Here is a 57,230-nt window from a genome sequence, read left to right on the forward strand (position 1 = left end):
ACTGAAATCGGCTCTGAAATTGAAGCTGAAAAAATAGTAAAAGCTTGTAATAATATGTCTAAAAATAAAACAGGTGCTTTAATAGTTATTGAACGTACCAACAGTTTAGATTTTTTAATTAATACTGGAGACCAGATGAATGCCTTAGTAAATGAGGTTATTTTAGAAAGTATATTTTTTAAAAACAGCCCTTTACACGATGGTGCAACAATTATTAGAGATAATTATGTGGTTGCAACTAGGGTTGTTTTACCCATTTCTGATAGCACTAAAATACCAGCAAGATTTGGTTTAAGACATAGAGCTGCAATTGGTGTTAGCGAAAAAACAGATGCAGTTTGTTTATTGGTTTCTGAAGAAACTGGCGAGATTTCTTATATAAAAGATGGTGAATTTGTGTTGTACACTACACAAGATGAATTAATAGAAAAGATTAAAAAAGATAGTATTTAAAATAAAAAAAGCTCGCTAAATTAGCGAGCTTTACTTTTTGATATTTTAAAAATGATATAAATTAATCTTCAATATCATCTTCAATTTCTTTAACTTTTTCGTTTATTTTTGCCATTGTTGCTTTATAAGATTCTTTTGCTTCAGCACTTAAGTTTTCCATAAACTTTTCACTTTTATCAGCAAATTCTTTAGTTTCTTTTGCAAACTCTGAGTTTTTTATGTTTTCTGCACCTTTATCCATTTGCGATTTTACATAAGCCGCATAAGATTTTAAATGTGCTTCTGCTTTTTCATCATCAAATTCTGGAATTGTAATATCATCAAAAGCAGATTTTACATCTTCTCCAAATTCATTTAACTCTTTTCCTGCTTCGTCTAATCCTTCGTTTATTTCGTTACCTATCTCAGAAGTTTCTTCTTTAATATCTTTCTTTGTCTCGTTTTTACAAGATGTAATTACTAAGGTTGCCATTATTAATATTGATAATCCAAGTTTTTTCATAATTTCTATTTTGTTTTGGTTAATAACTAATTGTGATACAAAAATAGATTTAAGATAACTGGTTTATTATCTCTAAAAATTGAATTTTTAACTCGTTTGCTAAAGTAGATTTATTTTTTAAACACTTTAAATCCTAGCTAAGAAGCGACATCTAAACTAAATTGTTTGTCGTAAAGGTTTTTATAATAGCCATTTTCTTTTTCTAATAATTCTTGATGAGAACCTTCTTCAACAATTAAACCTTTATCCATTACAATAATTTTATCAGCTTGTTTTATAGTCGCTAATCTATGTGCAATTACAATTGATGTTCTGTCTTTTGTAATGGTATCTGTAGCATATTGAATCATTTGTTCTGCGTGAGCATCTACAGAAGAAGTGGCTTCGTCTAAAATTAAGATACTTGGTTTACTTACATAAGCTCTTAAAAACGCAATTAATTGTCTTTGACCAGAAGATAACATTGCACCTCTTTCTTTTACATTATATTGATATCCTCCAGGAAGCGTCATAATAAAATCGTGAATACCAATTTGCTTTGCAGCTTTTTCTACTTCCTTTAAAGTGATGTTTTCATCTTTTAAAGTGATATTATTTAGAATAGAATCTGAAAACAAAAACACATCTTGCAAAACAATAGCAACCTGATTTCTTAAACTTTCTAAAGTATAATCATCTACAGAAATACCATCTATTTTAATTGTACCAGAATCTATTTCGTAAAAACGGTTTATTAGATTGATAATGGTAGATTTACCTGCACCTGTTGCACCAACAATTGCAATTGTCTGACCCGATTTCACATCTAAAGTAACACCTTTTAAAACTTCTTCATCTTTTATATAACTAAATCTTACATTTTCTAGATTGATGTCACCTTTTAAATTTGCTGCTTTTATAGTACCATTTTTAGCAATACTACTATCTGTATCTATCACTTTAAAAACGCGTTCACCAGCAACAATACCCATTTGCAACTGATTGAATTTATCAGCAATTTGACGTAAAGGTCTGAATAACATTTGGGCAAATTGAATAAAACCCATTATCATACCAATAGAAATACCTGAATCTTGCACAACTTGTCCTCCACCAAACCAAACGATTAATCCTATACCAATTGATGATAAAATTTCTGCGATTGGAAAAAAGATAGAGAAATACCAAATGGTTTTAATATTTGCATTTTTATGCTTTTCATTAATATTTTTAAAATTCTGATATTCTATTTTTTCACGATTAAACAATTGTACAATCTTCATTCCTGTTACTCGTTCTTGTACAAATCCGTTTAAGTTGGCTACTTGATTTCTTACTTCTTGAAAAGTAGCTTTTATAGCAACTTGAAATAATTTTGTTGCATAAATTAGGATTGGTAAAATTGATAAAGTAATCAATGCCAGTTTCCAATTTAGCACTAACATAACTATAGTTACTGCTAACATTTTTAGAATATCACTTAAAATAGTAAAAACTCCGTTGCTAAAAAAAGCTGCAATTGTTTCTATATCAGAAACAACTCTTGTTACTAATTTACCAACTGAATTATTATCAAAATAAGTCATTTTAAACTGCAAAATATGTCTAAAGATTTTAGCTCTTATATCTCTAATTATATGCTGACCAACCCAATTTGCGAAATAGATAAAAGTGAATTGTAATAAAACTTCTACTAATAAAATAGCAAACATTAATAAGGTATAATTTCTTAAACCAACTTTATCGTTAGATAAAATATAATCGTTAACCGTATTTATTAAAACTAAAGGTGATAAAACCGAAAATAGCGCTAACAATATGGTTGATGATGATGCAATAAAAAAATACAAACGATAGCGTTTTGCGAAAGACATTAGTCTCGAAAAAATTTGCATATCAAAAGCATTCCCTGTTTTTTCTGCCAAAACTTAGTATTTTATTTTTGTTAAAAATAATCCTTTTGCAGGAACTGACAATCCTGCATTTCCTCTATTTCTACTTTCTATAATTGTTCTAAAATCATCTACAGACAATTTCCCTAAACCTACATCTACTAAAGTACCTACAATTGCTCTTACCATATTTCTTAAAAAACGATTTGCTGAAATATGGAAGGTTAATTCATCTCCTTTCTGTAGCCAAAAAGCTTCAGTAACATCACAATTAAAAGTGTACACTTCTGTTTTTACTTTAGAAAAAGTTTGAAAATTTGTATATTCTAAAAGTAATTTAGCAGCTTCATTCATTAAAGCTAAATTTGGTTTCTGAGAATGAATTTGCCAAGAAAAATCTAACAAAAAAGGATTTCTACCTAACCAAATTTTGTATTCATAACTTCTAGATAAAGCATCGAATCTGGCGTGTTTTTCGTCATCAACCAAAAAAACTTGTTGTACAGAAATATCGTTAGGCAAAACTGAATTGAGTTTAAAAACAATTCTATCTTTTAAATCTTTATCAATATTAAAATGAGCAAACATTTGCGTTGCGTGCACACCTGTATCTGTTCTTCCTGCACCAACAACTTCTATTTTTTCTTGAAAAATGGTACTTAAAGCATAATTTAATTTTTCTTGTACAGAAACTACGTCAGGTTGAATTTGCCAACCGTGATATTTTTTTCCATTATAAGAAAGTTCTATAAAATATCTCAAGAAAATGTTTTTTTTGAAGATACCAAAATTACATAATTTATTTTGTTATGATTACTTTTGAAATGTGAAAAAAATCTTATTATTATCAGACACGCATAGTTACATTGATGATCAAATTTTAAAGTTTGTAAAACAAGCTGATGAAGTTTGGCACGCAGGCGATATTGGCGATTTAACTGTTACAGATACTATAAAAAAATTAAAACCTTTACGTGCTGTTTATGGCAATATTGATGACAAAGATGCCAGAGCTGAATACCCTTTAGATAATAAATTTACTATTGAAAATGTTTCAGTTTGGATGACTCATATTGGTGGTTACCCAAACAAATACAATTTAAGAATTCGTGAAGAAATTGCGAAAAATGCACCAAAAATATTTATTGCTGGTCATTCTCATATTTTAAAAGTACAGTATGACAAAAAATTAAACCTATTACATTTAAACCCAGGTGCAGCAGGGAATCACGGTTTTCATAAAATAAGAACAATGCTTCGTTTTAAACTAGAAAAAGGAGAAATTAAAAATTTAGAAATTATAGAATTGGCTAAACGAGGCTAGGTTCTTCCTTTTCTAAAACTGGTAATTCTACCAATATTTGAGTTCCGTTGTTTTTAGAAGAATCAATTTTAAACTTACCTTTCATCATTTGAATTCGAGCATCAATTTGATTTAGACCTAACCCATCTTTGGAAGTAATTTTAGTTTTATCGAAACCAATACCATCATCAGAAATAATAATAAATAGTTTATCTTGTTTTTGTTCTAATTCAATAAGCGCATTACCAGCTTTACTGTGTTTTAAGATATTGTTTACAAATTCTTGTACAATATTATAAACCTTAATCTCAAAACTTTGATGGTATCTTTCTACATTATTAATTTCGGTTTCTATATTTAATTCAGAATTCGAAAACTTTTCTGCAATTTCTTTAATGGCGAAAGTTAGTCCGAATTTTAATAATACAGATGAAATTAATGTGTGCGATAAATCTCTAATTTTATGAGATGCTTCTAAAATTATTTCTTGAGTCTTATCTATTTCTACTGGGGTTGCTCCATTAAATTGTTTTCTGGTTGCTTGTAAATGAAGATTTGCTGATGACAGTAATGCGCTTACACTGTCATGTAAAGTTTCTGCAATTTGTTTTCTTTCAGATTCTTTACCATCTATGGTAGCGTTTAAAACTCTTACTTGAGATTCAGACTTAAGTTTTTCAATATTCTGATCTTGAATTAATTTTGTTTTAGAAAGGTTTAATGCTAAGTTTTTTTGTTGTAAATTATTAATTACCAACCAATAACCAAGTATAATTATAACAAGAAGAAGAATAATACCAAAAATAGAATAAGTTCTCTGTGTTTTTAATCTTTTGTTTTCTTCTTCTTGACGAACATTTCTTTTTGCAACATCTACATCGTATTTTGCACTAATTTCTTCGATAATGCCTTTAAATTCTTTATCTCTAATATCTTCCTCAATTTCAAATGATTTTTCTTGAAAATCATAAGCCTCAAATTCTTCTAGATTACGCATTGCCCAGGCCAAATTGTAATATAAATCTGCTTTTGTTCTTATTGCATTTGAGTTATTATTATTTTTTATTAAATCTATGGCTTCTGAATATAACGCTTTTGCTTTTTGATATTTTTTTTGTGATAAGGATATATTAGCCAAAATATTTAAGGAAGTAGCTGTTTTTAAATGATCATTATTTTTTTTGTGTATATTAATGGCTTTTTTAGCATAATATTCAGCCTGAGTAAACACAGAATCTTCTTCATATATATTAGAAATATTGTTATAAGCAGCACCTTTCAAATTCTCAATTTGTGGATTGAGTTCAGGTAATTGTTCTATTTTTTTATAAGTTAACAATGCACTATCAATATAACTTTTCTTTTTAACGGCTAACTTTATACTATCATACTTAGAAAGTTTATTTGTCATATCAATAGAAATATTTACACTATGATACGAGATTCCTACTTTAAATAAAGTTTTAACATAATCTAAATCTGAAAACCTAGAATTACTTTTTTCTACAACTGGCAAAGTAACTATCGCCAATGATTGTTTATAAAACAGTAATGATTTTTCAAATTTATTTGTCTTTCTATAAATTTCTCCTAACAAAAAATTACACTTGTAGATCCAATAATTACTTTCTAGTTCTTTACTTTTTTCTAAGAGTTCTAATAAATTTGTTAAAGCAATTATGTAATCTTGTTTCTGATAAAGTTTATAAACGTTTTCAAAATTTAATTTTAAAATTGAATCATTCTTTACAGATATAACAGATGAAGTCTTAAACTTTAAGACTTCATCTGTTATATCTGTTTGGGTTTTAGTAGCATTTAATTGAGCTATAAAAAAGATAATTAATACGCTAGAAAAATATATTTTATTATTCAAATGATAATAAATTTAAATCAATATATTATTTTAGAACATCAATTATTATAATTCCTCTCCTTCATCAATAATAATTCTAGGTTTTCTTCTCGTCTCAGCAGAAGATTCAGATTCAGAAGATTTGGCACTTGTGTTTGTAATATGATTAACAAAATCTAATTTTAATGGTGCATTTGACTCTTTTTCTAAAGTTCTAGAATAATTGATTTCACCTATTTTACCATCTTCCAAGTGTACTTCATAAGTTGAAATTGCTTCATTATATACAAAAGATACTTCTACATTATCATTTACGCTAAAAGCTAAATTGTAAGTTCCATCTTCGTTACCTAAAATACTATATTCTATTAATTTTTCTGTATTATCAGATTTACTTTGAAAAGTAAAATTATCATCAGTAATGGAAATTAATTTTCTATCGTTTGAATTAACATCAACAAAACCAACTTTTAATTTGTTATTATCAATTAATAATTCTTCAGACCTACTTTTTTCAATCGTAAATTGAGATGAAGATAAAATGAATTCACTTTTATTTTCTGTAATATCTGTAAATTTATCTATTTTAGTATTATTTGAAACATCAAAATTAACAGAATAAGCTCCTGTAGCATCTTTCTTAATTTCGAAAGCTTTTAATAAACTTGTACTTTCATTTTCTAATGGAGTTGTTTCCTCATTAGAACAAGATGTAAATACTAATAATACTGCAGCAACTAATGCTAATAAACTATTTTTTTTCATGGTTAAGGAATTTAAATAAATATGTAAACTATCTTTTGGGTTATTTATAAAGGTAGGTTTTACAATGCACACAATAAAATTGTAAATATTGGGGAAAAATTTTTAAATCTTTTAGGGATTAACCATGAAAAATAGCTAAAGATTCAAAAAATAATTAAACTAAAATAATTGGGGGATTTTTATACTATTTTGTTTTTTACCGCGTACATTGCTAGACCTACTGCATTTTTTACTTTTAATTTTTTTAATAAACTTTTTCTGTATGTATCTACTGTGCTGACACCTAAACTTAAAGCATCTGCTATCTCTGATGTATTAAACTGTTTCGTGATTAATTTTAACACATCTAGTTCTCTATCTGTTAGTGTTTCTATCAGAAAATCTTCTGGTAAAGCACCTTCTTCTACTTGTTGACCTGCTAAAGTTTTTAATAATTGCCTTTGAATGTTAGGACTAAAATATTGCTCTCCTTTTGCTACAGCTTTAATAGCATCTATGATATATTCTCCTGCATTGTTCTTTGTAATGTAACCTTTACAACCAAGGCTTAACATTTCTTGAACAATTTTAATATCATCATAGCTAGATAAAATAATAACATTTTGTTTGATTCTGTTCTTCTTGAAATATTTTAAAACTCCAATACCATCTAAAATAGGCATTGTAATATCGAGTACTAAAACATCAGCTTCGTTTAAATCATTATCAAACCAAGTAGTTACTTCTTTACCTGTAAGAGAATATCCTCTTATTTCTATATCTTTATCGGTATTTAAAACAGCTATGATACCATCTATGACAATTTTATGGTCATCAGCTACATGAACGTATATCTTATCTTTCATTGTTACTTTACAAATTTAAACTAGTTATTATCAGTATGCAATCCCCATAAATGGTGAAATTTCACACTCCCTATAAATGGGGAGTCTTCTCCCTATAAATGGGGAGATACACTTTATAGAAAGCTAAATATCAACACTTTAACTAATAAAGGGTTTTTAATATTTTTATTTAGAAAGTTAAAAATAAACTATTTTTTTTTCTTTAAAACGCAAAAAACCGAGAAAATTTCTCGGTTTTTTTCGCACTAAATATACTATTTGTTAGTTTTATCGCAACCTGTCTACAGATTTCACGAGATCTTCATCCTTTTTAATAGCTTTATTTGCTAAAACAACAAGCAAAATAGCTAAAATTGGTAAAAACATCCCAATACCTTTCTCAGAAACAGTAGTTTCTCCAGATAAATTTAGAGACAAATAAATCAATAATCCTAATAAAAAAAGATTTATCAAAATTATAATTCTACCTACTACAAATTGCAATTTTCTATTATTAAATAAAAAAATTGTTACAATTGATAAAATAGCAGATAAAATGAACATTAAAGGAATTACTTTTAAGGTAATTGCTTCTTTCGAAAACAAATCTACAACAAATATTTTTTCTTTAATTGTATTCCATAAATTAAATACAAAAATTAATCCTCCAGAAACTACTGAGGCTAGTAATAAATAAATTGATTGTATTCTTTGAATCATATAAAAATATTGCAGTACAAAAATAGAATTTCTTTTTTAAAAAAAGAAAAGTTGAAAGTAAAAAAAAAAGTATATATTTGTGTTTATAATAACCGCACAAAAAGTATTGTATAGTACTATATACAATAATTAAAAAATCAAGTAAACAATTTTTAAATATCTTAATAGTTTAAGATTTATCATAACTTAATAAATACATAAATGTTCGAAATTTCTGAACTAAAAGCAAAAACTATTGCTGATTTGCAAGTAATTGCAAAATCCATTGGGCTTACAAAAACGAGTCAATTAAAAAAATTAGATCTAGTTTATCAAATTTTAGATACTCAAGCCTCTAATCCTGCTTCAGCAAAAACTACTACTCCAACTGAAGAAAAGCCTAAAACAGAAAAACCAAAAAGAAAAAGAGTTGTAAAGAAAGCACCAGTTCCTGCAACTAAAGAAGCTGTTGTTGAAGAAAAGGCTGAAGTTAAAGCTCCTGCTCAGGAAAAGAAGGCACCTGTTAAAAGAGCTGTAAAAAAAGAAGCTCCAAAAGAAGCAAAAACAGAAGTTGTTAAAAAGACTGAGGTTAAAGATTCTAAAGAGCAAAAACCAGCTCATAACAACCAGCAAAGGACTAATAAAAATCAGCCAAGAAACAATAATCAACAGAATAATAAAAACAAGAACAATAACCAGAATAATTCTAAAAATAATACCAACAGACATAAATCTGGCAATAGATACAGAGATCCTGATTTTGAGTTTGATGGAATAATAGAAAGTGAAGGTGTTCTAGAAATGATGCCTGATGGTTATGGATTTTTACGTTCTTCGGATTACAACTATTTATCATCACCAGATGATATTTATGTTTCTCAATCTCAAATTAAATTATTTGGTTTAAAAACCGGAGATACAGTAAGAGGTAATGTTAGACCACCAAAAGAAGGCGAAAAATATTTCCCGTTAATTAGAGTATCAAAAATAAATGGCTTAAATCCTAATATTGTAAGAGATCGTGTTTCTTTTGAGCATTTAACACCATTATTTCCTCAAGAAAAATTTAATCTAGCAGAAAGAGGTAGCTCTTTATCAACTAGAATAATTGATTTATTTTCTCCAATTGGTAAAGGACAGAGAGGAATGATTGTTGCCCAACCAAAAACGGGTAAAACAATGCTTTTAAAAGACGTTGCCAATGCAATTGCTAAGAATCATCCAGAAGTTTATCAAATTGTATTATTGATAGATGAAAGACCTGAAGAGGTTACAGATATGCAAAGAAGTGTTCGAGGAGAGGTTGTTGCTTCTACTTTTGATGAACCTGCAGACAAACACGTAAGAGTAGCTAATATTGTATTAGAAAAGGCAAAACGTTTGGTAGAATGTGGTCATGATGTTGTTATTCTTTTAGATTCTATTACACGTTTAGCTAGAGCTTATAATACAGTTGCACCTGCATCCGGGAAAATACTTTCTGGTGGTATAGACGCAAATGCTTTACATAAACCAAAACGATTCTTTGGTGCTGCCAGAAATATTGAAGGTGGTGGTTCTTTAACAATTATTGCTACTGCTCTTACTGAAACTGGTTCTAAAATGGACGAAGTAATATTCGAAGAATTTAAAGGAACAGGTAATATGGAACTTCAGTTAGATAGAAATATATCTAACAGACGTATTTACCCTGCTATCGATTTAATTAAATCTTCTACAAGAAGAGACGATTTATTACTAGACCCTAAAACTGTTCAAAGAATGTGGGTTTTACGTAAATACCTTGCCGATATGAATCCAATAGAAGCTATGGAGTTTATTAATGATAGAATTAAATTCTCTAAAAATAACGATGAATTTTTAATTTCTATGAATGGATAGATAATTAAAAATTTTTAATAAATAGAAAGCCTTTTTGAGAAATCAAGAAGGTTTTTTATTTATATCTATTTCCTGCTTCAGTACTCAATTTTTGTGAATAAACATAAATCTAAACAGTTAATTACTACTAATTAACAATATATTAAATAGAACACAACCTTTTTTAAATGACTTATAATGAGAAGTTGACCTAAGGTTGAAGCGAGCTAAACTTGTTTTAAACTAATAGAAATATGGATTATTACAGGCAATTATATTGTTTTATAACAACAAAAAAATCCGATCAAAAAATTGAACGGATTTTAATATTTTTAAAAGATCTCGATTAATTAGTATACATATTATCTCTATTATCTACTACTGCTGAGGCTTCTTTAATTGCTTCGTAAATTTTATAGGTTAACCTTTTTCTAGATTCTGCAATTCTTTTTCTATTTGAATCATAATTAGGTAATGCTGTTGGTAATTCTTTACTGGTTAATTTAAAAGCATAAACCCCTCTATCACCTTCTATAGAATTGTAAACTTTATTTGGTTCTGCATTATACATTGCACCTACTACTTTAGGTTCTACTCCTACTCCAGAAAGTGTTGGGCTTTTTAATGTTACATTACTTGCTGTTCTTACACTTATACTGTTTGCAGTAGCAATCTCAGTTAAATCTGACCCTTTTAATTTATCTTTTAATAAAGCTGCTTTCTTTTGATTTACTAAAATAGGCTTAACTCTACCTACTGCTTTAGTAACAGACATTAATCCTTTAGCTTCTGATGCAGTTACAACAGCAACAACATGACTACCTTCTAAATCGAAGCTTTTAAAACTACCCACTTCTGAATCGCTATTAAAAGCCCAGCTTACAATTTGTCTTTCATTACCAAGACCAGGTACATTTTCATCTAAAGATTTTAAACCTACAGCAGGTTTAGCTATGTAATTTTTTTCTTTTGCAACTTCAGAAAAATCATTTCCTTTAGAAACTGCTAATTCAAATTCTTTTGCACTTCTAAAAACTGCATTTTCTGTTGCTTCAGAAGCTTCAATTTTTCTACTATAAGTAGCTAATTTTAGAACTTTTTGTTTATTTTTTTGATTATCAATTTTAATAATATGGAAACCAAACGGAGTTTGAACAACACCAATATCTCCTTTTTTACTTTCAAAAGTGTAATCTCTAAACTTAGGTGTCATTCTAGCGTAATTAAACCAATCTAAATCTCCTTCTTTTGCTCCTGACCCTAAATCCGAAGAAAACTCTTTGGCTAAACTACCAAACTTACTTTTTCTTCTTTTTACAACATTATAAAGACTATCTGCTAATTTTTTAGCTTCTTCTTCTGTTCTTGTAACATCTGCAGCTGCACTTTGAGCTCCCATAAATGGAATTAAAATATGACTTGCTTTAACAGAATCTGGCATTTGTGTTACTTCTGTAACTTTAGAAATTTTAAAATATCCTTTGTCTTTATAAGGACCAACAACATCTCCTTTATTACCTTCAAAAATTAGGTTAGCTACTTCTTGATTTACAGAACTTTTATACTGAAAATTAGGATTAATACTAGAATCAGAATCATTTTCTGATAAAAACAAAGCATCATTTTCTGTAGCTTTAAAGTCTTCAATTAAACTTGCAACATCTGCTTTTATTGCTTGCTCATCTTCTGGAGTTGCTACGATATCAAACTTAACATAAGAAATATCTCTAGTTGCTTCGACCTTAAACTCATCAGAATGACTTTTAATATAAGCCTCAACTTCCGACTTTTTAATTTTAACTAAACTATCTGCAATAGAAGTGTAAGGTACATATACAAACTGAGCATTTAATTTAGTATTCTCAATCATATATTCTTGCTCTCCTTCTTTTAAAGAAGCTCCTAAACCAGCAGTAACTAAATTATTATAAGTATCTCTTTCAGATGTTTCTCTAATCTGATTCATATATCCAGACCACTGAGCCCATAATTCTTTGTTATTTTCTTTAGTATCTGCTAAAAACTGTTTAAATTTATTTTCATCAAATAAACCTGCTTCGTTTTGATACTGAGGATTCGTTTGAACAAATTGTGCGTTTACAACTTGATTCCAAACATCAGCTTCACCAATTGTAATACCGGCTTCATCTAATTGATTAGCGTATATTTTTTTTCTTACAATGTTATCCCAAACTGTTTTAGCAGCTTGCATTTCAGAAACTCTATTACCTGTTTGTTGTTTATAAGCTTCTAATTCGTTTGCAAACTCTTGTCTAGAAATTGCTTCTCCATCTACTTCTCCAATTTCATTTACTTTGTTAGAGTTGAAAAAATCACCAAGGGTTGATGGGTCTAATACAAAAGCAAAAAGTGCTAATCCAATAATGATAAGTAAGAACATTGAACGTTCTCTAATTTTTGATAAAATTGCCATTCTTTTATTTATTTTCAGTGGGCGAATATACGATTTTTGGTTTTAATTTTGCAAACCAATTTGTACTAAATAAGTAGGAGAAAAAGTGTTGTTTTTTTTGATAAGATAATGGCAACGATATTTAATCTTCGTTATTAGAAACTTTAATTGAAATCTCGTTTATTTTTGCACCACTCATTTTTAGGATTTTAATTTTAAAACCCTTAATATCAATTAATTCTTTTTCTTCTGGTATATTTTCTGTGTGCTCTATAATAAAACCACCTAAAGTTTCGTAAGCTTCAGATTTAGGGATATTTAAATCGTACTCTTCATTTAAATAATCTACTTCTAACCTTGCTGAAAATTTAAAGGTATCTTCACTAATTTTTTCTTCTAAAAACTCTTGAGAATCGTGTTCATCTTCAATTTCACCAAACAATTCTTCTACAATATCTTCTACAGTAATTATACCAGAAGTACCACCATATTCATCTACAACTACTGCAACACTTTTACGTTTTTTCATTAAAGTGTTCAGAATATCATTAATCATCATAGATTCTGGCACTATTTCTAAAGGCAATAAAATTGATTTAATTGTTTTTGGTTTTTTAAAAAGTTCAAATGCGTTTACATAACCAACTACATCATCTAAAGAAGTTTTATATACCAAAATTTTAGATAAACCAGTTTCTATAAAAAGGTTTTTTAAATTAGAAACTGTTTCATGCATTTCTACAGAAATAATCTCTGTTCTTGGCACCATAACTTCTCTCGCCTTTACATTCTGAAAAACTAATGCATTTTGAAATATTTGAATTTCTGAATCCATTTCATTATCATCATTACCTGTTTCTAATTGCTCGTTTATATAAATACCAAGTTCTTCTTTGCTAAATTCAGTCTGTTGTTCATCTGCATTTGTTTTAAAGAATACACGCAGAAAAAAGTCTGAAATCATTGAAATAAATTCAGAGAAAAAATGAAATAAGTTGTAGAAAATATAAGCAGGAAAAGCAAAGATTTTTAAAACTTCGTTGGCATAAATTCTAAAAATTGCTTTAGGTAAAAACTCTGCAGTAATTAATATAATTATTGTAGAAATTACAGTTTGTAAGAGTAATAAAGAAAATTCATTAAAAGAATTGGTTGGGATAAATCTGATTAGAAATTCGCCCATATAATAACTATAAATCACTAAAGAAATATTATTACCTACCAACATTGTGGTAATAAATTTTGATGATTTTTGAGTAATTTTAGTAAGTATTTTAGGTATAAAACCTTCTCTTTTCTTTTCTAATTCTATGTGCATTTTGTTCGCAGAAACAAATGCAATTTCCATACCTGAAAAGAATGCAGATAGTAAGATTGATATAATGATAATTATGAGTTCAACCTCCATTAAAAATTTAAATTATTGCTTATTTTGATTGTTTCTATCCTGAACTTTTTTTCTAAAACGTCTTTTAAAGAAAAAAACTAAAGTAATAAAAATTGCAAAACCTAGAAAAAAATAAGACCTTGTTCTCTCTGTATTCCAACGTACTATAGCTTCAACTACACAAATAAAAGCTACCATTAAATATCCGTATTGAAAAAATTTCCAAATTCTATTCATAATCTACTCTTCTGAAGTTTCTAATTTACCTGTTGTTTTTTTCGCCAGGTGTTTGGTAAGATCATCTTTCGATTCAAAACCTATACCAAAGATAGTATCATTTTCTTTAGTAAGCTTAAAAGCTTTTTCTGATACAAAATATTTTGTTTTCTGATCCCAAAATAATTGATCTGTTTCTAACCTAGAATTATCTGTATGGTTAATTACAACCACATTTCCTTTAATTTCTGAGATTGATGTTACAGCATAAGAAAGCGCATAATCTCCTATAATAGTAACAGAATCTTGCCCTTTATTTTCGAAATTAATTATCTTAATTCCAGATGGGAATTCTCTGTAAGGATGATCTTGCCTATTACTAAAATCTAACATTATTGGTGTTATTAATTTAGATGTAACTCTACCTGAATCTTTATAAACGTGGTATGCGTCTTTAGAAGTACCAATAGGCAAATTTTTATCAGCCAAAAAATCTCTAGCTTTTTGGGTATCTTTAGAACAAGAAAAAAACACTACTGTTAAAAAAACAGCAGTGCTTTGTAATAATATTTTATTTTTAATACTCATTATTTGCCACTTGAAGCAACCTTAACAGTTTCTCCAATCCAACATTTAATTGTATAATTTGAACCTATTGTAGCTCCTTTTGTAAAAATTACTTTTTTACTTGGTAAGTTAGCTCTATAAGTTGCAATATACTTTCTAGCTGTAGAAGAAATACTAGGATCTACAGCAGATGCTCTTTGTGCTTGTCTTAACGCTGCAGCATATACCATTCTTTTTTCAAACTCATCAGAACCACAACTATTTACACTTGTTTGGTATGCTCTACCAATTAATAAATATGCTTTACCATAGTTAGGATTGAATTTTAAAGCCTCTCTTGCTAAACTTCTCGCCTTAGATTTTTGACCTCTAGCTAACGCAGCTTGAGCAAATTTTAATTTTGTTTTCGCTTTCTTTAAAGGATCTGTTTCTAAGTCAAACGCTTTTTGTCTCATTGCAGCTGCCCCACTTGCATCGCCATTTTTCTCTAAAATTCCAGCATAAAATGAATATGAATCTGGAGATGGAGTTGCTTCTGCATATGCTTTAGCTAAAGTTTCGAATAAAGGATCTTCTTGACAACCTTTGTTAAACATTCTTGATACAGCTCTTCTTAACCAAACTGCATTAGATTTATTCGCTTCGAAATCTCTTTGATAAATTGGTATTAATCTCTCGCAAGTAGCAATTTCAGAAATAATATTATCTAAACCACCTTCTACTTGACCTAAAGCTTTAGAGTTAATAGTGTAAGCTCTTAAATATCTTTTTTCTTTTGCGCTTAATACTTTTGTAGAATCTCCTGTAAGTTTAATGATTTTTTTAGTATAATCATCTAATTTTTCACCTACAGATTCAATTACATCATCATAAGTATCAAAAACTTTTTGTGGCTCAACATCTTTATATTTATCTGTAACTCCTTGAAAATATTTGTAAATATTCTTTACACTCATATCCTTTGGAGAAATCTTATAAGCAGTTTCTAGAATAGTAAAAATCTCAGCATCAGAAGCCAATTTATTTTTGATTAAATAAGTTGCATAATCACTGTGTGCTTTTGCAAGGTTATTTTTAGTATCGTGGTGCTCAGGAAAATATTTAAGTCTTTGCTCATAAACTTTTTTAGCTAAAACTGGATCTTTTTTAACATCTTCTGCTAAAGTTGAACCATTCTTATAAATGTTTACTGATAAATCTTGACAGTTTTCCATTAGGTAAGTCCAATTTACAAAGGCCTCATCGTATTTTTTAGACTTAAAATCTCCTCTAAAAAGGTTGTACTTAATTTGACAATCTCTAGTTGCGTCTTCTTGTGCATTTGTTTTTGCTGTAACCAAAAATGCTGTAACAGCTAATAAAAACGTAATTTTCTTCATTTTTTGTTATTTTTTGTTAATCTATTTTTCTTTTTACGAACCAATTATCTGTCAAAGATAAACTTAATCTAAAATTAAAATAATTTTCTTCTATTAAATTATTATCTGTAGTTCCTCTTTTACCAAACTCAAATCCCATATTTACTGTTGATAATTGTTTCAATGGTATACCTAGACCAAAAGATATGCCAAAGTCTTTAATATCTGTAAAATTTGAATTATTACCAGAACCATCTACCAATAAACCTGTATTTTTATAACTAAATCCTGCTCTATAAGTTACTCTATTCCAATAGCTAGAAATTGAATTAATTTTTGGTAAGTAAAAACCTCCTAAAGAAATTCTATTAGAACTACCATATCTGTAAGCACCATTTGTATTTGCTAACAAACCAGATGTAGTAATTGCATCTTGATTTTCATATTCTACACCTGCATACCATTTATCTAATTCTCCTACACCAACACCAATTATAGTATTAATTGGTAATTTAAAAGCACCATCAATAGCAGTTAGTTTATCGCCATTTTGATCTGCAAGAGTATCTCTTACAAACTCACCACCTGTATTGGTAAGTGTTAAACTATAAGTTAAGCTTTCTCCTTTAACATCTATATCATTACCCAATTTTACACTTGCACCTGCATTTACAATTAAATTATTTTTTAATTTGTGTTCGTATTGTGCTCCGATTTTTAAAGAGAGTCCATCAATTTCAGTTTTTTCTCTATATTTTGTTGCTAAAGAAACATCAGCAATTTGATTGGTAATACTATTTTCTATATTCCCAAAATTATAATCTCCTTCTATACCTAAAGATAAACCTTTGTAGACTTTAATACCAAACGCGGCATGAAATCTATTTACCCCTCCATTACCTTCGAACAAAGAAATTTCTGTAGTATTACCATCAGCATCTTGAGAACTATTAGATAAAGAATAACCAACTGTAGAAATAGGTTGTAATCCAAAAGAAAAACCAGCACTTTTACCAATTGGAAAAGCCAAAGCTATATAAGATAAGCTAGTTGATGTACTGCTTTGCTTATCATCTCCAGTCTTTATTGTTAAATCGTTATTTAGTAAACCAAAACCATAAGTGGTATATCTTAAATTTCCATAAGCAGCAGGATTTGTAAAATTTAAATATTTGTAATGGCTAAAAGCAACACCAATACCTCCCATTGAACTTTGCTCTACTGTATTGGCCGTAAATTCATCACCAATACCAAAATAAGAATAAGGGGAAGAACTTGATCTTTGCCCCATAAAAGCCAAAGAAGTGAATAGTAAAACAACTACTACAATGTTTCTAATCATTTGTTTTTGTTAAAAATCAATATTTCATTTAATCCTTCAAGGAGAAAATTTTGATTGGCAAATATGCTACTTTTTAATTGTTTTGACAAGAAATTTGTGTCCCCACCTGTTAAAACCACTGTTAAATCTAAATATTTCTTTTTGTATTGCTGTATTACACCCTCAATTTCTTGAATTACACCATTTACAACTCCAGAATTAATACTTTCTTTTGTACTATTGCCAATAAAATTTTCAGGTTTTTTCTTTTCTAATAGTGGTAATTTAGCAGTAAGTTGGTGTAATGATTTATATCTCATTTCTACACCTGGCGAAATTGCACCTCCTAAATATTCTTTTTCTTTATTTACAAAATCGAAAGTAATACAAGTACCAGCATCAATTACTAGCGTATTTTTATTCGGATATTTAATTACTGCTCCAAAAACCAATGCAATTCTATCTACTCCTAAAGTTTTTGGAGTGCTATACAAATTTTTAAAAGGAGTTGTAATAGTAGATGAAACAAGTGTTATTGACACTAATTCTCGAAGCTTTTCTATCTTTTTTGATGAAATTGAAGATACAGAAGACATAATTGCATCATCAATTTGATATTTTTTTAATATTTTTTTTACTTCGGATATAATTCTATTTTTATTAAAAACTAGTAATTCAACAATTTTATCTTGCTCAAAAACAGCAACTTTTACTCGGGTATTACCAACATCAATAATCAGGTTCATTTTTGTTTTTTATAGAATTTCAAAAATACAATAGATTTTTTTCATTTTTTTGTAGGAGATGTAAAAAAACATATTATATTTGCATCCGCTAAGGCAATGGTACCTTAGCTCAGTTGGTAGAGCAAAGGACTGAAAATCCTTGTGTCCCTGGTTCGATTCCTGGAGGTACCACTTAAAACCCAAACATTTTTGTTTGGGTTTTTTTGTACTTAAACTTTATTTTAAAATACTTTTTACAATTTTTAAATGATGGTTGGTGTGTATTTTTAAGAATTTAAAAGTTTGCTGTTTGTTTAATTGCTTAAATATTGGATGCATAAAATTTTTATGATCCTCCAATTCTTTTATCAACTTTATATTTTCATAGGCTAATTTTAATTGATGTTCTATATCTTCTTTTAAAATATTTTTTGGCGGTAGTACTTTTTTAGGTGCTTTTGCCTTACCTCTTGGAAAAGCTCCTACAGCAAATGTTATGCTTCTTAAAAGGTGAAACGTTTTCTTATACTCTTTAGGCTCTGATTTAATTAAAAAATCTGAAACACTATTTATAACTTTTAAAGTATGATCTAAATGCCAACCAACATTAGCTTTTGATATTTTTAAATTTACTTTATCAATATCACCCAAATGCTTTTGTATTAATAACAATTCTTTTTTCATAATTAGTACTTTTACACACACTTAAATATAAAAAAAATCCAGCTAAAAAGCTGGATTTCAAATATTATTTCATTATTTGGAGATTTGTAACCTCTAAATTTGTAAGTTCTCTCCATCTACCTCTTGGTAAATTTTTCTTCGTTAATTCAGCAAAAATAACTCTATCTAATTTATTTACTTTATAACCAACGTGCTCAAATATTTTACGAACAATTCTGTTTCTACCAGAATGAATTTCTATACCAATTTCTGTTTTTGGTTCTCCATTTACATAAGAAACAGCATCAATAAATACTTTTCTGCCTTCTATAATTACTTCTCCTCTAAGTTTTTCTAGATCTTTTAAATCTAATTTTCTGTCTAGAGAAGCGTGATAAAGTTTACGAACATTGTGTTTAGGATGCGTTAACTTTTTTGCTAAATCACCATCATTTGTAAACAACAACAAACCCGTTGTATTTCTATCTAATCTACCTACAGGATAAATTCTTTCTTTAGATGCATTTGCAATTAACTCCATTACAGTTTTACGACCACGATCGTCATCCATAGTAGTAATGTAATTCTTTGGCTTATTTAGTAAAATATATTTCTTTTGTTCTGGTGAAATTGCTGTACCATCAAAACGAACAACATCGTTAGGTTGCACTTTATAACCCATTTCTGTTACTAATTTTCCGTTTACCTCAACACTACCATGTTCTATATAAGTATCTGCTTCTCTACGCGAACAAATACCAGAATTTGCAATGTATTTATTAAGACGTACACCTGAAGTTTCATCAGTTTTTTGAGTAGGTTTTATCTTTTTGTACTCTTTTTTAGTACTTTTTCTGTTTAGAGGAGTACTTTTTTTTCCCTCTTGTCGTCTTCGCGACGAGTTTTTATTTGAATTCATTTTTAAAAATTTTGGCAAAGGTAGATAAAGAATTTCTCGAAACCTAAAATCCTAATAATAATGGTAAAACCAATTTTATGACTTTGGTTTACTTATAAAATTAAAAAAAGTTAAGTTTAATTCAATTTATCTATCACTTTTTCAATGATTAAAGAAGTATCAATAAAAACCAAACTAAAAACCCCAACAAGAAGCAATAACTTTAGTGTGTTATGTAAAAATCGATATTGACTTCTTTTTGTTGATTTTGATAGATAAAAGCCAACAAAAATTAAAGTTATTAAAGCCAAATAAAAATAATACTTCATATAACTTAACTCAGGATAACTGAATAAAATAACAACTGGAAATATAGTTAAAAATAGAAGTGCAAAACATAATTTCTTTGTAGTTTTCTCTCCATAAGAAACTGTAAAAGTCTTGTAATTATTAGCAATTGCACCTGTCAAATTCTCTAATTCTTTAATTAATTCTCTGAGCATTATCACCAAAAACAAGAAAACAGCATGAACAAAAATAATTTTTGAGAAATTTTTATAATATACAAAAATGGCAAAAAAAGGTAAAATTGTAAGTATTGTTGCAGATAACAAACCTCTAAAAGGATGTTTCTTTAAATTGTGCGAATAAAACCAAATAGCAAAAATATAAATAGCAAAAAATAAAGCGGCTTTCCAAGAAACTAAAAAGCCAAATACAAAACCTATAAAATTTAAGGTAAAATACAGCGATAATTTAGTTTCTTGTTTAATATAATTATCTAAACCCGATTTTAAGGGTCTATTAATTCGATCTACTTGACTATCATAAAAATTGTTGATAATATAACCAGAAGCCACCACACAAACAGTTGCTATTACTATATAAAATAAGTGTAAATCAAAAAAAACAGAAGCTGCTGAGTGTTCTGACGAAAATATAAAAATAGACGCTAAGTATTGCGCAAAAATCAATACTAAAATATTATAACCTCTTATAACAGATAATAAGCTGAATATTTTTTTTAAAAAAGTCTTCGTTTTTGAAGAACTCATATTTATTAATTTAGAATCTATAAACCAATTCTAATTTATAATTTTCTAGACTTTTTTGTGCTTTTTCATAATCTTGAGTAAAACCTAAAATGTAACCTCCACCACCAGAACCACAAAGTTTTAAGTAATAATCGTTTGTGCTGATACCTTTTGCCCACACTTTATGAAAAGCATCAGGAATCATTGGTTTAAAGTTTTTTAGCACTACTTTAGACAAGCTTTTTACATTGCTAAACAAAGATTTTACATTGCCTTGTAAAAAATCTTCGATACAAGCATCTGTATGTATAGCAAACTCTTCGCTTAACATTTTTCTAAAACCTTCGTTTTTCATCTTATTCATAAAAATGTTAACCATTGGCTCAGTTTCTCCTGCTTGTTCAGAATCTAATAAGAAAACAGCTCCTTTTCCTTCTTTTTGAGACGGAATGCCAGCAGGTTCTATATTTTCTTTAGAATTGATTAAAATTGGTAAACTTAAATAAGAATTTAAAGGATCTAAGCCAGAACTATTTCCGTGAAAAAAAGATTCCATTAAAGAAAAAACAGCTTTTAATTTTAACAACTTTTCTCTTGTTAAATTCTCTAAAACTGTAATTTTATCATTCGCATATTTATCGTAAATAGAAGCTACTAAAGCTCCAGAACTACCAACTCCATAACCTTGTGGAATAGAAGAGTCGAAATACATGCCGTTTTCTAAATCCGTTTTAAACTCATTTAAATTAAAAGAAACTAAATCTGAATTTAAATTAGAAATATAGCTGTAAAATTGATGTAAACTAGCATTTGATTTTTGAGAAACACCTTCTAAATTATCTGAAGTTTTTAAAGCACCTCTGTAAGTATTATATGGTATTGCTAAACCTTTAGAATCTTTAATAATTCCATATTCTCCAAAAAGTAGAATTTTAGCATAAAATAAAGGTCCTCTCATTTTCTTTTTCTGTTTGAGTACAAAAATACGAATTAATATATAAATGTAAGGTTATCAATCATTTTTGTAGAAAAATTTCCAAATCCCTACTTTCTCACCATCCTTATATCTTCCTTTCGATTTTATTTTTCCGTTTTTATAATAGCTTTTCCAATTGCCATCTTTGGCACCATTTTTATATTTTCCGTCAACTTTTAAGTTTCCAGAATCGTAATATTCATTGAATTTACCATCCAATTTACCATCAACAAAAAAAGTTTCTCTAAAGGTTGATTTGTTCTTGTAATAAAAAGTAACTATTCCATTAGACTTTTTACCTATTTTATAGTAAACAGCTTTCGTTTGGCTTGTTTCTTTTAAATTTTTATCTAACCAAACAGTTTCTTGCTTTGTAAAAGAAGACATTAAAAAAATAACAATTACACCTAAAACTAAAGCCGAACTTTTCATATTATAATTAATTTACTTGCTAAAATTTTAGATTTCTTTTGCTCCAAAACCAACAGTATCACAAATATACTGATTTTTCTGACAGAATTTAGAAAGCTCATTTTCAATAAATTGATTCACACTTTCTTTTTCATTTTCAGGATATAAAACGTGCACATTTGCTCCTGCATCTAAAGTAAAACAGATATTACTATTTTTTTCTTGACGATATTCCCAAATTTTATTGATGATTTCTAAAGTATTTGGTTTCATCAAAATAAAATACGGATTGCTAGTTAACATCATTGCATGCAAGGTTAAAGCTTCACTTTCTACTAAATTGACAAAATTTTTAATATCACCTTCTTGAAGAATTTTAGACATCTTACCCAAGTTTTCATTGGCTTGTAAAAAACGACTTTCTGCATACGGATGATTATGCATTAAATTATGCCCAACTGTACTCGAAACTTGTTTTTCTCCTTTATCAACCAATAAAATGGCATCTTGATAATTTTCGAAAATTGGATGAACTTTATAAGGAAACTGCACACCAAATAAATCTGAACTCCCTTCTATTTCTGGGTGATTTCCCCAAACAACCAAAGGCCCTTCTATACTTCTGCTTGCAGAACCAGAACCCAATCTTGCTAAAAAAGAAGCTTTTTTGTTGATAAATTCTGATGATAAATTTGGATTGATTTCTTGTTCCAAACTCATTAAACATCTTGCAATAGCACTTAATCCGCTTGCGGAAGATGCAATTCCGCTTGAATGTGGAAAAGAATTTTCTGAATTAATTATCATTTTATACTCAAAAATATATGGGCAATATTCTTGAATTCTTTTAAAAAATTCTGCAATTTTTGGTTTAAACTCTTCTTTTGGTTTTCCTTCAAAAAATAAATCGAAATCTACAATTGCTGATTTTTCTTTTTTCTGAAAATCAATTTTAGTAATTGTATGGCAATTGTTTAATGTAAAACTTATAGAAGCATTTTTAGGAATTTGCGGATTGCTTTTTCCCCAATATTTTACCAATGCAATATTACTTGGTGTTTGCCAAGTAAAAGAAGTTTTATCAATATATTTTAATGCCGATTTTACTAAAAATTGATCTGTATTCAAGGTCTAAAAATTTATTACAAAGATAAAACTAATCCTTTTTTAAATTATTATAAATTTACAATCCATTTAAAAAATCATAAAAACAATTATTAAATAATTTGGATTTTAAAATAAATACAGATACTTGGTTCATTTTCTGCATCCTATTTATAGGTATTTTGGCATTGTTTATTTTCTTATACATTGCTATACCTTACAGAACTAGAATTAAAAATACTAAAAGAAGACACTTAAGATTTCATAGAAAATTAGATAATTTTATGCGATTAGAAAAAAAACAAAAAGAAGAAAAAATAAAGAATTTAGAGATTTTAAATAGTAAGTTGAAAATTTCATTAAAAGATGATTTAGTTAAAATTATAAACAATAATAGTCAAGAAAACTTAGATTCTTTTTTCTCTAATTTCGAAAAATTGCATCCTAATTTTAACGAAACTCTTTTTAAAATAGCGCCAAAACTAACATCAAACGAATTAAAATTAGCAGCTTTTTTACGATTAAATTTAACATCAAAAGAGATTAGTAAATTATTAAATATAAATCCTGATAGTGTTAACAAAGCAAGATATCGCTTAAGAAAAAAACTAAATTTATCTGCTAAAGAAGATTTAACCACATTTATTATAAATGCCTGATTTCAAACAACCTAAATCAACTGTCTATTCTTTGTCCATTCCATTTTTTTGGATATTGTTAAGTATTGTATTTTTTTTGTTTCAACTTTTAAAACTATAAAGTATGAGAACTTTTGAAATCATTTTACTAATCCTTTCTATAGCTTCAATTTTTTATTTTTCTATCAGAAAAAACAAAACAAACAAAAAAATAGAATTGCCAATAATTTTAGGTTTGCTTGCAGCTCATCTAATTTTTGAAGGTTTCAGATGGCAAATGATTCCTATTTATATTTTATTGCTCATTGTTACAATTTATTCTTATAAAGAACTTTCTCTTTTAAAAGGAAAATGGTTTTTAAAAACGATAAAAATAATTGGTTTATTATTCTTATTAATTATCGGTTTTATACTGCCTAATGTTTTGCCAGTTTTTGATTTACCAAAAACCACTGGAAATTATAAAGTTGGTTCACAATACATTCTTCTAAAAACAGATAGAGATGAAATAATTACAGAAAATATAGATGATAAAAGGGAGTTAATGATAAAAGTTTGGTATCCTGCAAATATTAAAAATGAAGAAAAAGAACCTTATTTAAATGATGGAGATCGATTTAGTTTTGCTGCAAAATATGGTTTACCAAACAGTACTTTTAACTATTTAAATTCTGTTGAAACTAATACATATTCTAGTCCAAAAATTGTAAATGAAAAATTTCCAATTCTTATTTTTTCTCACGGTTCTTACTCTAAAGCTTCTGGCTATTATGCAATAATAGAAGAAATTGTAAGTCATGGCTATATTGTTTTAAACATAAATCACACCTACGAAAGTACTGGAACTTTATTTCCTGATGGAAGCCTAAAACTCTACCATCAAGAGTATGATCAAAAATATATTAGTAATCAAAAAATGGCTGAATTGGCTTGGAATGGAACACAAAATTACAACAATGCTAAAACTGAAGAAGAAAAATTAGCTGTATCTAGAGACGTTTTAAAAAACTATATAGCTGCAGAAATAACTAGAAATTGGTCTAAAGATTTTGTTTCAGTTATAGATGCTTTAGAAACTTGGAACATAAATTCTTTTTTAGAAAATCATCTAAATCTTTCAAAAATTGGTGTTTTTGGGCATTCTCAAGGTGGTTCTTCTGCAGGGCAAGCAATTTTAGATGATGAAAGAATTTCTGCTGGTGTAAATTTAGATGGCGTACAATGGGGAGAAATGATTGAAAAATCCCTTACAAAACCATTTTTAAATATTTCTTCAGAATGGACTCCCCCACATCCAAACTTCAACATTTTTGCATATAGAAATGGAAATACAGCCGTTTTTTATGACGTAAAAATAAAGAATTCTGGTCATGCAAGTTTTATGGATATTCCTTTAATGTTTAACATTCCAACTTTAAATGAATCAGGCACAATAAATAAAAACGAAGCTTATAAAATTATAAATGAAACAGTAATTTCTTTTTTTGATAATCACCTTAAAGATAAACAAAAGGATTTATTAAAGCTAAATGAGAAGTATCCTGCTTTAGAAATTAAAATCAAAAAATAGTTCAATTTTATTATTAATTAAAGCATCATCTCTAAATATAGAAATGATGCTTTTTTGTTTGTATTTTTGTGGTTGATGAAACAAAAAAAAGTCTTTTTACTTTTAAATGGAGAGCCTCCAAAAAGGCTTCCAAAATTATCTAAATATGATATTGTTTGTGCCACTGATGGCGCTTATCAATATTTAAAAGAACAAAAAATTAAACCCGATTTTATTAGTGGCGATTTTGATTCTTTACCAAATTTACCAAATGATATTGAAATAATTTATACCCCAGATCAAAATTATACCGATTTCGATAAAATACTTAAAATACTTGCTGACAAAGGTTTTTTACACATTGACATTTTTGGTGCAAGTGGTAAAGAGCAAGATCATTTCTTAGGAAATTTGCACACAGCCATTCAATGGAAAAAGAAATTAAAGCTTACTTTTTTTGATGAATATAGTTACTTTTTTTTAGCAGATAAAATTACAGAAATTACAGGTTGTAAAAATAAAATTATCTCTTTACTACCTTTACCAATCACAAAAAAAATAACTACCAAAGGTTTACAATATTCATTAAATAACGAAGATTTACAATTTGGCGAAAGAATTGGAACTAGAAATAAAGCTATTAAAGACGAAGTAAAAATCACTTTTGAAAGCGGAGAATTATTCATTTTTATCAATCATAAAAAACAAGAAAATTGAATAGAAAAATAAAATTACTGTGGGATTTTAGAGGTCCTGATGCTGCAGAAACCGCAAAACATCACACCATACATTTAAACGAATTTGCAACCATTGAAAACTTAACTTTTCACGAAATTGATATTCAAGAAAAGAACCCAATGTTATTTTCTGCTTTTATTACTGTTGATGAAAAAGATATGAAAATTTACAGAGATGCCTTAAAACCTCACAGAGGTGAAATTGCTTAAATCTTTTTATTTCTTATAAACAACACCATTTTTCATTACAAAAACAACGTTTTCCATAGTTGAAATATCTTTAATAGGATCATCATTTACAGCAATAATATCAGCAAAAAAACCTTTTTCAATTTGTCCAATTTCATTTTGCATATTTAACAACTTAGCATTAGTTATAGTTGCAGATTGAATAGTTTCAATTGCTGGCATACCTGCTTCTACCATAAACCCAAATTCTTTTCCATTATTTCCATGAGCAAAAACACCTGCATCAGTTCCGAATGCAATTCCTACTCCTTTTTTATAAGCTTTTGCAAAAGTTCCTTGAATTTGAGGACCAACAGCTAACGCTTTAGGAACTACGATATCTGGATAAAAACCTTCTATTTTGGCTTTTTCTTCTACTTCTTTACCTGCAGTAATTGTTGGCACTAAATAAGCGTCATGCTTTTTCATTAATTCCATAGTTTCATCACTCATATAAGTTCCATGTTCTATAGTTTTTACACCACCAATTATGGCTCTTTGCATACCTTCATCTCCATGTGCGTGTGCTGCAACATGCATACCATAATCTTTAGCTGTATCACAAATTGCTTTAATTTCTTCTACCGTAAATTGCGGATTATCACCAGATTTAGCAACACTTAAAACACCACCTGTAGCTGTTATTTTTATACAATCTGCCCCATTTTTATAACGTTGTCTTACTGCTTTTTTTGCATCTTCTACAGAATTCACAACACCCTCTTTTGGTCCAGGATTACCAATTAACCTTCTACTACTCCCATTTGTAGGATCTGCATGACCACCAGTTGTTGCCAAAGATTTACCAGCCGTAAAAACTCTTGGGCCAGGAATTTTACCATTATTTATGGCATTTCTAACAGAAATATTTACACCTGTACCTCCTAAATCTCTAACAGTTGTAAATCCGTTTAACAAAGTTGTTTTTGCAAAACCGACAGAATTAAAAGCAACATCTGCTTCATTTAGTATATAACTTTCTATTCTTGTTCTTGCCGTAAATTCTTGTTCTATATGAACATGAAAATCAATTAAACCTGGCATTACCACTTTATCTCTTAAATCAATTAAATTACCAGATTTTGGCATTATATAGCCATCTTTAACATCAATAATTTTATTTTCTTTTACTAAAATTGTTTTTTTAGCACTGATGTTTCCAGACTTCGTATCAATCAATTTACCACATAAAATATAGGTAGTTTGCGCTATACTATTTTGCATAAAAATAAATGCTATAAAAAGTAAAATTGTTTTCTTCATTTGTTTGATTTTAATTCTTAAATGTATGAAAATTTGAGTAGATTGCTCCTTTAAATATTTCAATTTTAAATGAAAAACGTAGTAATTACTGGTACAAGTAGAGGAATTGGTTTTGAATTGGCAAAATTATTTGCAAATAACAACCATAATGTTTTAGCACTTTCTAGAAATACAAAACCATTAGAAATAGTGAATCATAAAAATATTAAAGTGCTTTCTGTTGATATTTCTGATAATTCTGATTTAGAAAAAGTTTCTAGTTTCATTAAAAAATACTGGAAACAAGTTGATATTTTAATCAATAATGCCGGAAAATTAATCAATAAACCTTTTACAGAATTATCTTCGGATGATTTTTTAGAAGTGTATAAAGTGAACGTTTTTGGAGTTGCAGAAATCACCAAAAATTTGATTCCTTTTTTACAAAAAGGAAGCCATGTGGTTACTATAAGTTCTATGGGCGGAATTCAAGGAAGTATGAAATTTCCTGGTTTAGCAGCTTATTCATCAGCAAAAGGTGCTGTAATTACGTTATCAGAATTATTAGCAGAAGAATACAAAGAGCAACAAATTGCTTTTAATGTTTTGGCTTTAGGTGCTGTGCAAACTGAAATGTTAGCAGAAGCTTTTCCAGATTATAAAGCTCCACTTTCTGCCAAAGAAATGGCCAAATATATTTTTGATTTTTCTTTAACTGGCAATCAATTTTACAATGGTAAGGTTTTACAAGTTTCTAATTCAACACCATAAAAGAAATTCATTTTAAATTGAGTAATAGCTATCAAAATTACATACCTCAAAAAGCAATTCCTTTTGTTCAATTTTTAATTGATAAACATTCTTTTGATTTAATTATCGTAAATCAACGTCAAACAAAACATGGCGATTTTAGAAAATTACCCAATGGTAAATTTCAAATTACGGTGAATAATAATCTAAATAAATATCAATTTTTATTAACGTTAGTACACGAAATTGCACATCATGTAACTCATCAAAAATTCGGAAGAGTTCAACCTCATGGAAAAGAGTGGAAAACAGTTTTTCAGCATTTAATGCTGCCTTTTATAACTCCAGATATTTACCCTATTACAATGCTATCGCATTTGGCAAACTATTTAAAAAACCCAAAAGCCAGCACAGATTCTGATGTAAATTTATCTTTAGCATTAAGAGAAAACAAATCAGAAATTGGCAAACATTTTATATTTGAAATTCCTACAGGTAGTTTATTCTCTTTTAAAAACACAGTTTATAAACGTGGTAATAAACGACGTACAAGATTTGAATGTTTAAATATGAGTAACAAAAAAGTATATTTATTCAATCAGAATGTAGAAATAGAATTGTTAAAATAAATTTATCTTATTCTCTTTTAATGTATAAAGTATCTAGTTTCATTTCTGATTGAAGCCAACTTCTTAGCTCTCTTTCTTTAGGCGATATAATGCTGTCTGGCAAACTCATATTCCACTTTACAGTTGCTAGAGGTATCGTATCTACCTTAATAAAATCTTTTGACGATAATACGTTTGCAAAACCTATAGATTGAATATCTGAATATCTAATTTTTGCATCTTTGGCAATAGTACTAAAAGTTATTACATCTTGATTTTTATTTAAGGCATCTTGTTCAATTCTATTATTTAAAGTAGAAATAGTTTCTTGCAATTCTGCAATTTGCTTTTGTAAACCAGCAATTATATTTTTACTTTGTTGTAATTCTTCTCTTTTCTCTTTATAAGCAGTTGTAATCAATTCAAAGCTTTTAGTATCGCTACCTTTTATTTTTAATTGAAAATCTTTGATTTTATGGTACTCTTGATTTTTTAAGTGATTGCTTAATAAGTTTCGTTCGCCATCAGTTACCTCGTTAAAGAAACTTAATTTTATTTCTTTCTTAGCAATATCAACCTCAGGATCTCCAATTAGTTGAAAACTTTCAATCTCTTTTATTTCGCTATTGATAAAATTAGTTACTTGTAAATCTATCTGACTTTCGTTAAAAACCTTTATAAAAGTAAAAATAGCAGGTATCATTACTGCAACCCCAACAACGGTTGCTATAGTAGCATAACGTTTTCTTTTTGCAGCATTTGCATATTTATGCATTGGAAAACGTAATAATTTTAATACTAAAAACGTAGCTAATGCAATAAATATGGTGTTAATGGTAAATAAATACATTGCACCAAAAAAGTACGCAAAATTGCCTTTTGCCAAACCATAACCAGCCGTACATAAAGGAGGCATTAAAGCAGTTGCAATGGCTACACCAAAAATTACAGAAGCTATTGTTCCTTTTTTTGTTCTAGCCACCATTAAAGCTAATCCTCCAAAAAAAGCAATTAAAACATCTCGAATATCTGGACTAACTCTACCTAAGAGTTCTGAATTATCTTCACTTAATGGAAAAAAATAAAAGAATAAGAAAGAGGCAAATAAACTTAACCCAATCATAGTCCCTAAATTAATTAAAGACTTTTTAAAGGTAATGATATCATTTAATGCAAAGGACATACCAATTCCTAAAATTGGCCCCATTAATGGCGATATTAACATGGCTCCAATTACTACTGCTGTAGAGTCTGCATTTAAACCTATAGAAGCCACAAATACTGCAAAAATTAAAATCCAAGCAGTTGCACCTTTAAAAGGTATATCTGCTTTGATAGCCTCAATAGTTGCTTCATGATCTGTATCATGCCTAAAGTCAAAAAGTTCTATTAAAAACTTTTTAATACTTTCAAAAAGACCTAAAGCATCTTTTTGAACATTTTGTTTTGAGCTTTCTGATTTTTCTTCAGGTGTTTCAGTTGGCTGTATATTACTTTTTTTAATATCTTCTTCCATAAACTTTACTAACAATGATGGAAAGATACAAAAAAAGAGAGTTTTGTAGTTATTTAAGATATATCTTATCGATTATAAGCTTAAAAAGATTGAATAATTTTATAAAAGCAAAAAACTCTGTAAAAATATTACAGAGTTTTTTTGATTTTTGTGACCGGGCTGGGGCTCGAACCCAGGACCCTCTCCTTAAAAGGGAGATGCTCTACCAACTGAGCTACCAGGTCAATTATTTTTCCTTTTTAGCGGCTGCAAATATATAAGTTATTTTAAGAAAAACAAATATTTTTTTTAACTTTTTTCATTTAAATATGCTTCTCTTACTTTTTTAAATAAATTAGAAGAATACACAAAACTTACAACTGCTTCATTATCAGTTTTAAATATCTCTTCACTGCTACCTTCCCAAGCTTTTTTACCATTTCTAAGAAAAAGTATTTTTTCTCCAATTTCCATCACAGAATTCATATCATGAGTATTAATTACAGTTGTAATTTTATATTCATCTGTAATTTCTTGAATTAAATTATCGATAACAATAGCGGTTTGTGGATCTAAACCAGAGTTTGGCTCATCACAAAACAAGTATTTAGGATTCATTACAATTGCTCTTGCAATGGCAACTCGTTTTTGCATACCTCCAGAAAGTTCACCAGGAAATTTTTTATTAGAATCTTCTAAATTAACTCTCTTTAAAACAAAATTTACTCGGTCTAACATTTCATCCAAAGGTTTTTTAGTAAACATTTTTAGAGGAAACATCACATTTTCTTCAACAGTTTGCGAATCGAATAATGCACTTCCTTGAAAAACCATTCCTATTTCTTGCCTCCATTGCCTTTTGGCTTCTATAGTAAATTCTGTATTTATTCTACCATCAAAAGAAATAGTTCCTTCTTCTGGTTCATGTAAACCGATTAATGATTTTAAAAAAACCGTTTTTCCAGAACCACTTTGCCCAATGATTAAACTGGTTTTACCGGCTTCAAAAGTAGTTGTAATACCTTTTAAAACTTTAACATCACCAAAACCTTTATGTAAATTTTTAACTTCTATCATTTATGTAAGCAGCATTTGAGTTAAAAGATAATTTGCAATCACTATTAAAATAGTTGTCCAGACTACAGATTGTGTACTAGCTTTACCTACAGCAATAGAACCTCCTTTAACATAATAACCGTGATAAGAAGGTACAGTTGCAATTAAAAAAGCAAAAACTAACGTTTTTATAATGGCATAATAAATTAAAAAGGGTTTAAATTCTGTTTGTAAACCCTCTATATAATCTACACCACTAAATAAATCAGAAAGTACTCCTGCAATCCATCCTCCAAAAATTCCTAACATCATACCTAATAAAATTAGAAACGGATAAAAGCAAACTGTAGCAATAACTTTTGGTAATACTAAGTGATTTAAAGAGTTTATCCCCATAACATCTAAAGCATCTATTTGCTCTGTAACTCTCATAGTACCAATACTAGATGTAATATAAGAACCTACTTTACCTGCTAAAATAATTGAACAAAAAGTAGGTGCAAACTCAAGTATAATAGATCTTTTTGTAGCAAAACCAATTAATGATTTTGGTATAAAAGCACTATCTATATTTAAAGCGGTTTGTAAGGCAATTACACCACCAATAAAAAATGAAATAAACATAATTATACCTAAAGATTTTAGACCTAATTCTTCTATTTCTTTCATTAATGAGTCGTAAAATATCCTTGCTTTTTGGGGTCTTTTAAAAACCTGCTTTAGCATTATAAAATATTTACCAATATGCTCTATATAATTCACAGATTAAATTTTATGCTAAATTAATAAATAACATTTAGACAATATAAAATTACGCCATTCAAAATAAAAATTAATTAATTTTGCATTTATAAATATTGTAACCTTTTTTATGAAAAAAAATATATTCCTTTTATCGTTATCGTTGCTTTTTTTCTTTGGATGTAAATCTAACGAGACAACACACACACAACCTAAACCAAAATTAGTGGTTGGTATTGTGGTAGACCAAATGCGCTATGATTATTTAACTAGATTTTATGATAGGTATTCAGAAAATGGATTTAAAAGATTATTAAACAATGGGTTTTCTTTAGAAAATGCTCATTATAACTTAATACCTACCTATACAGCAGTTGGTCATACTTCGATCTATACAGGTACTACACCTTCTAATCACGGAATAATTAGTAATAATTGGTATGACAAGTTTTTAAAAAAATCTATTTATTGTGTAGATGATGCAAACTATAATACTATTGGTAATGATAGTAATGATGGTAGAAAATCGCCACATAGAATGTATAGTACTACTGTAACAGATCAACTAAAACTAGCACAGAATATGAATGGTAAAACAATTGGGGTTGCCATTAAAGACAGATCTTCTATTCTACCTGCTGGGCATACAGCAGATGCTGCTTATTGGTATTATGGTAAAGATAAGGGTGATTTTATTTCTTCTTCTTTTTATATTGACGAACTGCCAAAATGGGTAGTAGACTTTAACAATACAGATAAAGCCGAAAGTTATGTAGAAACTCCTTGGGAAACCCTTTATGATATTGATACTTATACAAATAGTATTGTTGATGATAATATTTTTGAAAGAAAATTTAAAGGAGAAACAACTACAGCTTTTCCTCATGATATACCAACAATAAAAGAAAAAAATGGAAATTTAGATATTTTAAAAGCAATACCTAATGGTAATTCTTTCACTACCGATTTTGCAAAAGCTGCAATTGTTGGAGAGAATTTAGGTAAAAGTAATTATACCGATTTTTTAGCAATTAGTTTTTCTTCTACAGATTATGTTGGGCATCAATTTGGACCGGCATCAAAAGAAATTGAAGATACTTATTTGCGTTTAGATAAAGATTTAGCAGATTTATTTTCGTTTTTAGATCAGCAAGTTGGTAAAGATAAATACACAATTTTTCTAACAGCAGATCACGCTGTGGTTAACGTACCTGCTTATTTGCAATCTCTAAAAATCCCTGCTCATTATTTAGATACCAAACAATTTAGAGATGATATTTTATCGATTACTCAAAAATATTTTAACTCAAAAGAGTTGATTGAAAACGTATCTAACTATCAAATATTTTTTGATAAAAAGAAAATTGAATCTCTAGGTTTAGATAAAAATAAAGTTGCTGATAAAATTGTTGAAGAAATTGTAAATTTTGAAGGTATTTATAAAGCTGTAACTGCAAAAACATTACAGACTACTCATTTTTCTGAAGGAATTATGAACTCTTTACAAAATGGTTATAATCAAAAGTTTTCTGGTGATGTTTTAATGATTCCTTTTCCAGGAACTTTAGCAAGTGGAAGAACAGGTACTTCTCACGGCTCTGGTTATTCTTACGACACACACGTACCTATTATATTTTATGGAAATGGAATAAAACAAGGTGTATCTAAAAAACGTTATAACATTACAGACATTGCACCAACTATAGCAAATCTGCTTAAAATTGAAGCTCCAAATTCATCATCAGGAAAAATTGTAGATGAGGCTCTAAAATAAAAACAAAATAATTTACATTCTTAAAACATCAATTAAATGCTACTTAAAATGAGAGCTTAATTGATGTTTTTTTATGGCCTTATTTGCCAAAAATATACCAATAAGTAAGGAGAGAATTGCACCAATAATTGTACCTGGTATAAAGTTGATAAACAAAAAGAAATCATAAGCTCCGTGAAAAAGGGTAGCAATCATTAATCCAAATAAATTTAGTTTTATAGGATTATCTGAGAATTTGACTTTCCCCATAAAATAGCCCATTAAAATACCAAAAGTTGCGTGAGCAGGTACAGCTGTAAAAGCTCTTAAAATACCTGTAGCTAAACCAAATTGATATACATACAAAATATTTTCTAAGGCTGCAAAACCCATAGAAATCATAACTGCATAAACAATACCATCAAAAGGTTCGTTAAACTCTTTATTTTTCTGTGCATAAAACCTAACGATAATATATTTAGAAAACTCTTCTACCAAAGCAACTACAAAAAATGCTTTTATAAACTGCTGAAAAATATTTGTATAATCTGTTACAGGAAAAATTGCACTTGCTACAGCTCCTAAAAGTAAGGTTACAAAAACACTAACAATTGCACCCAACAAAAAGTTTTTTATCAAAAAGTGAATGGGTTCTTTTTCATATTTATCCTTTAGATAAATAAAAACAACCACAATCATTACCGGTGCAACTGCAAGTAGCAATAAGTTCATTTTTATTTTTTCTCTTTAGGTAAAAAAACTTCGGCCATCATACAACGTGCACTTCCACCACCACAGGTTTCTATGGTATGCAATGAGCTCGAAATAATTTTACAATGGTTATTTATTTTTGCTCTTTGGCTATCTGTTAAACAATTGTTTGCAGCTTGGCTCATTACCAAAAAGCGTTCGTCTTCTTTACCTCTTACTTGTAACATATTTCCGGCAAAATGAGTTACTTGTTCTTCTGTAATATCAATAACTTGCTTTTTATCTTCTTTTAAATGTTTAAGAAGATTTTTACGTTCTTTTTTATCATCTATAGAAGACAAACAAACCACAGCAAAAGTTTCTGCAACACACATCATTACATTGGTATGATAAATTGCTTCTCTTGTATTATTAACAGTTTGATTTGCTATAAAAACAACAGGTGTATATTCAAAATCTTCACAGAATTCTATAAATAATTCTTCGTCTGCTCTTGGTGATAAAGCACAATATGCTTTTTTATTTTCTCTGTCTAAAATCATACTTCCTGTGCCTTCTAAAAATAAATTATCTTCTTCTGCACTGGTATAATCAACAATATTATCAATAAAAAAACCTTGTTTTTCTAATTCTTCTAAAACATCTTCCCTTCTTTCTAAACGTCTATTTTCTGCAAACATTGGGTAAATAGCAACTGTACCATCTGCGTGAAAAGAAATCCAATTATTAGGAAAAATAGAATCTGGAGTATCAAAATCTTTGTTATCAGAAACCACAACTACATTTACACCAAAACTTCTTAAAGTATCTACATAATCATCAAACTCCTTTTGCGCTTGTTTATTAATTTCAGCACTTTTTAAATCAATTTCTTCTTGATAATAATTATTTACAGCAGTTTGTTCATTCATCCTAAAATTTACAGGACGAACCATTAAGATAGTATTTGTAGTTTGTTGCATATATATTTTATTAAAAAGGTAAAATTAGGCTTTTTTATGACATAAATTTATCACTTTAAAATAATTTTACTTGCTTCTGAACTTATAAAAATTTAACTTGTACGTATTATTATATCATCAAACTAAACACTTAAATATCAGTATGAAAATTCAAAAAATTATATACTTATTTTGTTTGATTTCATTCAACTCATTATCGGCGCAAGAAAGTTGTTTAAGCGATAAAAATTTAAAACAAATTGATTTAGCTTGGGAAAAAGCGCAAATGAACTCTAATGTTGATTTTTTTAAAACCAACTTATCTAAAGATTTTGTTTGGGTGCATAATAATGCCAAAACTATTGATGATAAAAAGGCTGTTATAAATAGAGCTAAAAGATATGTAAAGAATAAAGTTAAATACTCTTATGCTAGAACAACTGAAAATGTTACCACAATAATTTTTGATAAAACTGGTGTTGTAAACGGGTTTACAGTTGTTCAAAAAACTGTAGATGCCAAACCTGTAATCTATCATTTTATGAGAACCTATGCCGAAAATAATGGGAAATGTGTTCTTATTGCCAACCACACTATGGCTGTTGATAAATCTAAATGGTAAAAAACTTAGGTAATTTAATTAGTCTCTAATTAATGGCATTGTAGAACATCGTAATAAACCTTCTTGTTTGGCAATTTCAGAATAATGGACTTCTTCTACCGTAAAACCTTGTGCTCTTAACCAAGTATTTAATCTAGTAAAATTTTTCTCGGATATAATTACTTCTTCAGAAATAGAAAACACATTACTATTCATATGATACATTTCGTCTTTCGTAATTTCAAAAACATTATCTTTTCCGAAGAAATTTAATAACCATTCATATTCTTCATCAACTAAAAAACCATTTTTATGAAGTATAGCTTTGTCTTTACCAATTGGCTGAAAACAACAATCTAAATGTAGTGCATTATCTTTAGCAATTGTATTAGATTTTCTTAACTCGAAAGATTTTACAGTTTTATTAGGAAATAATTTCTGAAGTTCTAAAACTGCTGCTTTATTTGTACGAGCTGTTATATAATCAGGATAATCATCACCTGTATAAGTCCCAACAAAAATGTAATCGTTCCAAGGCATTACATCTCCACCTTCTACATGACATTCTTCTGGTAGTACAATTACATTCTCTGGGTTTATTTGAGAAATAACATTATTTATTGCCTTATATTCTCTTTCTCTATCAGGAAGTATGTTTGCCTCAATAAATTTATCTTCTATTACAAATGCAATATCTCTAGAAAATATTTGGTTATAATTTTCAATAACCTCTGGTCTATATACTTTTACATCATATTTTTCTAAAACTTGAGCAACAGATTCCATTTCCTTAACCATATCCTCTTCTTTAGGATATGTGCCAGCCAAAACGTGTTCAATACTTTTAGGATCGTAACAATCTTCAACCTTTGGAATACCTCCATTACTTTCTGCAGTACCTAAAACAACAGCTCTTAATCTTGATGTTTCGTTATTTACATTTAGTTTTATCATAATTCAAATCTATAAAAAAAGCTTCATAAATGAATTATGAAGCTTTTAATTTTTATTTAAAAAATAATATTAACTATTATCTGTTTTCGCATTCTACGAAAGGTCTTTCATTTGCACCAGTATAAACTTGACGTGGTCTACCAATTGGTTCTTTTTTAAGACGCATTTCTTTCCATTGTGCAATCCAACCTGGTAAACGGCCTAAAGCAAACATTACTGTAAACATTTCTACAGGAATCCCCATAGCTCTGTAAATAATACCTGAATAGAAATCTACATTAGGATATAATTTTCTATCAACAAAATAAGGATCATTTAAAGCTTCTTGCTCTAAACTTCTTGCGATATCTAAAATAGGATCATCTACACCTAAATCGTTTAAAACTTCATCTGCAGCAGATTTAATGATTTTTGCTCTAGGATCGAAATTTTTATAAACTCTATGACCAAAGCCCATTAAACGAAAAGGATCGTTTTTGTCTTTAGCTTTTGCCATGTATTTTTTTGTATCTCCACCATCTGCCTTAATGGCTTCTAACATTTCTAATACGGCTTGGTTTGCACCACCATGTAATGGCCCCCAAAGTGCAGAAATACCTGCTGATAAAGAGGCGAATAAACCTGCATGAGAAGAACCTACAATTCTTACTGTAGATGTAGAACAGTTTTGTTCATGATCTGCATGTAATATTAATAATTTATCTAATGCATTTTTTATGATAGGATTCATTTTAAAATCCTCATTTGGCTGTTTAAACATCAAATACATAATGTTTTCAACGTAACCTAAAGATTTTTTACCATAATTTAAATGCATCCCTTTGCTCTTACGCATTGTCCAACCTACTAAAACTGGGAATTTACCCATAATTCTAACAATAGCCTTGTACATATCTTCTCTAGATTCTATATTCACAGAAACAGGATTAAATGCAGTTAAAGCACTTGTTAATGAAGATAAAACACCCATTGGATGCGCATTTTTTGGGAATGCTTCTAAAATCTTTCTAACATCATCATCAACTAGAGAATGTTCTCTAATATCTGCATGAAATTTAGCTAATTGTTCTTTATTTGGTAAGTCTCCAAAAATTAGAGCATAAGCCACTTCTAAAAAATCTGCTTTTTCAGCTAATTCTTCAATTGCGTATCCTCTATATCTTAAAATACCTTTTTCACCATCTAAAAAAGTAATAGCACTTTCACATGAACCTGTGTTTTTGTAACCTGGATCTATTGTAATAACTCCATTTGTTGCTGCTCTTAAAGTTTTAATATTAATTGCAACTTCATTTTCTGTTCCTTTCACTAAAGGAAATTCGTAAGTATTATCGGCTATTTGTAATTTAGCAGTTTCTGACATTTAGTAATGATTTTTGTTTTTGCGAATATACCAAATTATTAAGGATTTTTAAATAGTAACTATATAGATTTTTGATATTAACAAATAAGGTTAATCGATTAAGCAAATTTAACTAAAAATTAAAAAACCTTACTAAAAAGTAAGGTTTTTAATTTTTAAGAATAAAATCTTAGTTATATTTTGAATGCATTTTCTTTTGGAAAATAAGCAGTTTCTGCTAATTCTTCTTCAATTCTTAATAATTGGTTGTATTTCGCCATTCTATCAGAACGAGAAGCAGAACCAGTTTTAATCTGTCCACAGTTTAATGCAACAGCTAAATCTGCAATTGTATTATCTTCAGTTTCACCAGATCTATGAGACATTACAGATGTAAAACCAGCATTTTTAGCCATATTTACAGCAGCAATTGTTTCTGTTAAAGAACCAATTTGGTTTACTTTAATTAAAATTGAATTTGCAATTCCGTTTTCGATACCTCTAGATAAACGTTCTACATTAGTAACAAATAAATCATCACCAACTAATTGTACTTTATCTCCGATTTTATCAGTTAAATATTTCCAACCTTCCCAATCGTTTTCATCCATACCATCTTCAATAGAAATAATAGGATATTTACCAGCTAATTCAGCTAAATAATCTGCTTGTTCTTGGCTAGTTCTTACAACACCTTTACTTCCTTCAAATTTTGTATAATCGTAAGCTCCATCAACATAAAATTCTGCAGCAGCACAATCTAAAGCGATTTTAACTTCGTCACCAAATGAATAACCTGCATTTTTAACAGCTAAAGCAATTGTTTCGATAGCATCTTCTGTACCTTCTAAAGTTGGCGCAAAACCACCTTCGTCTCCTACAGCTGTAGATAAATCTCTATCGTGTAAAACTTTCTTTAAGTTATGGAAAATTTCAGAACCCATTTTCATAGCTTCAGAAAAAGTTTCAGCTTTTACTGGCATTACCATAAATTCTTGAAATGCAATTGGAGCATCTGAATGAGAACCACCATTAATAATGTTCATCATTGGTACAGGTAATGTATTAGCAGAAACACCACCAACGTATCTATATAATGGCATACCTAACTCATTTGCTGCAGCTTTAGCTACTGCTAAAGAAACACCTAAAATTGCGTTAGCTCCTAATTTAGATTTATTTGGTGTACCATCTAAATCTATCATTAATTTATCGATAGCATTTTGTTCAAAAACAGAAACTCCTAAAAGTTCTTCTGCAATAATGCTATTTACATTATCTACAGCTTTTAAGACTCCTTTACCCATATAATCTTTTCCTCCATCTCTTAATTCTACTGCTTCATGTTCTCCTGTAGATGCTCCAGATGGTACTGCTGCTCTACCTAAAATCCCATTTTCAGTAGTTACATCTACTTCTACAGTTGGGTTACCTCTTGAATCAAAAATTTGACGTGCGTGAACGCTAATAATAATGCTCATTTTTATGATGTTTGTTTAATTAATTTAATCTTTTATTACTGTGCTAATTTACGAAAATGTAATAAGTTTATTATTATATGTATTTGATTAATTACGAAAACGATTACTATTATTAAAATAAAAAACCCACTCAGAAAACTGAGTGGGAAAATTGCTATGAAAAAGAATGTGATTTCTCAACCACGGTTCAAATATAGTTCAAATCTTTGTTTCGACCAATATAATATAGATAAATAACACTTAACATTAGACCATCAACGTAAATGTTACGATAAAACTTTTTTTGATGCTTTAATATTAGCTATAAATTGATCGAATAAATATTCTGAATCGTGTGGTCCAGGACTTGCTTCTGGATGATATTGTACTGAAAACGCATTCTTATCTTTAATTCGAATACCTGCTACTGTATGATCGTTTAAATGAACATGAGTAATTTCTACATTTTCATTTGCTTCAGTTTCTTCTCTATTAATAGCAAAACCATGGTTTTGAGAAGTAATTTCTCCTTTACCAGTTAATAAATTCTTTACAGGATGATTTATTCCTCTATGCCCATTGTGCATTTTATAGGTAGAAATTTCTTGCGATAGTGCAATTACTTGATGTCCTAAACAAATACCAAACAGTGGTAAATCTCTTTCTATAATTTCTTTGGCTACAGCTTGTGCTTCTACCAATGGTTCTGGATCTCCAGGTCCGTTAGAAATAAAATAACCATCAGGATTAAATGCTTCTAATTCAGAAAAACTTGAATTATAAGGAAACACTTTTATATACGCACCTCTTTTAGCTAAATTTCTTAATATATTTTTTTTGATACCAATGTCTAAAGCAGATATTTTAATATCCGCATTTTCATCACCAATAAAATATGGTTCAGTAGTAGATACTTTAGATGCTAATTCTAGACCTTCCATACTTGGTACAGCAGCTAATTGCTTTTTAAGAGCATCAATATTATCTACATCTGTAGAAATTATTGCGTTCATTGCACCATTATCTCTAATGTAAGAAACCAAAGCTCTTGTATCTACATCAGAAATGGCTACTAAATTATGTTTTGTAAACCAATCTTTTAAATTACCATTAGAATCTACTCTAGAATGTGTAAAACTAAAGTTTCTACAAATTAAACCGGCAATTTTAATTCCATCCGATTCTACTTCTTCGTTATTTACTCCATAATTACCAATATGTGCATTAGTAGCAACCATTAGTTGACCAAAATAAGATGGATCTGTAAATATTTCTTGATAACCTGTCATACCTGTATTAAAACAGATTTCTCCTGTAGAAGTCCCTTCTATTCCAACAGACTTACCGTAAAAAATTGTTCCGTCTGCTAATAATACTAGTGCTTTCTTTCTTTGTTGATATTTCATTCTTGTTGTGATAATTTTTCTGACTTTGCAAAAATAAGAATTATCGTCTTTTTTAAAGTCAAAGAGTTATTAGTTTTTGTTGACAATAAAAAAGGGATAAACATAAATGCTTATCCCTTTTTAAAATATTTAAACTAAAAAATTTTCATTTTTTATTCTTCTGATTTTTGTTCAGTTGAAGTTTCTTCTACTTGAGCAGTAGCTTCTGTTTTAGAACCTCCTCTTCTACTTCTACGAGTAGATTTCTTAGCTTGTTTACCTTTAGGATTATAGATTTCGTTATAATCAACTAATTCTACCATTGCCATTGGAGCGTTATCTCCTTGACGGTTTCCTAATTTAATAATACGAACATAACCTCCTGGTCTGTCTGCAACTTTTACAGAAACTTCTCTAAAAAGTTCAGTTACTGCATATTTATCACGTAGATAAGAGAATACAACACGTCTATTGTGAGTTGTATCTGACTTAGACTTTGTAATTAATGGCTCTACAAAAACTCTTAATGCTTTTGCTTTTGCTACTGTAGTGTTAATACGTTTGTGTTCTATTAAAGAACAAGCCATATTAGCTAACATCGCTTTTCTGTGCGCTGTTTTTCTACCTAAATGATTGTGTTTTTTTCCGTGTCTCATTGTGACGTTTGTTTTATGCTTTCATCTTGCATCTACCCTTTTTGAGGAGCAAAATATGAAAGGTTAATCTCTATCTAATTTGTATTTTGTTAAATCCATTCCGAAACTTAATCCTTTAACAATAACTAATTCTTCTAGTTCTGTTAATGATTTTTTACCAAAGTTTCTAAACTTCATTAAATCGCTTTTGTTAAAAGAAACTAAATCTCCTAATGTATCTACTTCTGCAGCTTTTAAACAATTTAAAGCTCTAACAGATAAATCCATATCGATTAATCTAGTTTTTAATAATTGACGCATATGTAATGATTCTTCATCATATGTTTCAGTTTGTGCAATTTCATCAGCCTCTAAAGTGATACGCTCATCAGAGAATAACATAAAGTGGTGAATTAATATTTTTGCTGCTTCTGTTAATGCGTCTTTAGGATTAATTGATCCATCAGTATCGATATCGAAAACTAATTTTTCATAATCCGTTTTTTGCTCTACACGATAATTTTCGATTGCATATTTTACATTCTTAATTGGTGTGTAGATAGAATCTGTAAAGATTGTACCAATTGGTGCCGAAGCTTTTTTATTTTCTTCTGCAGGTACAAATCCTCTACCTTTTTCTATGGTAATTTCTGCATTTAATTTTACAGATTTATCCATATTACAAATAACTAAATCTGGGTTTAATACTTGAAAACCAGAAATAAATTTCTGTAAATCTCCAGCAGTAAACTGCTCTTGACCAGATACTGAAACAGATACAGTTTCTCTATCAGTTTCGTCTATTTGTTTCTTAAAACGAACTTGTTTTAAGTTTAAGATAATTTCTGTAACATCTTCTACGATTCCTGGAACTGTAGAAAACTCATGCTCTACACCATCTACTCTTAATGATGTAATTGCAAAACCTTCTAAAGAAGATAATAAAACTCTTCTTAAAGCATTACCCACAGTTAAACCAAAACCTGGTTCTAATGGCCTGAATTCAAATCTACCTGTAAAATCGGTAGATTCAATCATAATTACTTTATCTGGTTTCTGAAAATTTAAAATTGCCATTTGTTTCTTCGTTTTAATTGTTATTTAGTTGCGCGGTTTGTAAGTGTGAAGAAATACGAACTAACCCTTTGGCTAAATACCAATATGATTAAATTATTATTTAGAATATAATTCTACTATTAATTGTTCTTTGATGTTTTCAGGAATCTGTAATCTTTCTGGTGCTTTTACAAAAGTTCCAGATTTAGTATCATTATTCCAAGTTAACCATTCGTAAACAGTACTGTTAGATGCTAATGCATCTTCGATAGCTACTAAAGATTTAGATTTTTCTCTTACAGCAACTACATCACCATCTTTTAAACTATAAGAAGGTATGTTAACGATTTCTCCGTTAACAGTGATGTGTCTGTGAGATACTAATTGACGAGCTCCACTTCTAGAGTTAGAAACACCCATTCTGTAAACAACGTTATCTAAACGAGATTCACATAATTGTAATAAAATCTCACCAGTAATTCCTTGAGAAGCTGATGCTTTTTTAAATAAGTTACTGAATTGACGCTCTAAAATACCATAAGTATATTTAGCTTTCTGCTTCTCCATTAATTGAGTTGCATATTCAGATTTTTTTCCTCTTCTTCTTGCATTTCCATGCTGTCCTGGAGGAAAGTTTCTTTTTTCGAAGTTTTTGTCTTCTCCAAAAATTGCTTCACCAAATTTACGAGCAATTTTAGTTTTTGGTCCTGTATATCTTGCCATTTCTTTTGTGTTATAGATAGGGATTATGAATTAAGGCTTATCCTTCGCTAATCTTTATCCTATCAAGTTAAAATATAATATTTAATGTAATAAGAAGATGCTGAAACTAGTTCAGCATCCAATTTGAATAAAATTCAAATTATACTCTTCTTCTTTTAGGTGGACGACATCCATTATGAGGAATTGGAGTAACATCAATAATTTCTGTTACTTCGATACCTGCATTGTGTAAAGATCTAATAGCAGATTCTCTACCATTTCCAGGTCCTTTTACATAAACTTTTACTTTACGTAAACCTGCTTCTTTTGCAACACCTGCACAGTCTTCTGCTGCTAATTGAGCTGCATAAGGAGTATTCTTTTTAGAACCTCTAAAACCCATTTTACCTGCAGACGACCAAGAAATTACGTCTCCTCTTTTATTTGTTAAAGAAATAATGATGTTATTAAAAGATGCTGTTACGTGAGCCTCACCTATTGCATCAATTATTACTTTACGTTTTTTTGCACTTGCTTTTGCCATAATATTAAATGTTTAGTTATTATGTTTAGTAAATTGTATTATTAAATACGGCACACTAAACCATAACTAGGTTAATCACTAACTTATTTTTTCTTGTTAGCAACAGTTTTTCTCTTACCTTTTCTAGTACGAGAGTTGTTTTTTGTTCTTTGACCTCTTAAAGGTAATCCCATTCTATGACGGATTCCTCTCTGACATCCAATATCCATCAAACGTTTGATGTTTATTTGAACTTCTGAACGTAATTCACCTTCTATGGTAAAAGTACCTACTTGCTCTCTAATTGCTGCGATTTGATCATCAGTCCAATCTTGAACTTTAATACTTTCATCAACTTTTGCGTTAGCTAAAACTTCTTTAGCTCTACTGTTTCCTATACCAAAGATGTAAGTTAAAGCAATAACTCCTCTTTTATTCTTTGGAATATCAATACCTGCTATTCTTGCCATTACCCTTGTCTTTGTTTAAATCTAGGATTTTGTTTATTAATCACATATAATCTACCTTTTCTGCGTACTATTTTGCAGTCGGCACTTCTTTTTTTAACTGATGCTCTAACTTTCATCTGTATATTTTTTTAGTATCTGTAAGTAATTCTTGCTTTTGTTAAATCATAAGGACTCATTTCTAATTTTACCTTATCACCTGGTAATAATTTGATATAATGCATACGCATCTTACCTGAAATGTGAGCCGTTACAATATGTCCGTTTTCTAACTCTACACGAAACATTGCATTAGATAATGCTTCTGTAATTGTTCCATCTTGTTGAATTGCGGGTTGTTTAGCCATTTTACTTATTCGATTTTCTGTTACTATTTCCTGGTTTCATTAAACCATCATAATGACGATTTAATAAATATGAATTTATTTGTTGTAAGGTATCAATTGCAACACCAACCATAATGATTAATGATGTACCACCATAAAACATTGCCCAACTCTGTTGTACACCAAACTGAACTACAACTGCTGGTAAAATAGATAGTGCAGCTAAAAATATAGATCCTGGGAATGTAATTCTAGATAATACAGAATCTAATCTATCTGCAGTGTCTTTACCTGGTCTAATTCCTGGTATAAAACCACCACTTCTTTTTAAATCATCTGCCATTTTATTCGTTGGAATAGTAATAGCTGTATAGAAATAACTAAAAATGATAATTAATAAAGCAAAAATAATGTTATAACCCAATCCATTTATATCTTGTAAACTTGCCATAAATGGAAATTTTTGAGCTAAAGCAACTGGTAAAAACATAATTGCTTGTGCAAAAATAATTGGCATAACACCTGCTGCATTTAATTTCAAAGGAATATAATCTCTTGAACCTGCAACATTTTGAATATTTCCTGCAACTGTTCTTCTGGCATATTGTACTGCAATCTTACGAACAGCAGTAACCAATAATACAGATAATAAAATTACTACAAACCAAACTATGATTTCAATTAAAATCATCATAATACCTCCTGCACCAGCATTTGTTGTTTTAGCAACAAATTCTTGTAAAAATGCTGCAGGAAAGTTAGCGATAATACCAACAGTAATTAATAATGAAATACCATTACCAACTCCTTTATCTGTAATACGCTCTCCTAACCACATAGCAAAAATTGTACCTGCTGTAAGGATAATAATTGATGATACCCAAAAAGTAACTCCTGGTACTAAAAATGCTTCTGGGCCTAAACCAAATTGAGTTTTAATAGCAGTAATATACGTTGGTGCTTGCACCAATGTAATACCAATAGTTAACCATCTCGTTATTTGTGTAATTTTCTTACGTCCACTTTCTCCATCTTTTTGTAGTTTCTGTAAGTAAGGAACCGCAATTCCCATTAACTGAACCACAATAGATGCAGAAATATAAGGCATAATACCAAGTGCCATAACAGACGCTCTAGCAAATGCCCCTCCTGTAAATGCATTCAATAATCCTAAAAGACCACCTGAAGTACTATCTTTTAAAGCTGCTAATTGCAATGGATCGATTCCAGGTAAAGGAACAGATGCCATAAAACGATATACAGCAATTAAACCGATAGTTAGAAGAATTTTGTTTTTTAATTCTTCAATACTAAAAATCTCTTTTAATCTATTAATTAAATTCATCATTTACGGAATCTTATAAAGTTACAGCTTCTCCTCCAGCTGCTTCAATAGCTGCCTTTGCTGATGCTGTATATTTATGTACAGTTATGTTTAATTTAGCTTTTAATTCTCCACCACCTAAAATTTTAATTAGGTCGTTTTTTCCTGCTAATCTATTAGCAATTAAAATATCTAAATCTACTGTATCAGTTATCTTACCACTATCAACTAAAGCTTGTAACTTATCTAAGTTGATACCTTGATATTCTTTACGGTTAATGTTCGTAAAACCAAATTTAGGAACACGTCTTTGAAGTGGCATTTGCCCACCTTCAAAACCGATTTTTCTAGAATAACCTGAACGAGATTTTGCCCCTTTGTGACCTCTTGTAGAAGTACCTCCATGACCAGAACCCTCACCACGTGCGATTCTTTTCTCTTTTTTAACAGATCCTTCTGCTGGTGTTAAGTTGTGTAAACTACTCATTTTAAATATCTTATTTTAATTCCTCTACAGAAACTAAATGTGAAACTTTATTTACCATACCAACAATTGATGGAGTTGCCTCATGCTCAACTGTCTGGTTTAATCTACGTAAACCTAATGCCTCTAAAGTTCTCTTTTGATTCTTAAGACGCCCGATTTGACTTTTTACTTGTGTAACTTTAATTTTTGCCATCGTTCTTAGATTTATCCGTTAAATACTTTTTCTAAAGAAACACCTCTTTGTTTCGCAATTGCAGCAGCACTACGTAATTGTAATAAAGCATCAAAAGTTGCTTTTACTGCATTGTGAGGGTTAGAAGATCCTTGTGATTTAGATAATACATCATGTACACCTACAGATTCTAATACTGCACGAACTGCACCACCAGCAATAACCCCTGTACCAGGAGAAGCAGGTTTGATGAATACTTTTGCTCCACCAAATTTACCTTTTTGTTCGTGAGGTAAAGTACCTTCTAAAATTGGTATTCTTACTAAATTTTTCTTAGCATCTTCTACTGCTTTTGCAATAGCAGAAGAAACATCTTTAGATTTTCCTAATCCGTGACCAACAACACCATTACCATCGCCAACAACAACAATAGCAGAGAAACCAAATGCTCTACCACCCTTTGTTACTTTAGTTACACGTTGTACACCAACTAATCTATCTACAAGCTCTAATCCACTTGGCTTAACTCTTTCTACGTTTTTATAACCTTGCATAATTTCTTAAAATTTTAAACCAGCTTCTCTTGCAGCGTCTGCTAATACTTTAACTCTACCATGGTATAAATAACCATTTCTATCGAAAGCAACTGTTTCTACTCCTGCTTTAACAGCTTTTTCTGCTATTGTTTTACCAACTGCAGTTGCTGCCTCAGCTTTAGTAGCTGCTTTTATATCTCTTGATGAAACTGAAGCTAATGTTACTCCGTTTACATCATCTATTAATTGAGCGTAAATTTCTTTGTTACTTCTATAAACCGATAATCTTGGTTTAGTAGCTGTACCAGAAATAATCTTTCTAATTCTACGCTTAATTCTAGCTCTTCTCTGTAATTTTGATAATGCCATAGTGCTATATCTTATGCAGATTTACCTGCTTTTCTTCTTAATACTTCACCAACAAACTTCACACCTTTACCTTTATATGGCTCTGGAGCTCTGAAAGAACGAATCTTTGCAGCAACTTGACCTACTAATTGTTTGTCAAATGAAGATAATTTAATGATTGGGTTTTTCCCTTTCTCTGATACAGTTTCAACTTTTACTTCTGGAGCTAAGTTTAAAACAATATTATGAGAGAAACCTAAAGCTAAATCTAATTTTTGTCCTTGATTAGAGGCTCTATAACCTACACCAACCAATTCTAATTCTTTAGTCCATCCTTTAGAAACACCTTCAATCATATTAGCGATTAAAGCTCTCATTAAACCATGTTGTGCTTTATGGTCTTTACTTTCTGATGCTCTCTCTAAAGTGATAGTTGCATCTTCTATTTTCACTGAAATTCCGTTAGAAATAGTTTGAGATAACTCGCCTAATTTCCCTTTAACAGTGATTACGTTTTCTTTAATGTTTACATCTACACCTTGTGTGATGCTAACTGGGTTTTTTCCAATTCTACTCATCTTTCAAGATTTAATAAACGTAACATAAAACTTCTCCTCCAACATTTTCTTGACGTGCTTTTTTGTTTGTCATTACACCTTTAGATGTAGAAACAATAGCAATTCCAAGTCCGTTTAAAACTCTTGGCATCTCTGCAGAACCAACATACTTACGTAAACCTGGTGTACTGATTCGTTGAATTTTTCTAATTACTGACTCTTTTGTGTCTCTGTCATATTTTAAAGCTATCTTAATAGTTCCTTGCACCTTATTGTCATTGAACTGGTAACTTAAAATATACCCTTGATCGAACAAAATTTTAGTCATTGCCTTCTTCAAATTAGAAGCTGGCACTTCTACTACTCTGTGTCCTGCTGCGATTGCATTTCTTACTCTTGTAAGAAAATCCGCGATTGGATCTGTATACATATTAATATAAAATTGCGATTACGGTTTTCAATTACCTCTATTTATGCTACAGATTTCACTGTGATAAATGAACCTATAATCAGTTAAAATTCTTATACTCAAAAAAAATAGAGCGTGCAAAGATACACATTCTATTTTTATTTTTAAGCTTTATTTAAAATTTCTACCAACTTGCTTTTTTAACACCTGGTATTAATCCTTGATTTGCCATTTCACGAAACGTTACACGAGATATACCAAATTGTCTCATATATCCCTTTGGACGGCCAGTTAACTTACATCTATTATGCATTCTTACTGGTGATGCATTTTTTGGTAATTTTTGCAATGCTTCATAGTCTCCAGCTTCTTTTAAAGCTTTTCTCTTTTCTGCATATTTTGCAACTGTTTTTGCTCTTTTACGTTCGCGAGCTTTCATTGATTCTTTAGCCATTTCTTAATTTTTTTTGAATGGTAAACCTAATTCTCCTAATAATGACTTTGCTTCCTTATCAGTATTTGCAGATGTTACAAATGTAATATCCATACCGTTAATTTTCTTAACTTGGTCAATATTTATTTCTGGGTAGATGATTTGTTCAGTAATACCTAAATTGTAATTACCTCTCCCATCAAATCCATTAGCTTTTATACCGTTAAAATCTCTAACACGTGGTAAAGATGCAGTAACTAATCTATCTAAAAATTCGTACATTTTATCACCTCTTAACGTAACTTTTACACCAATTGGCATTCCTTTACGTAATTTAAATGATGCAACATCTTTTTTAGACATCGTAGAAATTGCTTTTTGACCAGTAATTTTAGTCAATTCTTCTACAGCATAATCTATTAATTTCTTATCTGCAATAGCAGCACCAACTCCTTTAGAAACAACAATCTTTTCTAATTTAGGCACTTGCATTACATTCTTATAACTGAATTCTTCAGTAAGAGTTTTCATAACTCTTTCTTTGTATTCTGCTTTTAATCTTGGTACGTAACTCATGATTACTACTATTTTTTAGTTTTTTTAGAGATTCTAGTTTTAGTATCTCCATCAACATTATAACCAACTCTTACAGCAACACCTTCTTCTACTAACATAACGTTAGAGATGTGTAAAGATGCTTCTTTTTTTACAATACCACCTTGAGGATTTTGAGCACTAGGTTTTGTATGCTTAGATACTAAGTTTACACCTTCTACTAATACTCTATCTTTATCCTTGATAATTTGTAAAACTTTACCTTCAGATCCTTTGTTGTCTCCTGCAATTACTTTTACAGTATCTCCTGATTTTAATTTGAACTTCTTCATCTTATATAACGATTTAAAGCACTTCAGGTGCTAATGATACTATTTTCATGAATTGTTTCTCACGAAGTTCACGAGCTACAGGACCAAATACACGTGTTCCTCTCATTTCCTCAGTAGGATTTAAAAGTACACAAGCATTATCATCAAATCTAATGTATGATCCATCTTTACGTCTAACTTCTTTTTTTGTTCTTACAACAACTGCTCTAGATACTTGACCTTTTTTTACAGTTCCGTTAGGAGTTGCAGCTTTTACTGATACAACAATTTTGTCTCCAATACTTGCGTAACGTTTTTTTGTTCCTCCTAAAACTCTAATTACTAAAACTTCTTTAGCTCCAGTATTATCTGCTACTTTTAATCTTGATTCTGTCTGTAACATATTATTTAGCTCTTTCTAGGATTTCTACTAATCTCCAACGTTTAGATTTACTCATAGGTCTAGTTTCCATTATCCTTACAGTATCTCCTTCGTTGCAATCATTCTGTTCGTCGTGTGCAACATACTTTTTCGTTTTTAAAACGAATTTACCGTACATTGGGTGCTTAACTCTTTTAGTTTCAGATACAACAATAGATTTCTCCATTTTGCTACTAGAAACAACACCAATTCTCTCTTTTCTAAGATTTCTTTTTTCCATCTTTAAAACTGACTATAGAATTATTGTAATTCTCTTTTTGTTAATTCTGTTGCAATTCTTGCTACAGTTCTTCTTAAGCTTCTCAATTGCAATGGGTTCTCCATTGGAGTTATTGCGTGAGCCATCTTAAGATCGGTATAATTCTTTTGCAACGCTCCCAACTTCTCATTAAGATCTGCTGTAGATAATTCTTTAATTTCTGATTGTTTCATTTTATTTAGAATTATGCGTTAATATCAAAATCTCTTGCTATTACAAACTTCGTTTTTACTGGAAGTTTCTGAGCTGCTAAACGTAAAGCTTCTTTTGCTACGTGCATTGGTACACCACCAACTTCAAACAAAATTCTACCTGGCTTAATAACTGCAACAAAATGATCTGGTGCTCCTTTACCCTTACCCATACGTACCTCTAAAGGTTTTTTGGTAATAGGTTTATCTGGAAATATTTTAATCCATAATTGACCTTCTCTTTTCATATGACGAGTTGCTGCAATACGAGCTGCCTCTATCTGACGAGAAGTTAATAAGTTCTGATCTATGGATTTAATACCAAACATCCCATTAGAAAGTTGATTTCCTCTTTGAGAATTACCAGACATATTTCCCTTGCCTTTCTGTACCTTACGGTATTTTACTCTTTTTGGCTGTAACATTTTTAATTTCTAATTTTAAAAATTATTTTCTTCTACGAGGTCCACGTTTAGATCTGTCACCACCTTTACCACCTTGCTTTTTAGACAAGCCAACTAATGGAGATAATTCTCTTTTACCATAAACTTCACCCTTCATGATCCATACTTTTATACCTAATCTTCCATAAGTAGTATGAGCCTCTACAAGTGCATAATCAATATCAGCTCTAAAAGTAGATAGAGGAATTCTACCTTCTTTAAAATGTTCTGAACGCGCCATCTCTGCACCATTTAAACGACCTGAAATTTGGATTTTAATCCCTTCAGCATTCATTCTCATTGTTGCTTGAATAGCCATTTTGATAGCTCTCTTATAAGAAATTCTATTTTCAATTTGACGTGCTACACTAGTTGCAACTAATTTTGCATCTAATTCTGGACGTTTAATTTCAAAAATATTAATTTGAACTTCTTTACCAGTAATTTTCTTAAGCTCTTCTTTTAACTTGTCTACCTCTTGACCTCCTTTACCAATAATGATACCTGGACGTGCAGTAGTGATAGTAACGGTTACAAGTTTAAGTGTACGCTCTATAATTACTCTAGAAACACTTGCTTTAGATAACCTAGCATTAATATACTTTCTTATCTTATCATCTTCAGCAATTTTATCTCCGTAGTCATTTCCACCATACCAGTTAGATTCCCAACCTCTGATGATTCCTAAACGATTTCCTATTGGATTAGTTTTTTGTCCCATTTCTACTTTGATTAATTACTTAAATTTTTGCTACCTAACTCTAAAGTAACGTGATTAGAACGCTTACGAATTCTATGAGCACGACCTTGTGGAGCTGGTCTTAATCTTTTTAACATTCCTGCGCTATCTACACAAATAGATTTCACATATAAACCTGCGTCTTCTATAGTTGCATCTTCATTTTTAGCTTGCCAGTTTGCAATTGCAGACAATAACAATTTTTCTAAATTAATAGATGCTTCTTTAGGGCTAAACTTTAAGATTTGTAAAGCTTTTTCAACTTCTACTCCTCTTACTTGATCTGCTACTAAACGCATTTTTCTTGGTGATGTAGGACAGTTAGTAAGCTTAGCGAAAGCACGTTGCTTTCTATCTGCTTTTAACTGATCTGCCATATTTTTTTTACGAACTCCCATTTCCTACTATTTTTTTCCTTTATTTTTTGCACCAGCGTGTCCTCTAAAAGAACGAGTTGGTGAAAATTCGCCTAATTTATGCCCTACCATGTTTTCTGTAACATATACTGGTACAAACTGACGTCCATTATGAACAGCAATAGTTTGTCCTACAAAATCTGGAGTAATCATACTTGCTCTAGACCAAGTTTTGATTACAGTTTTGTTACCAGCTTCTACATTAGCTAACACTTTTTTCTCTAACTTATAGTGAACGTAAGGTCCTTTTTTTAATGATCTTGCCATAACTTATTATTTCTTTCTACGTTCTATAATATACTTATTACTAGCTTTAGTCTTAGACCTAGTTTTAAATCCTTTAGCAGGAATACCATTTCTAGATCTTGGATGACCTCCAGAAGAACGTCCTTCACCACCACCCATTGGGTGATCGACTGGATTCATTCTTACAGCGTTAACTCTTGGTCTTCTACCTAACCATCTTCTTCTACCTGCTTTACCAGATACTAATAATTGATGATCTGAGTTAGATACAACTCCTATAGTAGCAGAACAAGTTAAAAGAATTAATCTTGTTTCACCAGAAGGTAACTTAACTGTTGCATATTTACCATCTCTTGCCATTAATTGAGCAAAAGAACCAGCAGAACGAGCCATAACAGCTCCTTGACCTGGGTGTAATTCTATACAAGAAATTGTAGTTCCTAAAGGAATTTCACTTAAAGGCATAGCATTTCCAATTTCTGGAGAAACACCACTACCTGATACAATAGTCTGACCTACTTTTAAACCGTTCTGAGCAATTACATAACGTTTTTCACCATCAGCATAACTAAGTAAAGCAATAAATGCAGTACGATTCGGATCGTACTCTATAGTTTTAACCGTTGCAGGCATATCATTCTTATCTCTTTTAAAATCGATAATACGATATCTTTGTTTATGACCTCCTCCAATATTACGAGTTGTCATTCTACCTTGATTGTTTCGACCTCCAGATCTTTTTTTCGGTGCCAATAATGACTTTTCCGGCTTATCAGTTGTTATGGTGTCGAACCCATTTACAACTCTAAAACGCTGACCTGGTGTTATTGGTTTTAATTTTCTAACTGACATTCTGTCTTTTCTTAAAGATTGTTATAAAAATCAATACTTTCTCCTTCTGCTAACTGCACAATCGCTTTTTTATATCCACTCTTAACACCAGTTACTAAACCTTTTTTAGTAAACTTAGTATTTCTTTGAATAGGATAATTTAAAGTTTTTACGCTTGATATAGAAACTCCATAAGTTGCTTCAACAGCATCTTTAATTTCTATTTTATTAGCTTTTTTATCTACTACAAATGTATAACGATTATATAATTCACTATCGTTTGTAGCTTTTTCCGTAATAATAGGTTTAATTAAAATACTCATATCCCTATTTGCTTAAATTTGAGTTAATTCCTTCTAAAGAACTTTCAGTAATAACAACTTTATTAGCATTTAAAACACCATAAGTATTAATTTCTGAAGCTTTTACTACTTTAGAATTTTTTAAATTACGTGATGATAAATACACATTTGCATTATCATTACCTAAAACAAATAAAGATTTTTTAGTATCTAATTCTAATGCTTTTAAAACATCTACAAAGTTCTTAGTCTTTGGAGTCTCAAAATTTAAATCTTCGATTACTACTAAATTCTTATCATTTGCTTGAATACTTAAAGCAGACTTACGTGCTAAACGCTTTAAATTCTTATTCAATTTAAAAGAATAATTTCTTGGTCTTGGCCCGAACATACGACCTCCACCTCTAAAAACACCAGACTTGATAGAACCTGCTCTTGCAGTACCAGTTCCTTTTTGTTTTTTAATCTTTCTTGTAGAACCAGTTATTTCTGCTCTTTCTTTAGATTTATGAGTTCCCTGACGTTGGTTAGCCAAGTATTGTTTAACATCTAAATAAATTGCATGATCATTAGGCTCAATACCAAATACATCATTAGAAAGCTCAACCTTTCTACCTGTATCTTTTCCTGTAATATCTAAAACTGCTAATTCCATTATTTCTGAATAGTTACAAAAGCATTTTTGTGTCCAGGAATAGCTCCTTTAACAACAAGTAAGTTCTTTTCAGCAACTACTTTTAATACCTTTAAGTTTTGTACTTTCACTTTTTCTCCACCCATTCTACCTGCCATACGCATTCCTTTGAATACTCTTGCAGGATAAGAAGCAGCACCAATTGAACCAGGAGCTCTTAAACGGTTATGCTGACCGTGAGTTGCTTGACCAACTCCACCAAAACCGTGACGTTTTACAACACCTTGAAAACCTTTACCTTTAGACAAACCTGATACATCAACGAATTCGCCTTCTTCAAAATGATCTACTGTAATAGCATCTCCTAATTTATACTCCTCTTCAAACCCTTGGAATTCAACGACTTTTTTCTTAGCAGTGGTGCCAGCTTTTTTAAAGTGACCATCTAACGCTTTGTTAGAACTCTTCGCCTTTTTGTCATCGAAACCAAGTTGCAACGCATTGTATCCGTCAACCTCTTCGGTTCTGACTTGGGTAACAACGCAAGGACCCGCTTCGATTACTGTACAAGGAATATTCTTCCCATTTTCGTCGAATAAGCTGGTCATTCCAATTTTTCTACCTATTAACCCAGACATTTAGTTAAAATTTTAGACGATAGATATTTATCCAGCGCGTCTATTATTAATAATTATTTGTTTTGAAACAATTGTTTCACTCTTAATCCATCAAATTCCACTTAAAAAAAAACAGCGCAAACAAATTCAACGCTGATTTTGTTTTTCCGTTTTTCCTTCGCGAAACGCTCTGGACATGTGACTATTATTGATTTTTTACATCAAAAAATAGTGTACCCTACTGTATTTCGGGTTGCAAAAGTATAAAAAACTTTCGGTTTAACAAAATTAAACCGAAAGTTAATATTCTAATACTTAAACTTTAATCTCAACTTCAACACCACTTGGTAACTCAAGCTTCATTAAAGCATCAATAGTTTTCGAAGAAGAACTATAAATGTCTAACAATCTTTTGTAAGCAGCTAATTGAAATTGCTCTCTAGATTTTTTGTTTACGTGTGGAGAACGTAAAACTGTAAAAATCTTTTTATGTGTTGGTAAAGGTATTGGTCCGTTTACAACAGCACCTGTACTTTTTACTGTCTTTACGATTTTCTCAGCAGATTTATCTACTAAATTATAATCGTAAGACTTTAATTTTATTCTAATTTTTTGACTCATCTTATATTATTTAGTCGATTAACCTTTAGATTTTGCGATTACTTCTTCAGATACATTTGAAGGAGTTTCAGCATAATGTGAAAATTCCATTGTAGAAGTTGCTCTACCAGAAGACATAGTTCTTAAAGCAGTAACATAACCGAACATTTCTGATAACGGTACTAATGCTTTTACAACTTTAGACCCATTACGATCACTCATATCGTTAACTTGTCCTCTTCTTCTATTTAAATCTCCAACAATATCTCCCATATTCTCCTCAGGAGTTAAAACTTCTAACTTCATCAAAGGCTCCATAATTTTAGCTTTAGCAGCTTTTGCAGCAGCTTTATAACCTAATTTTGCAGCTAACTCAAAAGATAATTGATCAGAATCCACTGCGTGGAAAGAACCATCTTTTAAAGTTACTTTCATTGAATCCATTTCGTATCCAGCTAAAGGACCATTCTTCATTGCTTCTTTGAATCCTTTCTCTACAGAAGGCACAAATTCTCTAGGAACGTTACCACCTTTAATAATAGACTCAAATTGTAAACCTTGAACACCTTCATCTGCTGGCTCCATTGTAAATACAATATCAGCAAATTTACCACGACCACCAGATTGTTTCTTATAAACTTCTCTATGATCTGCAGCAGCTGTAATAGCTTCTTTATATTCTACTTGAGGTTGACCTTGGTTAACTTCAACTTTAAATTCACGCTTTAAACGATCTACAATTACATCTAAATGTAATTCTCCCATTCCAGAGATAATAGTTTGTCCAGAAGCTTCGTCAGAACGAACTGTAAAAGTAGGATCTTCTTCTGCTAATTTACCTAAACCAATACCTAATCTATCAACATCTGCTTTCGTTTTAGGCTCAACAGCAATACCAATTACTGGATCTGGGAAATCCATAGACTCTAATACAATTGGATGCTTTTCATCAGTTAAAGTATCTCCTGTTTTAATAGATTTAAAACCTACAGCAGCACCAATATCTCCAGCTTCGATATAATCAATTGCATTTTGCTTGTTAGCGTGCATTTGATAAATACGAGAAATACGTTCTTTTTTAGCTGAACGATTGTTTAACACATAAGAACCTGCATCTAAACGACCTGAGTAAGCTCTAAAAAATGCTAAACGGCCTACAAAAGGATCAGTTGCAATTTTAAAAGCTAAAGCAGCAAAAGGCTCCTTTACATCAGGCTTACGTAATTCTTCTAAACCAGTATCAGGATTTGTACCCACAATGCCTTCTTTATCT

At 29.8% G+C, this 57,230-nt stretch carries 71 protein-coding genes and 2 tRNA genes (2 of these 73 running past the window's edge); 12 read left to right on the forward strand and 61 right to left on the reverse strand.

What is annotated here, in order from left to right:
• Nucleotides 1-453 carry the 3' portion of a diadenylate cyclase CdaA gene (gene cdaA / locus BW723_RS01220; protein WP_068363666.1) on the forward strand. The gene continues 324 nt to the left of window position 1, outside the view, so 453 of the gene's 777 nt are visible here — the last part of the coding sequence; its start codon lies off the left edge, out of view; it ends in the stop codon at nt 451-453.
• Nucleotides 454-514: 61 nt separating this feature from the next.
• On the opposite strand, the gene BW723_RS01225 is transcribed toward cdaA, so the two are convergent.
• From BW723_RS01225 to truA, 3 genes are all read right to left on the reverse strand, one after another.
• The gene (locus tag BW723_RS01225; protein WP_068363663.1) at nt 515-955 is read right to left on the reverse strand and encodes a hypothetical protein; all 441 of its coding nucleotides are present in this window, start codon (nt 953-955) and stop codon (nt 515-517) included.
• 137 nt (nt 956-1,092) lie between these two features.
• Complete coding sequence (locus BW723_RS01230; protein WP_068363660.1) at nt 1,093-2,859, reverse strand: ABC transporter ATP-binding protein; 1,767 nt, start codon at nt 2,857-2,859, stop codon at nt 1,093-1,095.
• A 3-nt stretch (nt 2,860-2,862) separates the two neighbouring features.
• Complete coding sequence (gene truA, locus BW723_RS01235; RefSeq protein ID WP_068363656.1) at nt 2,863-3,588, reverse strand: tRNA pseudouridine(38-40) synthase TruA; 726 nt, start codon at nt 3,586-3,588, stop codon at nt 2,863-2,865.
• Between the two features lie 64 nt (nt 3,589-3,652).
• On the opposite strand from truA, the gene BW723_RS01240 reads away from it, so the two are divergent.
• On the forward strand, nt 3,653-4,150 hold the full coding sequence (locus BW723_RS01240) for a metallophosphoesterase family protein (RefSeq protein WP_068363653.1): 498 nt from the start codon (nt 3,653-3,655) through the stop codon (nt 4,148-4,150).
• Here BW723_RS01240 and BW723_RS01245 read toward each other — a convergent pair.
• The 4 genes from BW723_RS01245 to BW723_RS01260 form a co-directional block, all read right to left on the reverse strand.
• Nucleotides 4,137-6,005 carry a tetratricopeptide repeat-containing sensor histidine kinase gene (locus BW723_RS01245; protein WP_076686295.1) on the reverse strand — a complete coding sequence of 623 codons (1,869 nt, stop codon included), beginning with the start codon at nt 6,003-6,005 and terminating at the stop codon, nt 4,137-4,139. The genes BW723_RS01240 and BW723_RS01245 overlap by 14 nt on opposite strands.
• A gap of 45 nt (nt 6,006-6,050) precedes the next feature.
• Complete coding sequence (locus tag BW723_RS01250; protein ID WP_068363459.1) at nt 6,051-6,749, reverse strand: hypothetical protein; 699 nt, start codon at nt 6,747-6,749, stop codon at nt 6,051-6,053.
• 179 nt (nt 6,750-6,928) lie between these two features.
• Nucleotides 6,929-7,594 (reverse strand): response regulator, encoded by a 666-nt coding sequence (locus BW723_RS01255; protein ID WP_068363456.1) that lies wholly within the window; start codon nt 7,592-7,594, stop codon nt 6,929-6,931.
• Nucleotides 7,595-7,861: 267 nt separating this feature from the next.
• Nucleotides 7,862-8,293, reverse strand: a complete 432-nt coding sequence (locus BW723_RS01260) for a DUF4293 domain-containing protein (protein WP_068363453.1) — start codon at nt 8,291-8,293, stop codon at nt 7,862-7,864.
• 201 nt (nt 8,294-8,494) lie between these two features.
• Here BW723_RS01260 and rho point away from each other — a divergent pair, with 201 nt between their 5' ends.
• Nucleotides 8,495-10,153 carry a transcription termination factor Rho gene (gene rho / locus BW723_RS01265; protein WP_068363450.1) on the forward strand — a complete coding sequence of 553 codons (1,659 nt, stop codon included), beginning with the start codon at nt 8,495-8,497 and terminating at the stop codon, nt 10,151-10,153.
• A gap of 325 nt (nt 10,154-10,478) precedes the next feature.
• On the opposite strand, the gene BW723_RS01270 is transcribed toward rho, so the two are convergent.
• The 7 genes from BW723_RS01270 to BW723_RS01300 form a co-directional block, all read right to left on the reverse strand.
• The gene (locus BW723_RS01270; protein WP_068363448.1) at nt 10,479-12,566 is read right to left on the reverse strand and encodes a peptidylprolyl isomerase; all 2,088 of its coding nucleotides are present in this window, start codon (nt 12,564-12,566) and stop codon (nt 10,479-10,481) included.
• Between the two features lie 121 nt (nt 12,567-12,687).
• A complete protein-coding gene (locus BW723_RS01275) occupies nt 12,688-13,953 on the reverse strand; it encodes a hemolysin family protein (RefSeq protein ID WP_076686297.1) in 1,266 nt (421 codons plus the stop codon).
• A gap of 12 nt (nt 13,954-13,965) precedes the next feature.
• Nucleotides 13,966-14,169 (reverse strand): hypothetical protein, encoded by a 204-nt coding sequence (locus BW723_RS01280; RefSeq protein WP_068363444.1) that lies wholly within the window; start codon nt 14,167-14,169, stop codon nt 13,966-13,968.
• A 3-nt stretch (nt 14,170-14,172) separates the two neighbouring features.
• Nucleotides 14,173-14,736, reverse strand: a complete 564-nt coding sequence (lptC, locus tag BW723_RS01285) for an LPS export ABC transporter periplasmic protein LptC (RefSeq protein ID WP_068363441.1) — start codon at nt 14,734-14,736, stop codon at nt 14,173-14,175.
• Complete coding sequence (locus BW723_RS01290; protein ID WP_076686299.1) at nt 14,736-16,094, reverse strand: tetratricopeptide repeat protein; 1,359 nt, start codon at nt 16,092-16,094, stop codon at nt 14,736-14,738. The genes lptC and BW723_RS01290 overlap by 1 nt, the downstream gene beginning before the upstream one ends.
• Nucleotides 16,095-16,110: 16 nt before the next feature.
• On the reverse strand, nt 16,111-17,415 hold the full coding sequence (locus BW723_RS01295; protein WP_068363433.1) for a hypothetical protein: 1,305 nt from the start codon (nt 17,413-17,415) through the stop codon (nt 16,111-16,113).
• Nucleotides 17,412-18,140, reverse strand: coding sequence for a type III pantothenate kinase (locus BW723_RS01300; protein ID WP_068363431.1), 729 nt, complete (start codon nt 18,138-18,140; stop codon nt 17,412-17,414). Before BW723_RS01300 ends, BW723_RS01295 begins: the two co-directional genes overlap by 4 nt.
• 98 nt (nt 18,141-18,238) lie before the next feature.
• Between BW723_RS01300 and BW723_RS01305 the strand changes: the two genes are divergently transcribed.
• Nucleotides 18,239-18,311 (forward strand) — tRNA-Phe (locus BW723_RS01305).
• Between the two features lie 45 nt (nt 18,312-18,356).
• Here BW723_RS01305 and BW723_RS01310 read toward each other — a convergent pair.
• From BW723_RS01310 to BW723_RS01335, 6 genes are all read right to left on the reverse strand, one after another.
• On the reverse strand, nt 18,357-18,803 hold the full coding sequence (locus BW723_RS01310) for a DUF1569 domain-containing protein (RefSeq protein ID WP_068363428.1): 447 nt from the start codon (nt 18,801-18,803) through the stop codon (nt 18,357-18,359).
• A gap of 64 nt (nt 18,804-18,867) precedes the next feature.
• Entirely contained in the window at nt 18,868-19,701 is an 834-nt protein-coding gene (locus BW723_RS01315) for a pseudouridine synthase (protein ID WP_068363425.1), read from the reverse strand.
• Between the two features lie 116 nt (nt 19,702-19,817).
• Nucleotides 19,818-20,735 (reverse strand): geranylgeranylglycerol-phosphate geranylgeranyltransferase, encoded by a 918-nt coding sequence (locus BW723_RS01320; RefSeq protein WP_068363422.1) that lies wholly within the window; start codon nt 20,733-20,735, stop codon nt 19,818-19,820.
• Nucleotides 20,736-20,745: 10 nt separating this feature from the next.
• On the reverse strand, nt 20,746-21,672 hold the full coding sequence (locus BW723_RS01325) for a mevalonate kinase family protein (RefSeq protein ID WP_068363417.1): 927 nt from the start codon (nt 21,670-21,672) through the stop codon (nt 20,746-20,748).
• A 54-nt stretch (nt 21,673-21,726) separates the two neighbouring features.
• The gene (locus BW723_RS01330; protein WP_068363414.1) at nt 21,727-22,122 is read right to left on the reverse strand and encodes a toxin-antitoxin system YwqK family antitoxin; all 396 of its coding nucleotides are present in this window, start codon (nt 22,120-22,122) and stop codon (nt 21,727-21,729) included.
• 27 nt (nt 22,123-22,149) lie between these two features.
• The gene (locus BW723_RS01335) at nt 22,150-23,229 is read right to left on the reverse strand and encodes a diphosphomevalonate decarboxylase (protein ID WP_068363409.1); all 1,080 of its coding nucleotides are present in this window, start codon (nt 23,227-23,229) and stop codon (nt 22,150-22,152) included.
• A 98-nt stretch (nt 23,230-23,327) separates the two neighbouring features.
• On the opposite strand from BW723_RS01335, the gene BW723_RS01340 reads away from it, so the two are divergent.
• The 4 genes from BW723_RS01340 (at nt 23,328) to BW723_RS01355 (ending at nt 26,339) form a co-directional block, all read left to right on the forward strand.
• On the forward strand, nt 23,328-23,864 hold the full coding sequence (locus BW723_RS01340) for a helix-turn-helix transcriptional regulator (protein ID WP_139059129.1): 537 nt from the start codon (nt 23,328-23,330) through the stop codon (nt 23,862-23,864).
• A gap of 103 nt (nt 23,865-23,967) precedes the next feature.
• Complete coding sequence (locus BW723_RS01345; protein WP_068363397.1) at nt 23,968-25,413, forward strand: alpha/beta hydrolase family protein; 1,446 nt, start codon at nt 23,968-23,970, stop codon at nt 25,411-25,413.
• 75 nt (nt 25,414-25,488) lie between these two features.
• Complete coding sequence (locus tag BW723_RS01350; protein WP_068363393.1) at nt 25,489-26,109, forward strand: thiamine diphosphokinase; 621 nt, start codon at nt 25,489-25,491, stop codon at nt 26,107-26,109.
• Nucleotides 26,106-26,339, forward strand: coding sequence for a hypothetical protein (locus BW723_RS01355; RefSeq protein ID WP_068363391.1), 234 nt, complete (start codon nt 26,106-26,108; stop codon nt 26,337-26,339). Before BW723_RS01350 ends, BW723_RS01355 begins: the two co-directional genes overlap by 4 nt.
• 6 nt (nt 26,340-26,345) lie before the next feature.
• On the opposite strand, the gene BW723_RS01360 is transcribed toward BW723_RS01355, so the two are convergent.
• Nucleotides 26,346-27,620, reverse strand: coding sequence for a metal-dependent hydrolase family protein (locus tag BW723_RS01360; RefSeq protein WP_068363388.1), 1,275 nt, complete (start codon nt 27,618-27,620; stop codon nt 26,346-26,348).
• Nucleotides 27,621-27,689: 69 nt separating this feature from the next.
• Between BW723_RS01360 and BW723_RS01365 the strand changes: the two genes are divergently transcribed.
• Both BW723_RS01365 and BW723_RS01370 read left to right on the forward strand, forming a co-directional pair.
• The gene (locus tag BW723_RS01365; RefSeq protein WP_068363385.1) at nt 27,690-28,370 is read left to right on the forward strand and encodes an SDR family NAD(P)-dependent oxidoreductase; all 681 of its coding nucleotides are present in this window, start codon (nt 27,690-27,692) and stop codon (nt 28,368-28,370) included.
• 17 nt (nt 28,371-28,387) lie between these two features.
• Entirely contained in the window at nt 28,388-28,978 is a 591-nt protein-coding gene (locus BW723_RS01370) for a SprT-like domain-containing protein (protein ID WP_068363382.1), read from the forward strand.
• Nucleotides 28,979-28,985: 7 nt separating this feature from the next.
• Here the strand turns inward: BW723_RS01370 and BW723_RS01375 are convergent, their stop codons facing one another.
• The 4 genes from BW723_RS01375 to BW723_RS01390 form a co-directional block, all read right to left on the reverse strand.
• Entirely contained in the window at nt 28,986-30,473 is a 1,488-nt protein-coding gene (locus tag BW723_RS01375) for a DUF389 domain-containing protein (RefSeq protein WP_068363380.1), read from the reverse strand.
• A gap of 151 nt (nt 30,474-30,624) precedes the next feature.
• Nucleotides 30,625-30,697 (reverse strand) — tRNA-Lys (locus tag BW723_RS01380).
• 64 nt (nt 30,698-30,761) lie between these two features.
• Nucleotides 30,762-31,529, reverse strand: coding sequence for an ABC transporter ATP-binding protein (locus tag BW723_RS01385; protein WP_068363376.1), 768 nt, complete (start codon nt 31,527-31,529; stop codon nt 30,762-30,764).
• The gene (locus BW723_RS01390) at nt 31,530-32,270 is read right to left on the reverse strand and encodes an MlaE family ABC transporter permease (RefSeq protein ID WP_068363373.1); all 741 of its coding nucleotides are present in this window, start codon (nt 32,268-32,270) and stop codon (nt 31,530-31,532) included.
• Between the two features lie 109 nt (nt 32,271-32,379).
• On the opposite strand from BW723_RS01390, the gene pafA reads away from it, so the two are divergent.
• Nucleotides 32,380-34,023: an alkaline phosphatase PafA gene (gene pafA, locus BW723_RS01395; protein ID WP_068363371.1), complete on the forward strand. Its 1,644-nt coding sequence runs from the start codon at nt 32,380-32,382 to the stop codon at nt 34,021-34,023.
• Between the two features lie 39 nt (nt 34,024-34,062).
• Here the strand turns inward: pafA and BW723_RS01400 are convergent, their stop codons facing one another.
• Both BW723_RS01400 and ctlX read right to left on the reverse strand, forming a co-directional pair.
• The gene (locus BW723_RS01400; protein ID WP_068363370.1) at nt 34,063-34,734 is read right to left on the reverse strand and encodes a PrsW family intramembrane metalloprotease; all 672 of its coding nucleotides are present in this window, start codon (nt 34,732-34,734) and stop codon (nt 34,063-34,065) included.
• Nucleotides 34,735-34,736: 2 nt separating this feature from the next.
• Nucleotides 34,737-35,675 carry a citrulline utilization hydrolase CtlX gene (ctlX, locus tag BW723_RS01405; RefSeq protein ID WP_068363366.1) on the reverse strand — a complete coding sequence of 313 codons (939 nt, stop codon included), beginning with the start codon at nt 35,673-35,675 and terminating at the stop codon, nt 34,737-34,739.
• A gap of 142 nt (nt 35,676-35,817) precedes the next feature.
• On the opposite strand from ctlX, the gene BW723_RS01410 reads away from it, so the two are divergent.
• Nucleotides 35,818-36,276 carry a nuclear transport factor 2 family protein gene (locus BW723_RS01410; RefSeq protein ID WP_068363363.1) on the forward strand — a complete coding sequence of 153 codons (459 nt, stop codon included), beginning with the start codon at nt 35,818-35,820 and terminating at the stop codon, nt 36,274-36,276.
• Between the two features lie 18 nt (nt 36,277-36,294).
• Here BW723_RS01410 and BW723_RS01415 read toward each other — a convergent pair whose 3' ends face one another.
• From BW723_RS01415 to fusA, 34 genes are all read right to left on the reverse strand, one after another.
• Nucleotides 36,295-37,209: a dimethylarginine dimethylaminohydrolase family protein gene (locus BW723_RS01415; RefSeq protein ID WP_068363361.1), complete on the reverse strand. Its 915-nt coding sequence runs from the start codon at nt 37,207-37,209 to the stop codon at nt 36,295-36,297.
• 76 nt (nt 37,210-37,285) lie between these two features.
• Entirely contained in the window at nt 37,286-38,572 is a 1,287-nt protein-coding gene (locus BW723_RS01420) for a citrate synthase (protein WP_068363360.1), read from the reverse strand.
• Between the two features lie 173 nt (nt 38,573-38,745).
• Nucleotides 38,746-40,032: a phosphopyruvate hydratase gene (gene eno / locus BW723_RS01425; protein WP_068363357.1), complete on the reverse strand. Its 1,287-nt coding sequence runs from the start codon at nt 40,030-40,032 to the stop codon at nt 38,746-38,748.
• Between the two features lie 266 nt (nt 40,033-40,298).
• Nucleotides 40,299-41,417, reverse strand: coding sequence for a glutamine-hydrolyzing carbamoyl-phosphate synthase small subunit (carA, locus tag BW723_RS01430; RefSeq protein WP_068363354.1), 1,119 nt, complete (start codon nt 41,415-41,417; stop codon nt 40,299-40,301).
• 152 nt (nt 41,418-41,569) lie between these two features.
• The gene (rplQ, locus tag BW723_RS01435) at nt 41,570-42,052 is read right to left on the reverse strand and encodes a 50S ribosomal protein L17 (protein WP_068363352.1); all 483 of its coding nucleotides are present in this window, start codon (nt 42,050-42,052) and stop codon (nt 41,570-41,572) included.
• Between the two features lie 63 nt (nt 42,053-42,115).
• Nucleotides 42,116-43,108, reverse strand: a complete 993-nt coding sequence (locus tag BW723_RS01440; RefSeq protein WP_068363348.1) for a DNA-directed RNA polymerase subunit alpha — start codon at nt 43,106-43,108, stop codon at nt 42,116-42,118.
• 96 nt (nt 43,109-43,204) lie between these two features.
• Nucleotides 43,205-43,810 (reverse strand): 30S ribosomal protein S4, encoded by a 606-nt coding sequence (gene rpsD, locus BW723_RS01445; protein ID WP_068363346.1) that lies wholly within the window; start codon nt 43,808-43,810, stop codon nt 43,205-43,207.
• A gap of 139 nt (nt 43,811-43,949) precedes the next feature.
• On the reverse strand, nt 43,950-44,333 hold the full coding sequence (rpsK, locus tag BW723_RS01450) for a 30S ribosomal protein S11 (RefSeq protein ID WP_068363343.1): 384 nt from the start codon (nt 44,331-44,333) through the stop codon (nt 43,950-43,952).
• A gap of 83 nt (nt 44,334-44,416) precedes the next feature.
• Nucleotides 44,417-44,782 (reverse strand): 30S ribosomal protein S13, encoded by a 366-nt coding sequence (gene rpsM, locus BW723_RS01455; RefSeq protein WP_068363342.1) that lies wholly within the window; start codon nt 44,780-44,782, stop codon nt 44,417-44,419.
• Complete coding sequence (gene ykgO, locus BW723_RS01460; protein ID WP_004568720.1) at nt 44,782-44,898, reverse strand: type B 50S ribosomal protein L36; 117 nt, start codon at nt 44,896-44,898, stop codon at nt 44,782-44,784. Before ykgO ends, rpsM begins: the two co-directional genes overlap by 1 nt.
• A gap of 12 nt (nt 44,899-44,910) precedes the next feature.
• Complete coding sequence (infA, locus tag BW723_RS01465) at nt 44,911-45,126, reverse strand: translation initiation factor IF-1 (protein WP_068206835.1); 216 nt, start codon at nt 45,124-45,126, stop codon at nt 44,911-44,913.
• Between the two features lies 1 nt (nt 45,127).
• A complete protein-coding gene (gene secY / locus BW723_RS01470) occupies nt 45,128-46,450 on the reverse strand; it encodes a preprotein translocase subunit SecY (protein WP_068363341.1) in 1,323 nt (440 codons plus the stop codon).
• A 13-nt stretch (nt 46,451-46,463) separates the two neighbouring features.
• On the reverse strand, nt 46,464-46,916 hold the full coding sequence (rplO, locus tag BW723_RS01475) for a 50S ribosomal protein L15 (protein ID WP_068363338.1): 453 nt from the start codon (nt 46,914-46,916) through the stop codon (nt 46,464-46,466).
• Between the two features lie 10 nt (nt 46,917-46,926).
• On the reverse strand, nt 46,927-47,109 hold the full coding sequence (gene rpmD, locus BW723_RS01480; RefSeq protein ID WP_068363336.1) for a 50S ribosomal protein L30: 183 nt from the start codon (nt 47,107-47,109) through the stop codon (nt 46,927-46,929).
• Between the two features lie 11 nt (nt 47,110-47,120).
• On the reverse strand, nt 47,121-47,645 hold the full coding sequence (gene rpsE / locus BW723_RS01485; RefSeq protein ID WP_076686301.1) for a 30S ribosomal protein S5: 525 nt from the start codon (nt 47,643-47,645) through the stop codon (nt 47,121-47,123).
• A gap of 3 nt (nt 47,646-47,648) precedes the next feature.
• Nucleotides 47,649-47,993: a 50S ribosomal protein L18 gene (gene rplR / locus BW723_RS01490; protein ID WP_068363331.1), complete on the reverse strand. Its 345-nt coding sequence runs from the start codon at nt 47,991-47,993 to the stop codon at nt 47,649-47,651.
• Nucleotides 47,994-48,004: 11 nt separating this feature from the next.
• The gene (rplF, locus tag BW723_RS01495; protein ID WP_068363329.1) at nt 48,005-48,550 is read right to left on the reverse strand and encodes a 50S ribosomal protein L6; all 546 of its coding nucleotides are present in this window, start codon (nt 48,548-48,550) and stop codon (nt 48,005-48,007) included.
• A gap of 10 nt (nt 48,551-48,560) precedes the next feature.
• Complete coding sequence (gene rpsH / locus BW723_RS01500; protein WP_068363327.1) at nt 48,561-48,959, reverse strand: 30S ribosomal protein S8; 399 nt, start codon at nt 48,957-48,959, stop codon at nt 48,561-48,563.
• A gap of 163 nt (nt 48,960-49,122) precedes the next feature.
• The gene (gene rpsN / locus BW723_RS01505; protein WP_068363324.1) at nt 49,123-49,392 is read right to left on the reverse strand and encodes a 30S ribosomal protein S14; all 270 of its coding nucleotides are present in this window, start codon (nt 49,390-49,392) and stop codon (nt 49,123-49,125) included.
• A 3-nt stretch (nt 49,393-49,395) separates the two neighbouring features.
• Nucleotides 49,396-49,947 (reverse strand): 50S ribosomal protein L5, encoded by a 552-nt coding sequence (rplE, locus tag BW723_RS01510; protein ID WP_068363317.1) that lies wholly within the window; start codon nt 49,945-49,947, stop codon nt 49,396-49,398.
• An 8-nt stretch (nt 49,948-49,955) separates the two neighbouring features.
• Nucleotides 49,956-50,258, reverse strand: coding sequence for a 50S ribosomal protein L24 (gene rplX / locus BW723_RS01515; RefSeq protein WP_068363312.1), 303 nt, complete (start codon nt 50,256-50,258; stop codon nt 49,956-49,958).
• Nucleotides 50,259-50,271: 13 nt separating this feature from the next.
• On the reverse strand, nt 50,272-50,640 hold the full coding sequence (gene rplN, locus BW723_RS01520; RefSeq protein ID WP_068363309.1) for a 50S ribosomal protein L14: 369 nt from the start codon (nt 50,638-50,640) through the stop codon (nt 50,272-50,274).
• A gap of 1 nt (nt 50,641) precedes the next feature.
• Nucleotides 50,642-50,899 (reverse strand): 30S ribosomal protein S17, encoded by a 258-nt coding sequence (gene rpsQ, locus BW723_RS01525; RefSeq protein ID WP_015482229.1) that lies wholly within the window; start codon nt 50,897-50,899, stop codon nt 50,642-50,644.
• A 20-nt stretch (nt 50,900-50,919) separates the two neighbouring features.
• Complete coding sequence (gene rpmC, locus BW723_RS01530; protein WP_068363305.1) at nt 50,920-51,111, reverse strand: 50S ribosomal protein L29; 192 nt, start codon at nt 51,109-51,111, stop codon at nt 50,920-50,922.
• A gap of 11 nt (nt 51,112-51,122) precedes the next feature.
• Nucleotides 51,123-51,554 (reverse strand): 50S ribosomal protein L16, encoded by a 432-nt coding sequence (rplP, locus tag BW723_RS01535; RefSeq protein WP_068363304.1) that lies wholly within the window; start codon nt 51,552-51,554, stop codon nt 51,123-51,125.
• Nucleotides 51,555-51,576: 22 nt separating this feature from the next.
• Complete coding sequence (gene rpsC / locus BW723_RS01540) at nt 51,577-52,293, reverse strand: 30S ribosomal protein S3 (protein ID WP_068363302.1); 717 nt, start codon at nt 52,291-52,293, stop codon at nt 51,577-51,579.
• A gap of 11 nt (nt 52,294-52,304) precedes the next feature.
• The gene (rplV, locus tag BW723_RS01545; RefSeq protein WP_068363299.1) at nt 52,305-52,709 is read right to left on the reverse strand and encodes a 50S ribosomal protein L22; all 405 of its coding nucleotides are present in this window, start codon (nt 52,707-52,709) and stop codon (nt 52,305-52,307) included.
• Between the two features lie 6 nt (nt 52,710-52,715).
• A complete protein-coding gene (gene rpsS, locus BW723_RS01550) occupies nt 52,716-52,994 on the reverse strand; it encodes a 30S ribosomal protein S19 (protein WP_015482224.1) in 279 nt (92 codons plus the stop codon).
• A 6-nt stretch (nt 52,995-53,000) separates the two neighbouring features.
• Nucleotides 53,001-53,825, reverse strand: coding sequence for a 50S ribosomal protein L2 (rplB, locus tag BW723_RS01555; protein ID WP_068363297.1), 825 nt, complete (start codon nt 53,823-53,825; stop codon nt 53,001-53,003).
• Nucleotides 53,826-53,836: 11 nt separating this feature from the next.
• A complete protein-coding gene (rplW, locus tag BW723_RS01560) occupies nt 53,837-54,127 on the reverse strand; it encodes a 50S ribosomal protein L23 (protein ID WP_068363293.1) in 291 nt (96 codons plus the stop codon).
• A gap of 4 nt (nt 54,128-54,131) precedes the next feature.
• Entirely contained in the window at nt 54,132-54,761 is a 630-nt protein-coding gene (rplD, locus tag BW723_RS01565; RefSeq protein WP_068363288.1) for a 50S ribosomal protein L4, read from the reverse strand.
• Nucleotides 54,761-55,378, reverse strand: coding sequence for a 50S ribosomal protein L3 (gene rplC, locus BW723_RS01570; RefSeq protein WP_068363286.1), 618 nt, complete (start codon nt 55,376-55,378; stop codon nt 54,761-54,763). Before rplC ends, rplD begins: the two co-directional genes overlap by 1 nt.
• A gap of 294 nt (nt 55,379-55,672) precedes the next feature.
• Nucleotides 55,673-55,978 (reverse strand): 30S ribosomal protein S10, encoded by a 306-nt coding sequence (gene rpsJ / locus BW723_RS01575; RefSeq protein WP_068363283.1) that lies wholly within the window; start codon nt 55,976-55,978, stop codon nt 55,673-55,675.
• Between the two features lie 18 nt (nt 55,979-55,996).
• Nucleotides 55,997-57,230, reverse strand: partial view of an elongation factor G gene (fusA, locus tag BW723_RS01580; protein WP_068363276.1) — the 3' portion only. Its footprint extends 884 nt past the window's final position; 1,234 of the gene's 2,118 nt are visible here — the last part of the coding sequence; the start codon falls outside the window, past its right edge; the stop codon is at nt 55,997-55,999.

Source organism: Polaribacter reichenbachii, from assembly GCF_001975665.1.
Classification (GTDB): domain Bacteria; phylum Bacteroidota; class Bacteroidia; order Flavobacteriales; family Flavobacteriaceae; genus Polaribacter; species Polaribacter reichenbachii.

Coding starts and splice junctions, on each gene's coding strand:
- BW723_RS01225 (WP_068363663.1), bottom strand. CDS start 955: ATGAAAAAACTTGGATTATCAATATTAATAATGGCAACCTTAGTAATT.
- BW723_RS01250 (WP_068363459.1), bottom strand. CDS start 6,749: ATGAAAAAAAATAGTTTATTAGCATTAGTTGCTGCAGTATTATTAGTA.
- BW723_RS01255 (WP_068363456.1), bottom strand. CDS start 7,594: ATGAAAGATAAGATATACGTTCATGTAGCTGATGACCATAAAATTGTC.
- BW723_RS01260 (WP_068363453.1), bottom strand. CDS start 8,293: ATGATTCAAAGAATACAATCAATTTATTTATTACTAGCCTCAGTAGTT.
- rho (WP_068363450.1), top strand. CDS start 8,495: ATGTTCGAAATTTCTGAACTAAAAGCAAAAACTATTGCTGATTTGCAA.
- BW723_RS01270 (WP_068363448.1), bottom strand. CDS start 12,566: ATGGCAATTTTATCAAAAATTAGAGAACGTTCAATGTTCTTACTTATC.
- BW723_RS01275 (WP_076686297.1), bottom strand. CDS start 13,953: ATGGAGGTTGAACTCATAATTATCATTATATCAATCTTACTATCTGCA.
- BW723_RS01280 (WP_068363444.1), bottom strand. CDS start 14,169: ATGAATAGAATTTGGAAATTTTTTCAATACGGATATTTAATGGTAGCT.
- lptC (WP_068363441.1), bottom strand. CDS start 14,736: ATGAGTATTAAAAATAAAATATTATTACAAAGCACTGCTGTTTTTTTA.
- BW723_RS01290 (WP_076686299.1), bottom strand. CDS start 16,094: ATGAAGAAAATTACGTTTTTATTAGCTGTTACAGCATTTTTGGTTACA.
- BW723_RS01295 (WP_068363433.1), bottom strand. CDS start 17,415: ATGATTAGAAACATTGTAGTAGTTGTTTTACTATTCACTTCTTTGGCT.
- BW723_RS01300 (WP_068363431.1), bottom strand. CDS start 18,140: ATGAACCTGATTATTGATGTTGGTAATACCCGAGTAAAAGTTGCTGTT.
- BW723_RS01310 (WP_068363428.1), bottom strand. CDS start 18,803: ATGAAAAAAGAATTGTTATTAATACAAAAGCATTTGGGTGATATTGAT.
- BW723_RS01315 (WP_068363425.1), bottom strand. CDS start 19,701: ATGAATTCAAATAAAAACTCGTCGCGAAGACGACAAGAGGGAAAAAAA.
- BW723_RS01320 (WP_068363422.1), bottom strand. CDS start 20,735: ATGAGTTCTTCAAAAACGAAGACTTTTTTAAAAAAAATATTCAGCTTA.
- BW723_RS01325 (WP_068363417.1), bottom strand. CDS start 21,672: ATGAGAGGACCTTTATTTTATGCTAAAATTCTACTTTTTGGAGAATAT.
- BW723_RS01330 (WP_068363414.1), bottom strand. CDS start 22,122: ATGAAAAGTTCGGCTTTAGTTTTAGGTGTAATTGTTATTTTTTTAATG.
- BW723_RS01345 (WP_068363397.1), top strand. CDS start 23,968: ATGAGAACTTTTGAAATCATTTTACTAATCCTTTCTATAGCTTCAATT.
- BW723_RS01350 (WP_068363393.1), top strand. CDS start 25,489: ATGAAACAAAAAAAAGTCTTTTTACTTTTAAATGGAGAGCCTCCAAAA.
- BW723_RS01360 (WP_068363388.1), bottom strand. CDS start 27,620: ATGAAGAAAACAATTTTACTTTTTATAGCATTTATTTTTATGCAAAAT.
- BW723_RS01365 (WP_068363385.1), top strand. CDS start 27,690: ATGAAAAACGTAGTAATTACTGGTACAAGTAGAGGAATTGGTTTTGAA.
- BW723_RS01375 (WP_068363380.1), bottom strand. CDS start 30,473: ATGGAAGAAGATATTAAAAAAAGTAATATACAGCCAACTGAAACACCT.
- BW723_RS01385 (WP_068363376.1), bottom strand. CDS start 31,529: ATGATAGAAGTTAAAAATTTACATAAAGGTTTTGGTGATGTTAAAGTT.
- pafA (WP_068363371.1), top strand. CDS start 32,380: ATGAAAAAAAATATATTCCTTTTATCGTTATCGTTGCTTTTTTTCTTT.
- BW723_RS01400 (WP_068363370.1), bottom strand. CDS start 34,734: ATGAACTTATTGCTACTTGCAGTTGCACCGGTAATGATTGTGGTTGTT.
- ctlX (WP_068363366.1), bottom strand. CDS start 35,675: ATGCAACAAACTACAAATACTATCTTAATGGTTCGTCCTGTAAATTTT.
- BW723_RS01410 (WP_068363363.1), top strand. CDS start 35,818: ATGAAAATTCAAAAAATTATATACTTATTTTGTTTGATTTCATTCAAC.
- BW723_RS01415 (WP_068363361.1), bottom strand. CDS start 37,209: ATGATAAAACTAAATGTAAATAACGAAACATCAAGATTAAGAGCTGTT.
- BW723_RS01420 (WP_068363360.1), bottom strand. CDS start 38,572: ATGTCAGAAACTGCTAAATTACAAATAGCCGATAATACTTACGAATTT.
- eno (WP_068363357.1), bottom strand. CDS start 40,032: ATGAGCATTATTATTAGCGTTCACGCACGTCAAATTTTTGATTCAAGA.
- carA (WP_068363354.1), bottom strand. CDS start 41,417: ATGAAATATCAACAAAGAAAGAAAGCACTAGTATTATTAGCAGACGGA.
- rplQ (WP_068363352.1), bottom strand. CDS start 42,052: ATGAGACACGGAAAAAAACACAATCATTTAGGTAGAAAAACAGCGCAC.
- BW723_RS01440 (WP_068363348.1), bottom strand. CDS start 43,108: ATGGCAATTTTAAATTTTCAGAAACCAGATAAAGTAATTATGATTGAA.
- rpsD (WP_068363346.1), bottom strand. CDS start 43,810: ATGGCAAGATATACAGGACCAAAAACTAAAATTGCTCGTAAATTTGGT.
- rpsK (WP_068363343.1), bottom strand. CDS start 44,333: ATGGCAAAAGCAAGTGCAAAAAAACGTAAAGTAATAATTGATGCAATA.
- rpsM (WP_068363342.1), bottom strand. CDS start 44,782: ATGGCAAGAATAGCAGGTATTGATATTCCAAAGAATAAAAGAGGAGTT.
- ykgO (WP_004568720.1), bottom strand. CDS start 44,898: ATGAAAGTTAGAGCATCAGTTAAAAAAAGAAGTGCCGACTGCAAAATA.
- infA (WP_068206835.1), bottom strand. CDS start 45,126: ATGGCTAAACAACCCGCAATTCAACAAGATGGAACAATTACAGAAGCA.
- secY (WP_068363341.1), bottom strand. CDS start 46,450: ATGAATTTAATTAATAGATTAAAAGAGATTTTTAGTATTGAAGAATTA.
- rplO (WP_068363338.1), bottom strand. CDS start 46,916: ATGAGTAGTTTACACAACTTAACACCAGCAGAAGGATCTGTTAAAAAA.
- rpmD (WP_068363336.1), bottom strand. CDS start 47,109: ATGGCAAAAATTAAAGTTACACAAGTAAAAAGTCAAATCGGGCGTCTT.
- rplR (WP_068363331.1), bottom strand. CDS start 47,993: ATGGCATTATCAAAATTACAGAGAAGAGCTAGAATTAAGCGTAGAATT.
- rplF (WP_068363329.1), bottom strand. CDS start 48,550: ATGAGTAGAATTGGAAAAAACCCAGTTAGCATCACACAAGGTGTAGAT.
- rpsH (WP_068363327.1), bottom strand. CDS start 48,959: ATGTATACAGATCCAATCGCGGATTTTCTTACAAGAGTAAGAAATGCA.
- rpsN (WP_068363324.1), bottom strand. CDS start 49,392: ATGGCTAAAGAATCAATGAAAGCTCGCGAACGTAAAAGAGCAAAAACA.
- rplE (WP_068363317.1), bottom strand. CDS start 49,947: ATGAGTTACGTACCAAGATTAAAAGCAGAATACAAAGAAAGAGTTATG.
- rplX (WP_068363312.1), bottom strand. CDS start 50,258: ATGAAGAAGTTCAAATTAAAATCAGGAGATACTGTAAAAGTAATTGCA.
- rplN (WP_068363309.1), bottom strand. CDS start 50,640: ATGTTACAGACAGAATCAAGATTAAAAGTAGCAGATAATACTGGAGCT.
- rpsQ (WP_015482229.1), bottom strand. CDS start 50,899: ATGGAAAAAAGAAATCTTAGAAAAGAGAGAATTGGTGTTGTTTCTAGT.
- rpmC (WP_068363305.1), bottom strand. CDS start 51,111: ATGAAACAATCAGAAATTAAAGAATTATCTACAGCAGATCTTAATGAG.
- rplP (WP_068363304.1), bottom strand. CDS start 51,554: ATGTTACAGCCAAAAAGAGTAAAATACCGTAAGGTACAGAAAGGCAAG.
- rpsC (WP_068363302.1), bottom strand. CDS start 52,293: ATGGGACAAAAAACTAATCCAATAGGAAATCGTTTAGGAATCATCAGA.
- rplV (WP_068363299.1), bottom strand. CDS start 52,709: ATGGGAGTTCGTAAAAAAAATATGGCAGATCAGTTAAAAGCAGATAGA.
- rpsS (WP_015482224.1), bottom strand. CDS start 52,994: ATGGCAAGATCATTAAAAAAAGGACCTTACGTTCACTATAAGTTAGAG.
- rplB (WP_068363297.1), bottom strand. CDS start 53,825: ATGTCAGTTAGAAAATTAAAACCAATAACACCAGGTCAGCGTTTTAGA.
- rplW (WP_068363293.1), bottom strand. CDS start 54,127: ATGAGTATTTTAATTAAACCTATTATTACGGAAAAAGCTACAAACGAT.
- rplD (WP_068363288.1), bottom strand. CDS start 54,761: ATGGAATTAGCAGTTTTAGATATTACAGGAAAAGATACAGGTAGAAAG.
- rplC (WP_068363286.1), bottom strand. CDS start 55,378: ATGTCTGGGTTAATAGGTAGAAAAATTGGAATGACCAGCTTATTCGAC.
- rpsJ (WP_068363283.1), bottom strand. CDS start 55,978: ATGAGTCAAAAAATTAGAATAAAATTAAAGTCTTACGATTATAATTTA.